The sequence below is a fragment of the Stutzerimonas azotifigens DSM 17556 genome (genome assembly GCF_000425625.1).
GTDB lineage: Bacteria > Pseudomonadota > Gammaproteobacteria > Pseudomonadales > Pseudomonadaceae > Stutzerimonas > Stutzerimonas azotifigens.
In genome coordinates this window covers 1-54,686 of record NZ_AUDU01000056.1, presented here as the reverse complement: position 1 = coordinate 54,686, position 54,686 = coordinate 1, and the positions used below count along the sequence as shown (strand labels likewise).

Annotated in this window: 57 protein-coding genes and 1 tRNA gene (1 of these 58 running past the window's edge); 36 read left to right on the top strand and 22 right to left on the bottom strand. The window is 67.8% G+C overall.

All coding sequences use genetic code 11. The annotated features are described in order from the left end of the window. Positions 1-85, bottom strand: partial view of an NADP-dependent isocitrate dehydrogenase gene (locus H610_RS0106175; protein WP_028238874.1) — the beginning only. It extends 2,144 nt beyond the left edge of the window; the window shows 85 of its 2,229 coding nt (coding positions 1-85); it begins with the start codon at positions 83-85; its stop codon lies off the left edge, out of view. A gap of 366 nt (positions 86-451) precedes the next feature. Between H610_RS0106175 and icd the strand changes: the two genes are divergently transcribed. Continuing rightward, on the top strand, positions 452-1,708 hold the full coding sequence (gene icd / locus H610_RS0106170; RefSeq protein WP_028238873.1) for an NADP-dependent isocitrate dehydrogenase: 1,257 nt from the start codon (positions 452-454) through the stop codon (positions 1,706-1,708). Positions 1,709-1,793: 85 nt separating this feature from the next. Here icd and cspD read toward each other — a convergent pair whose 3' ends face one another. Beyond that, a complete protein-coding gene (gene cspD, locus H610_RS0106165) occupies positions 1,794-2,054 on the bottom strand; it encodes a cold shock domain-containing protein CspD (protein ID WP_028238872.1) in 261 nt (86 codons plus the stop codon). Between the two features lie 221 nt (positions 2,055-2,275). Between cspD and clpS the strand changes: the two genes are divergently transcribed. Both clpS and clpA read left to right on the top strand, forming a co-directional pair. Beyond that, positions 2,276-2,638: an ATP-dependent Clp protease adapter ClpS gene (clpS, locus tag H610_RS0106160; RefSeq protein WP_028238871.1), complete on the top strand. Its 363-nt coding sequence runs from the start codon at positions 2,276-2,278 to the stop codon at positions 2,636-2,638. A gap of 29 nt (positions 2,639-2,667) precedes the next feature. Continuing rightward, positions 2,668-4,938 (top strand): ATP-dependent Clp protease ATP-binding subunit ClpA, encoded by a 2,271-nt coding sequence (gene clpA / locus H610_RS0106155; protein ID WP_028238870.1) that lies wholly within the window; start codon positions 2,668-2,670, stop codon positions 4,936-4,938. Positions 4,939-5,030: 92 nt separating this feature from the next. On the opposite strand, the gene infA is transcribed toward clpA, so the two are convergent. The 4 genes from infA to trxB form a co-directional block, all read right to left on the bottom strand. Further along, complete coding sequence (infA, locus tag H610_RS0106150) at positions 5,031-5,249, bottom strand: translation initiation factor IF-1 (RefSeq protein ID WP_002553999.1); 219 nt, start codon at positions 5,247-5,249, stop codon at positions 5,031-5,033. A 93-nt stretch (positions 5,250-5,342) separates the two neighbouring features. After that, on the bottom strand, positions 5,343-6,050 hold the full coding sequence (locus H610_RS0106145) for an arginyltransferase (RefSeq protein WP_028238869.1): 708 nt from the start codon (positions 6,048-6,050) through the stop codon (positions 5,343-5,345). 52 nt (positions 6,051-6,102) lie between these two features. Further along, positions 6,103-6,783, bottom strand: coding sequence for a leucyl/phenylalanyl-tRNA--protein transferase (gene aat / locus H610_RS0106140; protein ID WP_028238868.1), 681 nt, complete (start codon positions 6,781-6,783; stop codon positions 6,103-6,105). Between the two features lie 32 nt (positions 6,784-6,815). After that, entirely contained in the window at positions 6,816-7,763 is a 948-nt protein-coding gene (trxB, locus tag H610_RS0106135; protein WP_028238867.1) for a thioredoxin-disulfide reductase, read from the bottom strand. 205 nt (positions 7,764-7,968) lie between these two features. Between trxB and ftsK the strand changes: the two genes are divergently transcribed. From ftsK to cysG, 6 genes are all read left to right on the top strand, one after another. Next, entirely contained in the window at positions 7,969-10,371 is a 2,403-nt protein-coding gene (ftsK, locus tag H610_RS0106130; RefSeq protein WP_028238866.1) for a DNA translocase FtsK, read from the top strand. 15 nt (positions 10,372-10,386) lie between these two features. Then, entirely contained in the window at positions 10,387-11,010 is a 624-nt protein-coding gene (lolA, locus tag H610_RS0106125) for an outer membrane lipoprotein chaperone LolA (RefSeq protein WP_028238865.1), read from the top strand. A 66-nt stretch (positions 11,011-11,076) separates the two neighbouring features. Then, positions 11,077-12,402 carry a replication-associated recombination protein A gene (locus tag H610_RS0106120; RefSeq protein ID WP_028238864.1) on the top strand — a complete coding sequence of 442 codons (1,326 nt, stop codon included), beginning with the start codon at positions 11,077-11,079 and terminating at the stop codon, positions 12,400-12,402. Further along, a complete protein-coding gene (gene crcB, locus H610_RS0106115; protein ID WP_028238863.1) occupies positions 12,399-12,773 on the top strand; it encodes a fluoride efflux transporter CrcB in 375 nt (124 codons plus the stop codon). The genes H610_RS0106120 and crcB overlap by 4 nt, the downstream gene beginning before the upstream one ends. Positions 12,774-12,836: 63 nt before the next feature. After that, entirely contained in the window at positions 12,837-14,117 is a 1,281-nt protein-coding gene (gene serS, locus H610_RS0106110; RefSeq protein WP_028238862.1) for a serine--tRNA ligase, read from the top strand. 57 nt (positions 14,118-14,174) lie between these two features. Continuing rightward, the gene (gene cysG / locus H610_RS0106105) at positions 14,175-15,566 is read left to right on the top strand and encodes a siroheme synthase CysG (protein ID WP_028238861.1); all 1,392 of its coding nucleotides are present in this window, start codon (positions 14,175-14,177) and stop codon (positions 15,564-15,566) included. A gap of 2 nt (positions 15,567-15,568) precedes the next feature. Here cysG and H610_RS0106100 read toward each other — a convergent pair whose 3' ends face one another. The 7 genes from H610_RS0106100 to H610_RS0106070 all read right to left on the bottom strand — a co-directional run bounded on the left by H610_RS0106100 (position 15,569) and on the right by H610_RS0106070 (position 19,760). Continuing rightward, positions 15,569-16,570, bottom strand: coding sequence for a glutathione S-transferase family protein (locus H610_RS0106100; protein WP_028238860.1), 1,002 nt, complete (start codon positions 16,568-16,570; stop codon positions 15,569-15,571). Positions 16,571-16,641: 71 nt separating this feature from the next. Further along, positions 16,642-17,634 carry a glycosyl transferase family protein gene (locus tag H610_RS0106095; protein ID WP_152529050.1) on the bottom strand — a complete coding sequence of 331 codons (993 nt, stop codon included), beginning with the start codon at positions 17,632-17,634 and terminating at the stop codon, positions 16,642-16,644. Beyond that, on the bottom strand, positions 17,631-17,966 hold the full coding sequence (locus H610_RS0106090; protein WP_028238858.1) for a TusE/DsrC/DsvC family sulfur relay protein: 336 nt from the start codon (positions 17,964-17,966) through the stop codon (positions 17,631-17,633). Before H610_RS0106090 ends, H610_RS0106095 begins: the two co-directional genes overlap by 4 nt. Beyond that, positions 17,963-18,262 carry a sulfurtransferase complex subunit TusB gene (gene tusB / locus H610_RS0106085; protein ID WP_028238857.1) on the bottom strand — a complete coding sequence of 100 codons (300 nt, stop codon included), beginning with the start codon at positions 18,260-18,262 and terminating at the stop codon, positions 17,963-17,965. Before tusB ends, H610_RS0106090 begins: the two co-directional genes overlap by 4 nt. Further along, positions 18,262-18,621 carry a sulfurtransferase complex subunit TusC gene (gene tusC, locus H610_RS0106080; RefSeq protein ID WP_028238856.1) on the bottom strand — a complete coding sequence of 120 codons (360 nt, stop codon included), beginning with the start codon at positions 18,619-18,621 and terminating at the stop codon, positions 18,262-18,264. The genes tusB and tusC overlap by 1 nt, the downstream gene beginning before the upstream one ends. After that, a complete protein-coding gene (gene tusD / locus H610_RS0106075) occupies positions 18,621-19,013 on the bottom strand; it encodes a sulfurtransferase complex subunit TusD (RefSeq protein WP_028238855.1) in 393 nt (130 codons plus the stop codon). The genes tusC and tusD overlap by 1 nt, the downstream gene beginning before the upstream one ends. Before the next feature lie 78 nt (positions 19,014-19,091). Next, a complete protein-coding gene (locus H610_RS0106070; protein WP_028238854.1) occupies positions 19,092-19,760 on the bottom strand; it encodes a Bax inhibitor-1/YccA family protein in 669 nt (222 codons plus the stop codon). Positions 19,761-19,886: 126 nt separating this feature from the next. On the opposite strand from H610_RS0106070, the gene H610_RS0106065 reads away from it, so the two are divergent. From H610_RS0106065 to H610_RS0106020, 9 genes are all read left to right on the top strand, one after another. Beyond that, positions 19,887-19,976: transfer RNA gene (locus H610_RS0106065), tRNA-Ser, on the top strand. A 169-nt stretch (positions 19,977-20,145) separates the two neighbouring features. Continuing rightward, positions 20,146-21,171 carry an NAD(P)H-dependent glycerol-3-phosphate dehydrogenase gene (locus tag H610_RS0106060; protein ID WP_028238853.1) on the top strand — a complete coding sequence of 342 codons (1,026 nt, stop codon included), beginning with the start codon at positions 20,146-20,148 and terminating at the stop codon, positions 21,169-21,171. 20 nt (positions 21,172-21,191) lie between these two features. Beyond that, positions 21,192-21,533 carry a DUF4389 domain-containing protein gene (locus tag H610_RS0106055; protein ID WP_028238852.1) on the top strand — a complete coding sequence of 114 codons (342 nt, stop codon included), beginning with the start codon at positions 21,192-21,194 and terminating at the stop codon, positions 21,531-21,533. Beyond that, positions 21,530-21,991, top strand: coding sequence for a phosphohistidine phosphatase SixA (gene sixA / locus H610_RS0106050; RefSeq protein ID WP_028238851.1), 462 nt, complete (start codon positions 21,530-21,532; stop codon positions 21,989-21,991). Before H610_RS0106055 ends, sixA begins: the two co-directional genes overlap by 4 nt. 44 nt (positions 21,992-22,035) lie before the next feature. After that, positions 22,036-22,482 carry a hotdog fold thioesterase gene (locus H610_RS0106045; protein WP_028238850.1) on the top strand — a complete coding sequence of 149 codons (447 nt, stop codon included), beginning with the start codon at positions 22,036-22,038 and terminating at the stop codon, positions 22,480-22,482. A 122-nt stretch (positions 22,483-22,604) separates the two neighbouring features. Continuing rightward, positions 22,605-23,414 (top strand): alpha/beta fold hydrolase, encoded by an 810-nt coding sequence (locus H610_RS0106040; protein ID WP_028238849.1) that lies wholly within the window; start codon positions 22,605-22,607, stop codon positions 23,412-23,414. Next, positions 23,411-24,286 carry an alpha/beta fold hydrolase gene (locus H610_RS23320; RefSeq protein ID WP_051231528.1) on the top strand — a complete coding sequence of 292 codons (876 nt, stop codon included), beginning with the start codon at positions 23,411-23,413 and terminating at the stop codon, positions 24,284-24,286. The genes H610_RS0106040 and H610_RS23320 overlap by 4 nt, the downstream gene beginning before the upstream one ends. Before the next feature lie 208 nt (positions 24,287-24,494). After that, entirely contained in the window at positions 24,495-25,301 is an 807-nt protein-coding gene (locus H610_RS0106025) for a DUF4892 domain-containing protein (protein WP_028238848.1), read from the top strand. A gap of 107 nt (positions 25,302-25,408) precedes the next feature. Continuing rightward, complete coding sequence (locus H610_RS0106020) at positions 25,409-26,518, top strand: AI-2E family transporter (RefSeq protein WP_028238847.1); 1,110 nt, start codon at positions 25,409-25,411, stop codon at positions 26,516-26,518. 6 nt (positions 26,519-26,524) lie between these two features. On the opposite strand, the gene H610_RS0106015 is transcribed toward H610_RS0106020, so the two are convergent. Next, complete coding sequence (locus H610_RS0106015; RefSeq protein WP_028238846.1) at positions 26,525-27,526, bottom strand: patatin-like phospholipase family protein; 1,002 nt, start codon at positions 27,524-27,526, stop codon at positions 26,525-26,527. Positions 27,527-27,675: 149 nt separating this feature from the next. On the opposite strand from H610_RS0106015, the gene selD reads away from it, so the two are divergent. From selD to H610_RS0105970, 9 genes are all read left to right on the top strand, one after another. Beyond that, the gene (gene selD, locus H610_RS0106010; RefSeq protein WP_028238845.1) at positions 27,676-28,710 is read left to right on the top strand and encodes a selenide, water dikinase SelD; all 1,035 of its coding nucleotides are present in this window, start codon (positions 27,676-27,678) and stop codon (positions 28,708-28,710) included. Then, positions 28,710-29,822 carry a tRNA 2-selenouridine(34) synthase MnmH gene (mnmH, locus tag H610_RS0106005; RefSeq protein WP_028238844.1) on the top strand — a complete coding sequence of 371 codons (1,113 nt, stop codon included), beginning with the start codon at positions 28,710-28,712 and terminating at the stop codon, positions 29,820-29,822. The genes selD and mnmH overlap by 1 nt, the downstream gene beginning before the upstream one ends. 14 nt (positions 29,823-29,836) lie before the next feature. Beyond that, positions 29,837-30,115, top strand: a complete 279-nt coding sequence (locus H610_RS0106000; RefSeq protein WP_028238843.1) for a hypothetical protein — start codon at positions 29,837-29,839, stop codon at positions 30,113-30,115. Positions 30,116-30,348: 233 nt separating this feature from the next. After that, positions 30,349-30,951 (top strand): flavin reductase family protein, encoded by a 603-nt coding sequence (locus H610_RS0105995; protein WP_028238842.1) that lies wholly within the window; start codon positions 30,349-30,351, stop codon positions 30,949-30,951. Between the two features lie 126 nt (positions 30,952-31,077). Further along, the gene (locus tag H610_RS0105990; protein WP_028238841.1) at positions 31,078-33,042 is read left to right on the top strand and encodes a methyl-accepting chemotaxis protein; all 1,965 of its coding nucleotides are present in this window, start codon (positions 31,078-31,080) and stop codon (positions 33,040-33,042) included. 127 nt (positions 33,043-33,169) lie between these two features. After that, a complete protein-coding gene (locus H610_RS0105985) occupies positions 33,170-34,087 on the top strand; it encodes an AAA family ATPase (RefSeq protein WP_028238840.1) in 918 nt (305 codons plus the stop codon). Then, complete coding sequence (locus H610_RS0105980; protein WP_028238839.1) at positions 34,084-35,067, top strand: DUF58 domain-containing protein; 984 nt, start codon at positions 34,084-34,086, stop codon at positions 35,065-35,067. The genes H610_RS0105985 and H610_RS0105980 overlap by 4 nt, the downstream gene beginning before the upstream one ends. Next, positions 35,064-37,067: a transglutaminase TgpA family protein gene (locus H610_RS0105975; RefSeq protein ID WP_028238838.1), complete on the top strand. Its 2,004-nt coding sequence runs from the start codon at positions 35,064-35,066 to the stop codon at positions 37,065-37,067. The genes H610_RS0105980 and H610_RS0105975 overlap by 4 nt, the downstream gene beginning before the upstream one ends. A 122-nt stretch (positions 37,068-37,189) precedes the next feature. Then, entirely contained in the window at positions 37,190-37,987 is a 798-nt protein-coding gene (locus H610_RS0105970) for an acyl-CoA thioesterase (RefSeq protein WP_028238837.1), read from the top strand. A 37-nt stretch (positions 37,988-38,024) separates the two neighbouring features. On the opposite strand, the gene H610_RS0105965 is transcribed toward H610_RS0105970, so the two are convergent. Both H610_RS0105965 and H610_RS0105960 read right to left on the bottom strand, forming a co-directional pair. After that, entirely contained in the window at positions 38,025-39,494 is a 1,470-nt protein-coding gene (locus H610_RS0105965; protein ID WP_028238836.1) for a methyl-accepting chemotaxis protein, read from the bottom strand. Between the two features lie 107 nt (positions 39,495-39,601). Further along, positions 39,602-40,438 (bottom strand): TatD family hydrolase, encoded by an 837-nt coding sequence (locus H610_RS0105960; RefSeq protein WP_028238835.1) that lies wholly within the window; start codon positions 40,436-40,438, stop codon positions 39,602-39,604. A gap of 158 nt (positions 40,439-40,596) precedes the next feature. Here H610_RS0105960 and H610_RS0105955 point away from each other — a divergent pair, with 158 nt between their 5' ends. After that, on the top strand, positions 40,597-42,009 hold the full coding sequence (locus H610_RS0105955) for an MltF family protein (protein ID WP_028238834.1): 1,413 nt from the start codon (positions 40,597-40,599) through the stop codon (positions 42,007-42,009). Positions 42,010-42,042: 33 nt separating this feature from the next. On the opposite strand, the gene greB is transcribed toward H610_RS0105955, so the two are convergent. The 3 genes from greB to H610_RS0105940 are packed head-to-tail and all read right to left on the bottom strand — an operon-like array spanning position 42,043 to position 45,766. Then, positions 42,043-42,540 carry a transcription elongation factor GreB gene (greB, locus tag H610_RS0105950; RefSeq protein WP_028238833.1) on the bottom strand — a complete coding sequence of 166 codons (498 nt, stop codon included), beginning with the start codon at positions 42,538-42,540 and terminating at the stop codon, positions 42,043-42,045. Positions 42,541-42,581: 41 nt separating this feature from the next. Continuing rightward, on the bottom strand, positions 42,582-45,077 hold the full coding sequence (locus H610_RS0105945; protein ID WP_201768350.1) for an ABC transporter permease: 2,496 nt from the start codon (positions 45,075-45,077) through the stop codon (positions 42,582-42,584). A gap of 5 nt (positions 45,078-45,082) precedes the next feature. Beyond that, positions 45,083-45,766: an ABC transporter ATP-binding protein gene (locus H610_RS0105940; RefSeq protein WP_028238831.1), complete on the bottom strand. Its 684-nt coding sequence runs from the start codon at positions 45,764-45,766 to the stop codon at positions 45,083-45,085. A 10-nt stretch (positions 45,767-45,776) separates the two neighbouring features. On the opposite strand from H610_RS0105940, the gene H610_RS0105935 reads away from it, so the two are divergent. The 3 genes from H610_RS0105935 (at position 45,777) to H610_RS0105925 (ending at position 47,729) form a co-directional block, all read left to right on the top strand. Beyond that, positions 45,777-46,382, top strand: coding sequence for an arylesterase (locus tag H610_RS0105935; protein WP_028238830.1), 606 nt, complete (start codon positions 45,777-45,779; stop codon positions 46,380-46,382). 44 nt (positions 46,383-46,426) lie between these two features. Next, complete coding sequence (locus tag H610_RS0105930) at positions 46,427-46,708, top strand: hypothetical protein (protein ID WP_028238829.1); 282 nt, start codon at positions 46,427-46,429, stop codon at positions 46,706-46,708. 67 nt (positions 46,709-46,775) lie between these two features. Beyond that, a complete protein-coding gene (locus H610_RS0105925; RefSeq protein ID WP_028238828.1) occupies positions 46,776-47,729 on the top strand; it encodes a L,D-transpeptidase family protein in 954 nt (317 codons plus the stop codon). Positions 47,730-47,794: 65 nt separating this feature from the next. On the opposite strand, the gene H610_RS0105920 is transcribed toward H610_RS0105925, so the two are convergent. Then, entirely contained in the window at positions 47,795-48,049 is a 255-nt protein-coding gene (locus H610_RS0105920; protein ID WP_028238827.1) for an Lpp/OprI family alanine-zipper lipoprotein, read from the bottom strand. A gap of 480 nt (positions 48,050-48,529) precedes the next feature. On the opposite strand from H610_RS0105920, the gene H610_RS0105915 reads away from it, so the two are divergent. Beyond that, positions 48,530-48,817, top strand: a complete 288-nt coding sequence (locus H610_RS0105915) for a GNAT family N-acetyltransferase (protein WP_028238826.1) — start codon at positions 48,530-48,532, stop codon at positions 48,815-48,817. 105 nt (positions 48,818-48,922) lie between these two features. Here the strand turns inward: H610_RS0105915 and H610_RS0105910 are convergent, their stop codons facing one another. Further along, entirely contained in the window at positions 48,923-49,999 is a 1,077-nt protein-coding gene (locus tag H610_RS0105910) for a 3-deoxy-7-phosphoheptulonate synthase (protein WP_028238825.1), read from the bottom strand. A 261-nt stretch (positions 50,000-50,260) separates the two neighbouring features. Between H610_RS0105910 and H610_RS0105905 the strand changes: the two genes are divergently transcribed. From H610_RS0105905 to cysB, 3 genes are all read left to right on the top strand, one after another. Further along, positions 50,261-51,211: a putative 2-dehydropantoate 2-reductase gene (locus tag H610_RS0105905; RefSeq protein WP_028238824.1), complete on the top strand. Its 951-nt coding sequence runs from the start codon at positions 50,261-50,263 to the stop codon at positions 51,209-51,211. Positions 51,212-51,330: 119 nt separating this feature from the next. Beyond that, complete coding sequence (locus tag H610_RS0105900) at positions 51,331-51,822, top strand: universal stress protein (RefSeq protein ID WP_028238823.1); 492 nt, start codon at positions 51,331-51,333, stop codon at positions 51,820-51,822. 110 nt (positions 51,823-51,932) lie between these two features. Further along, on the top strand, positions 51,933-52,907 hold the full coding sequence (cysB, locus tag H610_RS0105895; RefSeq protein WP_028238822.1) for an HTH-type transcriptional regulator CysB: 975 nt from the start codon (positions 51,933-51,935) through the stop codon (positions 52,905-52,907). 10 nt (positions 52,908-52,917) lie between these two features. Here cysB and H610_RS0105890 read toward each other — a convergent pair whose 3' ends face one another. Next, positions 52,918-53,652, bottom strand: a complete 735-nt coding sequence (locus H610_RS0105890; RefSeq protein WP_028238821.1) for a phosphoadenylyl-sulfate reductase — start codon at positions 53,650-53,652, stop codon at positions 52,918-52,920. A gap of 186 nt (positions 53,653-53,838) precedes the next feature. On the opposite strand from H610_RS0105890, the gene thrH reads away from it, so the two are divergent. Next, positions 53,839-54,456, top strand: coding sequence for a bifunctional phosphoserine phosphatase/homoserine phosphotransferase ThrH (gene thrH, locus H610_RS0105885; protein WP_028238820.1), 618 nt, complete (start codon positions 53,839-53,841; stop codon positions 54,454-54,456). Positions 54,457-54,686: the final 230 nt, after the last annotated feature.

The window sequence follows — 54,686 nt, the reverse complement described above, 5'->3', positions numbered from 1 at the left end:
CTTCCACGATGGGGAGGAGCGAGTAGGTGGCGAGGGCGGGAGCTTCGTCCGTGAAGGTGTAGATGATCTTGGAAGGGATGGGCATTGACAGTGACTCACTTCTTAGCTGTGCGTGCACAGAATCTCGACGCGCGCGGGTAGGCGCTGAGGCTCTACTACGTATCGTTGGGCCGAAGGGTCGAGAATTCGCCGCGGGATGTTGGATGCACCAGTAAAGTGTTGAGCATTCGAGCCGTCGAGCTGCGGTAACAAATCGGCGGGTTCAAGGGTCAGAGGTCTCGTTCAGACATCGCGTCCCTTATGACCTGATAGTCACGCGCCGGAGTATACCATTGGCTCGGAGCTGCGAATAAAGGACGTTGCATAGACCAATGAAGAGATGCCTCGCCCGGAACAACTGCGCTACTCTCGGGTGAGACGTTCGCTGTTTAACCACCAGACGGAGTCCAGCATGGGATACCAGAAGATTCAGGTACCTGCCGGCGGTGAGAAGATCACCGTCAATGCCGACAGTTCGTTGAACGTGCCGAACAACCCGATCATTCCCTTCATCGAGGGCGATGGCATCGGCGCGGATATCAGCCCGGTGATGATCAAGGTCGTCGATGCCGCCGTGCAGAAGGCCTACGGCGGCGAGCGCAAGATCGCCTGGATGGAGGTCTACGCCGGCGAGAAGGCGACCCAGGTCTACGATCAGGACACCTGGCTGCCGAAGGAAACCCTCGAGGCGGTACGCGATTACGTGGTGTCGATCAAGGGCCCGCTGACCACCCCGGTCGGCGGCGGCATCCGCTCGCTGAACGTCGCGCTGCGCCAGGAACTGGACCTGTACGTCTGCCAGCGTCCGGTGCGCTGGTTCACCGGCGTGCCGAGCCCGGTGAAGAAGCCGGGCGACGTGGACATGGTGATCTTCCGCGAGAACTCGGAAGACATCTATGCCGGCGTCGAGTGGAAGGCCGGCTCCGCCGAGGCGCAGAAGGTCATCAGGTTCCTCACCGAGGAAATGGGCGTCAAGAAGATCCGTTTCACCGACATGTGCGGCATCGGCATCAAGCCCGTCTCTGAAGAAGGTACCAAGCGACTGGTGCGCAAGGCGCTGCAGTATGCCGTGGACAACGACCGCAGCTCCGTGACCCTGGTGCACAAGGGCAACATCATGAAGTTCACCGAGGGCGCCTTCAAGGAATGGGGCTACGAGATCGCGCGCGACGAGTTCGGCGCCGAGCTGCTCGATGGCGGCCCCTGGATGCAGTTCAGGAATCCGAAGAGCGGCAGGAACGTCGTGGTCAAGGACGTCATCGCCGACGCGATGTTGCAGCAGATCCTGCTGCGTCCGGCCGAGTACGACGTCATCGCCACCCTGAACCTGAACGGCGACTACCTTTCCGATGCGCTGGCGGCGGAGGTCGGCGGCATCGGCATCGCGCCCGGCGCCAACCTGTCGGACAGCGTGGCCATGTTCGAGGCGACGCACGGCACGGCACCCAAGTATGCCGGCCAGGACAAGGTCAACCCGGGGTCGGTGATCCTGTCCGCGGAGATGATGCTCCGCCACATGGGCTGGACCGAGGCGGCCGACCTGGTCATCAAGGGTGTGGGGGGAGCGATCTCGGCGAAGACCGTGACCTACGACTTCGAGCGCCTGATGGACGACGCCACGCTGGTGTCCTGCTCGGGATTCGGCGACGCCATCGTTTCGCACATGTGAGCGAAACGGCACGGAGAAAAAAGGCCGATCGTCCGATCGGCCTTTTCATTGCCCTCTGGCTGCGGTGCGGTCGCGCAGGCTTGGCTCAGGCATCGACCGCGGTCATCGCGGGAGTGGCTGCTGCTGCGGGAGCCTCGGCCGTCACCTGTGGCCGGATATTGGTGGCATGCAGGCCCTTGGGACCCTGCAGGATTTCGAACATGACCGCCTGCCCAGCTTTCAGTGTCCTGTAGCCTTCCATCTGGATGGCCGAGTAGTGGGCGAACAGGTCCTCATCGCCGCCGTCTGCTACGATGAACCCGTAGCCTTTGGCGTTGTTGAACCACTTGACCTTACCGCTTAGCATGCTGTTATCCCTCTGCAAAGGACTCCATCACTGGAGTAACATCCACTTCGATTGCGAACCTTGGGTGCCGAACCGGGCCTCATGATGCGCAACCCCGCGTGCCATTGGCACTTACTGGTTTGTATCACCGTTTTGCTCATAGTCAAGGCAACTCGTCAGGCGGCTGCGAAACCAGTCAAACATCATCGCCCCAAGGGGCCTGAACAGACCGATATACCAGCATGCGTGCATTTGCTCAGATTCGACTAACATTCAATCAGAACCGGCCCGGCACGGACGAAGACGGTGATTCCGGCCTGGTCGTTCAGGAAGCGAAGCCAGAGCTCAAGGCACCTCCGATGTACAAAGTTGTCATGTTTAATGACGACTACACGCCTATGGATTTCGTCGTGGAGGTGCTGGAGGGCATTTTCAACCACAATCGGGAAACGGCGACGAGGATCATGCTGACCGTCCATACCGAGGGCCAGGCGGTTTGCGGCGTGTTCACGCGGGATGTTGCCGAAACCAAGGCGATGCAAGTCAACCAGTATGCAAGGGAGTGCCAGCATCCTCTGTTATGCGAGATTGAGAAGGACGGTTAAACCCGATTGCTTGGGTAAGAGGTGAAGCTATGTTGAACCGTGAGCTCGAAGTCACTCTGAATCTGGCTTTCAAAGAGGCACGTACCAAGCGCCATGAATTCATGACGGTTGAACACCTCCTGTTGGCCTTGCTCGACAACGAGGCGGCCGCCACCGTCCTGCGCGCCTGCGGCGCAAGCCTCGACAAACTGCGGCACGACCTTCAGGAGTTCATAGACTCCACGACCCCGCTGATTCCCCAGCACGACGAAGATCGGGAAACGCAGCCCACGCTGGGCTTCCAGCGCGTGCTGCAGCGCGCCGTGTTCCATGTGCAGAGTTCCGGCAAGCGCGAGGTGACGGGCGCCAACGTGCTGGTCGCCATCTTCAGCGAGCAGGAGAGCCAGGCGGTGTTCCTGCTCAAACAGCAGAACGTCGCGCGAATCGATGTCGTCAACTACATCGCCCACGGCATCTCCAAGGTCCAGGGCAACCCCTCGAGTCCCGAGGCGGAATCCGAGCTGCAGGACGAGGAGGCCGGCGAGTCGGTTTCGGCCAATCATCCTCTCGATGCCTATGCCAGCAACCTGAACGAACTCGCCCGGCAGGGTCGTATCGATCCGCTGGTCGGGCGGGAAAACGAAGTCGAGCGCGTGGCGCAGATCCTGGCGCGGCGGCGCAAGAACAACCCGCTGCTGGTGGGCGAGGCCGGGGTGGGCAAGACCGCCATCGCCGAAGGCCTGGCCAAGCGCATCGTCGACAACCAGGTCCCGGACCTGCTCGCCGACAGCGTGGTCTACTCGCTGGACCTCGGCGCGCTGCTGGCCGGGACCAAGTACCGCGGCGATTTTGAAAAGCGCTTCAAGGCATTGCTGAACGAGCTGCGCAAGCGCCCGCAGGCGATCCTGTTCGTCGACGAGATCCACACGATCATCGGTGCCGGTGCGGCATCCGGCGGAGTGATGGATGCGTCGAACCTGCTCAAGCCGCTGCTTTCCTCGGGCGAGATTCGCTGTATCGGCTCGACCACCTTCCAGGAATTCCGCGGCATCTTCGAGAAGGACCGGGCGCTGGCGCGTCGCTTCCAGAAGGTCGACGTCTCCGAGCCGTCGGTCGAGGATACCGTGGGCATCCTCAAGGGCCTCAAGGCGCGCTTCGAGCAGCACCACCGCATCGAATACAGCGACGAAGCCCTGCGCGCCGCCGCCGAGCTCGCCTCACGCTACATCAATGACCGCCACATGCCGGACAAGGCCATCGACGTCATCGACGAGGCCGGCGCCTTCCAGCGCCTGCAGCCGGAAGAGAAGCGGGTGCCGCGCATCGAAGTGCAGCAGGTCGAGGACATCGTCGCCAAGATCGCGCGGATTCCGCCGAAGCACGTCAGTACCTCCGACAAGGAGCTGCTGCGCAACCTCGAGCGCGACCTGAAGCTGACGGTGTTCGGCCAGAACGATGCCATCGAATCGCTTTCGACCGCCATCAAGCTGTCGCGTGCGGGGCTCAAGGCGCCCGACAAGCCGGTCGGCTCCTTCCTCTTCGCCGGTCCCACCGGGGTGGGCAAGACGGAGGTTGCGCGTCAGTTGGCCAAGGCGCTGGGAATCGAGCTGATCCGTTTCGACATGTCGGAATACATGGAGCGCCACACCGTTTCGCGCCTGATCGGCGCCCCTCCGGGCTACGTCGGGTTCGATCAGGGCGGGTTGCTGACCGAGGCGATCACCAAGCAGCCGCACTGCGTGCTGCTGCTCGACGAGATCGAGAAGGCGCATCCGGAAGTGTTCAACCTGCTGCTGCAGGTGATGGACCACGGCACCCTGACCGACAACAACGGGCGCAAGGCGGACTTCCGCAACGTGATCATCATCATGACCACCAACGCCGGCGCGGAAACGGCCGCGCGTGCTTCGATCGGCTTCACCCATCAGGACCACGCGTCCGATGCGATGGAGGTCATCAAGAAGAGCTTCACGCCGGAGTTCCGCAATCGGCTGGATACCATCATCCAGTTCGGCCGGCTCAGCCACGAGGTCATCAAGAGCATCGTCGACAAGTTCCTCATCGAACTTCAGGCGCAGCTCGAGGACAAGCACGTCACGCTCGAGGTCTCGGATGCGGCGCGCGACTGGCTCGCCGAGCACGGCTATGACGTGCAGATGGGCGCTCGGCCGATGGCCCGGCTCATCCAGGACAAGATCAAACGGCCCCTGGCCGAGGAGATCCTGTTCGGCGAGCTGGCGGAGAGCGGTGGCGTGGTGCACATCGACCTGCAGGGCGGCGAACTCTCGTTCGACTTCGAGACGACTGCCGAGATGGCCTGAGACGCAGAGGCCTGGCGCTGGCCGGGCCTCTGTTTCACTCAGACAGCAAAAAGCCCGGCAAGCCGGGCTTTTTCATGCACGCGAGCCGCGTATCAGCGGGCGCGGTAGGTGATCCGACCCTTGCTCAGGTCGTACGGGGTCAGCTCGACGCGGACCTTGTCACCAGTGAGAATCCGGATGTAATTCTTGCGCATCTTTCCGGAGATATGCGCAGTAACGACGTGCCCGTTTTCCAACTCCACTCGGAACATGGTGTTGGGCAGGGTGTCGACGACAGTACCTTCCATTTCGAAGCTGTCTTCTTTCGACATGCAGTAGAACCCTCAGTATCTAGGAACAGCCAGCCCTTTGCGCTGGCAAAAGCGGCAGGTATTGTGCCCGAAAAGCCGCTGCTGCGCCAAGGGTTAGCTCAGCGTGACCCAGCGCTGGTTGACCAGCAGTTCGATGGGGCGGTACTCGGTCTTGTAGTTCATCTTGCGGCAGTTCTTGATCCAGTAGCCGAGGTAGACGGCCTTCAGGCCGCGCCGGGCGGCTTCGCCGACCTGCCACAGGATCGCGTAGCGGCCGAGGCTGCGTCGCTCCTCGTCGGGATCGAAGAAGGTGTAGACGGCGGAAAGGCCGTTGGGCAGCACGTCGGTGACCGCGACGGCCAGCAGGCGTCCTTCGAGGCGGAACTCGTAGAAGCGGGAGAAGGGCAGATCTCGTACGAGAAAGGTATTGAATTGATCACGGCTCGGCGGGTACATGTCGCCGTCGGCGTGGCGCTTTTCGATGTAGTTGACGTACAGCGAATAGTACTCGTCGGTGAACATCGGCCGGACTTCGCGAACCTTCAGATCCGCATTGCGCTTGAGGATGCGTTTCTGCTGGCGGCTCAGCTGCAGGCCGGTGGCCGGAATCCGCGCGGGTATGCAGGCGGTGCAGCGCTGGCAGTGGGGGCGGTAGAGGTGGTCGCCGCTGCGCCGAAAGCCGATCTCCGAAAGCTCCGCATACACCTGGACGTCCATCGGCTGGCTGGGGTCCAGGAACAGCGTCGTCGCTTGCTCGTCCGGCAGGTAACTGCAAGCGTGGGGTTGCGTGGCATAGAACTTGAGGCGAGCCAGTGAAGTCATGGTCAACTCTCGGGAATCACGAACTCAGTGTAGGCCAGCTCATTAGCCTCGACTAGCGGCTCCAGTCGGCAGTGCTGGGTTCGTCCAGGTAGCGTGCCAGTGCCTCTGCGAACACTTTTCGGGCGATCGGCCGCGCGCCGAAGCTGGCCAGGTGCCGTGTCGGCATCTGGCAGTCAATTAATTCGAATCCCCAGTCGCGCAGACGTTCCACCAAGGTTACGAATCCTACTTTGGAAGCGTCGGCTTCCGTACTGAACATGGACTCCCCGAAGAATAGTCGGCCCATGGCCAGCCCGTAGAGCCCGCCGACCAGTTGCTCGTCGTGCCAGACCTCCACGGAATGCGCCACGCCGCGGCGATGCAGCTCGATGTAGGCCTGCTGCATGGCGTCGGTGATCCAGGTGCCGTCGGCGTAGCGCCGCGGTGCCGAGCAGGCGGCGATGACGCGCTCGAACGCGCGGTCGAGCGTCACCTCGAAGACTTTCTGGCGGATGCGCTTGCGCAGGCTGCGCGAGACGTGCAGCTCGGCCGGGTAGAGCACGGTTCGCGGATCGGGCGACCACCAGAGCAGCGGCTGCCCGTCCTGGTACCAGGGAAAGCAGCCGTGCCGATAGGCCGCGACCAGGCGCTCGGGGCTGAGGTCGCCGCCGGCCGCCAGCAGGCCGTTGGGTTCGCGCAGCGCGGCCTCGAGCGGCGGAAAGCGCAGATCGTCTCGATTCAGCCAGGTGAGCATGTGCGAACCCGTGGCGGGGCAGGGGAGGGGAGTCAGTTGTCGAGGAATTTCTCTGCGTCGAGGGCCGCCATGCAGCCGGCGCCCGCCGAGGTGATCGCCTGGCGGTACACGTGGTCGGCGACGTCGCCGGCGGCGAAAACGCCGGGAATGTTGGTGCTGGTGGCATCGCCCTCGCTGCCGCCACGTACCCTGATGTAGCCGTCGCGCATGTCGAGCTGGCCGACGAACAGGTCGGTGTTGGGCTTGTGGCCGATGGCGATGAACACGCCGGCCAGCGCCAGCTGCTGTTCCTCGCCGGTGAGGGTGCTCTTCAGGCGTACGCCGGTGACGCCGGAGGCATCGCCGAGGACTTCTTCCAGGGTGTTGTTCCAGTGCAGCCGGACGTTGCCGTTGGCGGCCTTGTCGAACAGCTTGTCCTGCAGGATCTTCTCGGCGCGGAGCTTGTCGCGGCGATGGATCAGGTGCACTTCGCGGGCGATATTGGACAGGTACAGTGCTTCCTCCACCGCGGTGTTGCCGCCGCCGACGACCGCGACCACCTGGTTGCGGTAGAAGAAGCCGTCGCAGGTGGCGCATGCCGAGACGCCGCGGCCGGCGAAGGCATCTTCGGACGGCAGGCCGAGGTACTGGGCGCTGGCTCCGGTGGCGATGATCAGCGCGTCGCAGGTGTAGACGCCGCTGTCGCCGCGCAGCGTGAACGGGCGCTGCTGCAGCTCGGCGGTGTGGATGTGGTCATGGATGATCCGGGTGTCGAAGCGCTCGGCGTGCTGCTGCATGCGCTCCATCAGCACCGGGCCGGTCAGGCCTTCGGGGTCGCCGGGCCAGTTGTCCACTTCGGTGGTGGTGGTCAGCTGGCCGCCGGGCTGGATGCCGGTGATCACCACGGGTTTGAGATTGGCGCGCGCGGCATAGACCGCAGCGGTGTATCCGGCCGGGCCCGAGCCGAGAATGATCAGACGTGAATGCTTGACTTCGCTCATAAAAAGCCCTCATAAGCCGTTGTTGCCACTGGAGAAGCGTGCGTCCGTCGAGGCGCGCTGAATTATTGCCGGTTATGCTACACCGAAGCTCCGGCAAAAGCCCAAGCGGCTCGGAACCGGCATGGCAACGCGGAGCCAAACCCGTACAATGCCCGGTTTGAAGCTCTGCTCGAAAGACGCCCATGTGGCGCAGGAACCACCCGTTTTGAAGAATACGTCCTCTACCGCACCGTCTTCCGCCTGGCGCCAGCAACTGGCCTACCGCCTGAAGGAGGGCGCCCTGATCGCCCTCGGCGCGCTCTGTGCCTACCTGTGGATGGCGCTGCTGACCTACGATCCGACCGACCCCGGCTGGACGCACACCAGCAACGTCGAGCAGGTGCACAACGCCGCGGGGCGGGCCGGCGCCTGGTTCGCCGACGTGCTGTTCATGGCGCTCGGCTACTTCGCCTACGTGTTTCCGCTGCTGCTGGGCATCCGGACCTGGCAGGTGTTCCGCGCCCGGCACCAGCCCTGGGAGTGGAACGGCTGGCTGTTCTCCTGGCGCCTGATCGGCCTGGTGTTCCTCATCCTTTCCGGCTCGGCGCTGGCCTACATCCATTTCGAGGCCGGGGGCCACATGCCCGCATCGGCCGGTGGGGCGCTGGGCGAGAGCCTGGGGCAACTGGCGGTGCTGTCGCTCAACGTGCAGGGCAGCACGCTGCTGTTCCTCGCGCTCTTCCTGTTCGGCCTGACCGTGTTCGCCGACCTGTCCTGGTTCCGCGTGATGGACCTGACCGGCAAGATCACGCTCGACCTTGTGGAGCTGGTACAGAGCGCTTCCGGGCGCTGGTGGGCGGCGCGCAGCGAGCGCAAGCAGCTGGTGGCTCAGTTGCGCGAGGTGGACGAGCGGGTGGATACCGTGGTCGCGCCGGTGGTCTCCGACCGCCGCGAGCGGGCCAAGGTCAAGGAGCGGCTGATCGAACGCGAGGACGCGCTGGCCAGGCACATGACCGAGCGCGAGAAACGCCCGGCCCCGGTCATCGCGCCGCCGCCGCCGCCCAAGGCCGCCGAGCCGAGCAAGCGGGTGCTGAAGGAAAAGCAGGCCACGCTGTTCGTCGACAACCTGGCCGAAGGCCTGCCCCCCATTTCGCTGCTCGACATGGCGGAGAAGAAGCAGAAGCAGTTTTCGCCGGAGTCGCTCGAGGCGATGTCGCGTCTGCTGGAAATCAAGCTCAAGGAATTCGGCGTCGAGGTGACGGTCGAGTCCGTGCACCCGGGCCCGGTGATCACCCGCTTCGAGATCCAGCCGGCGCCGGGCGTCAAGGTCAGCCGCATCTCCAACCTGGCCAAGGACCTGGCGCGTTCGCTCGCCGTGATCAGCGTGCGGGTGGTGGAGGTCATCCCGGGCAAGACCACCGTCGGCATCGAGATCCCCAACGAGGACCGGCAGATGGTCCGCTTCTCCGAGGTGCTGTCCTCGGCCGAGTACGACAATGCCAAGTCGCCGGTCACCCTGGCGCTGGGGCACGACATCGGCGGCAAGCCGATCATTGCCGACCTGGCGAAGATGCCGCACCTGCTGGTGGCCGGTACCACCGGTTCCGGCAAGTCGGTGGGTGTGAACGCGATGATCCTGTCGATCCTGTTCAAGTCGACGCCGGACGAGGCGCGGCTGATCATGATCGACCCGAAGATGCTCGAGCTGTCGATCTACGAAGGTATCCCGCACCTGCTCTGCCCGGTGGTCACCGACATGAAGGAGGCGGCGAACGCGCTGCGCTGGAGCGTCGCCGAGATGGAGCGGCGCTACAAGCTGATGGCAGCGATGGGCGTGCGCAACCTGGCCGGCTTCAACCGCAAGGTGAAGGACGCCGAAGAGGCCGGCACGCCGCTGGCGGACCCGCTCTACCGCCGTGAGAGCATGGAAGACGAGGCGCCGCTGCTCAAGCCGCTGCCCACCATCGTGGTGATCGTCGACGAATTCGCCGACATGATGATGATCGTCGGCAAGAAGGTGGAAGAACTGATCGCGCGCATCGCGCAGAAGGCGCGGGCGGCCGGCATCCACCTCATCCTGGCGACCCAGCGGCCTTCGGTGGACGTCATCACCGGCCTGATCAAGGCCAACATCCCGACCCGCATGGCGTTCCAGGTGTCCAGCAAGATCGATTCGCGCACCATTCTCGACCAGGGCGGCGCCGAACAACTGCTCGGCCACGGCGACATGCTCTACCTGCCGCCGGGTACCGGCCTGCCGATCCGTGTGCATGGCGCCTTCGTCTCCGACGAGGAGGTGCATCGCGTGGTCGAGGCCTGGAAGGCCCGGGGCGCGCCCGACTACATCGAGGACATCCTCGCCGGCGCCGAAGAAGGCGGCGGCAGCTATGACCTCGGTGGCGGTGAAGGGGGCGGCGAGGGCAGCGAGGAAGACGCGCTCTACGACGAGGCGGTCCGCTTCGTGACCGAAAGCCGGCGCGCCTCGATCTCCGCGGTCCAGCGCAAGTTGAAGATCGGCTACAACCGGGCTGCACGCATGATCGAGGCCATGGAAATGGCCGGCGTGGTGACGCCCATGAACACCAACGGCTCGCGCGAGGTCATCGCGCCGGCGCCCATTCGCGACTGACCTGCGAGGCCTTCGATGCGATTGATCCGATTCCTGTCCGCCTGCTTCCTGGCGCTGGCGTGGCTTCCCGTCCAGGCGCAGGACGCGTCCGCCGCGCGCCTGACGCAGCTGCTGCAGCAGGCCGACACGCTGACCGCCCGCTTTTCCCAGCTGTCGCTGGACGCCAGCGGGACCCAGCTGCAGGAAACGGCCGGCGAGATCGCACTCAAGCGTCCGGGCCAGTTCCGCTGGCATACCGACGAGCCGATGGAGCAGCTGCTGGTGTCCGACGGCAAGAAGGTCTGGCTCTACGATCCGGACCTCGAACAGGTCACCATCCAGACCCTGGACCAGCGCCTGACCCATACGCCGGCGCTGCTGCTGTCGGGCGACGTGTCGCAGATCAGCGAGAACTTCGCGATCAGCCACAAGGAGTCCAGCGGGGTCGTCGATTTCACCCTGCAGCCCAAGGGCAACGACACCCTGTTCGACAGCCTGCGCCTGTCGTTTCGCAACGGCGTCATCAACGACATGCAACTGATCGACAGCGTCGGCCAGCGCACCAACATCCTGTTCAACAGCGTGAAGATGAACGAGCCTCTGGCCGCGGGACTCTTCACCTTCGAGATTCCGGAAGGCGCGGACGTCATCGCCGAATAACGCCGTCGGCCTTGGTACGCGTGCCCGTCATACCGGGCGCGCGCCCGAAACCGTTCCGAGGCATCCATGGACCTGTTCAACCAGAACCCCGTCTCCCAGCCGCTGGCCGCCAGGCTCAGGCCTTCCAGCCTGGACGAGTACGTCGGCCAGGAGCACCTGCTCGCCCGCGGCAAACCGCTGCGCGAGGCGCTGGAGCAGGGCGCGCTGCACTCGATGATCTTCTGGGGCCCGCCCGGGGTCGGCAAGACCACCCTGGCGCGCCTGCTCGCGAAGGTCTCGGATGCGCACTTCGAAACGGTCTCGGCGGTGCTCGCCGGGGTCAAGGAGATCCGCCAGGCCGTCGAGATCGCCCGCCAGCAGGCGGCCCAGTACGGGCGCCGCACGCTGCTGTTCGTCGATGAGGTGCACCGTTTCAACAAGTCGCAGCAGGATGCCTTCCTGCCCTTCGTCGAGGACGGCACGCTGATCTTCGTCGGCGCGACCACCGAGAACCCGTCCTTCGAGCTGAACAACGCGCTGCTGTCGCGCGCCCGGGTCTACGTGCTCAAGGCCCTGGACGAGGCGGCGCTGCGCCGGCTGGTCGAGCGCGCGCTCACCGATCCCAGGGGCCTGGGCGGTCTGCACCTGAGCGTCTCGGAGGACGGCTACCGGACGCTGCTCGCCGCCGCCGACGGTGACGGGCGCCGCCTGCTGAACCTGCTGGAAAACGCCTCCGACCTGGCCGAGCCGGGCGGGACCATCACCGCCGAATCGCTGCAGAACCTGCTGGGCGACAGCCGCCGGCGCTTCGACAAGGGCGGCGAGGCCTTCTACGACCAGATCTCGGCGCTGCACAAGTCGGTCCGCGGCTCGAGCCCGGACGGCGCGCTCTACTGGTATGCGCGCATGCTCGATGGCGGCTGCGACCCGCTGTACATCGCCCGCCGGGTCGTGCGCATGGCCAGCGAGGACATCGGCAATGCCGACCCTCGGGCGCTGGACCTCTGCCTCTCGGCCTGGGACGTGCAGGAACGGCTCGGCAGCCCGGAAGGCGAGCTGGCCGTCGCCCAGGCGATCGTCTACCTGGCCTGCGCGCCGAAGAGCAACGCGGTCTACACGGCGTTCAAGGCCGCCAAGCGCGACGCGGCGGAACATGGCTCGCTGGAAGTCCCGCTGCATCTGCGCAACGCCCCGACCAAGCTGATGAAGAACCTCGGCTATGGCGAGGAGTACCGCTACGCGCACGACGAGCCGGATGCCTATGCCGCCGGCGAGGACTATTTTCCCGAGGAACTGGAGCCCCGCCAGTACTACCAGCCGGTGCCGCGTGGGCTGGAGCTGAAGATCGGCGACAAGCTGCGCCACCTGCAGGCGCTCGACCGGCAGAGCCTGCGCCAGAGGAGGCGGACATGATCAAGGTGATCGCCGCGGTGGCGCTCGGCGGGGCGACCGGGTCGGTGTTGCGCTACCTGACCTCGGCCTGGGTGGTGGCGCACTGGCCCCGGCAGTTCTTCCTCGCCACGCTCGCCGTCAACATCGTCGGCTGCCTGCTCATCGGCTATCTGTCCGGCCTGTTCCTGACGCGCACGGAGCTGCCGGTCGAATTGCGGCTGGGGCTGATGGCGGGTTTTCTCGGCGGCCTGACCACCTTTTCCTCGTTCAGCCTGGAAGTCCTGCGCCTGCTGGAGAACGGGCAGGTCGGCACCGCGCTGGGCTACCTGTTCGTCAGCCTGGCCGGCGGTTTATTCGCCGCCTGGGCCGGTTTATCCTTCGCACGACTTTGACTACCGACCATGCGGCCGGCGCACACCGGCCCCGATCATTCCGCTTCGGCCTAGAGAGAACACATGCTCGATTCGAAACTGGTACGCACGCAGCTGCAGGAAGTGGCCGCTCGCCTGGCCACCCGTGGCTATCAACTGGATGTGGCGCGCATCGAGGCGCTGGAGAGCCAGCGCAAGTCGGTGCAGACCCGCACCGAGCAGCTGCAGGCCGAGCGAAACGCGCGTTCGAAGTCGATCGGGCAGGCCAAGCAGCGCGGCGAGGACATCGCGCCGCTGCTGGCCGACGTCGATCGCATGGGTGGTGAACTGGAGGAAGGCAAGCGCGAGCTCGACGCGATCCAGGGCGAACTCGATGCCCTGATGCTGAGCCTGCCGAACCTGCCGCACGAGTCGGTTCCGGTCGGCGCCGACGAGGACGGCAACGTCGAGATCCGCCGCTGGGGCGAGCCGCGCCGCTTCGATTTCGAGGTGCGCGACCACGTGGCGCTCGGCGAGCGCAACGGCTGGTTGGACTTCGAGACGGCGGCCAAGCTCTCCGGCGCGCGCTTCGCATTGATGCGCGGACCCATCGCCCGGCTGCACCGCGCGCTGGCGCAGTTCATGCTCGACCTGCACACCCGCGAGCACGGCTACGAGGAGGCCTACACCCCGTACCTGGTGCAGGCGCCGGCCCTGCAGGGCACCGGCCAGCTGCCGAAGTTCGAGGAGGACCTGTTCAAGATCGCCCGCGAGAAGGAGGCCGACCTCTACCTGATTCCGACCGCCGAGGTGTCGCTGACCAACATCGTCGCCGGCGAGATTCTCGAGGCCAGGCAACTGCCGCTGAAGTTCGTCGCCCATACGCCGTGCTTCCGCAGCGAGGCGGGCGCCTCGGGGCGCGATACCCGCGGCATGATCCGCCAGCACCAGTTCGACAAGGTGGAGATGGTGCAGATCGTCGAGCCCTCGAGCTCCTTCGAAGCCCTGGAAAGCCTGACCGCCAACGCCGAGCGCGTGCTGCAGCTGCTGGAGCTGCCGTACCGGGTGCTGGCGCTGTGCACCGGCGACATGGGCTTCGGCGCCACCAAGACCTACGACCTGGAAGTCTGGGTGCCGAGCCAGGACAAGTACCGCGAGATTTCTTCCTGCTCCAACTGCGGCGATTTCCAGGCGCGCCGCATGCAGGCGCGCTACCGCAACCCGGAGACCGGCAAGCCGGAGCTGGTGCACACGCTCAACGGCTCCGGCCTGGCGGTCGGGCGGACGCTGGTCGCGGTGCTGGAGAACTACCAGCAGGCCGACGGCAGCATCCGTGTTCCGAGCGTGCTGCAGCCCTACATGGGCGGCATCGAAACCATCGGCTGACAGCCGTCGCCGACCGAGCCCGCCCACCGAGGCGGGCATCATTTCGCGGGGTCGCTTATGGACTACTTGCCCTTGTTCCACGACCTGCGGGGTCGTTCGGTCCTCATTGTCGGCGGCGGCGACGTGGCCCTGCGCAAGGCCCGCCTGCTGTGCCAGGCCGGCGCCCGCCCGCGGGTGGTCGCGCCGGTCATCGACCCCGAGCTGCGCGCCCTGGTCGAGCAGGCGCAGGGGCAGTGCCGGGAGGGCGCCTATGAGCCCGACGACCTCGACGAGGCCGTCCTGGCCATCGCCGCCACCGACGAGGAAAGCGTCAACGCGGCGGTGTCGCACGACGCCCGCCAGCGGACCATTCCGGTCAACGTGGTGGATGCGCCGGCGCTGTGCAGCGTGATCTTCCCGGCCATCGTCGACCGTTCGCCGCTGGTGGTGGCGGTGTCCAGCGGCGGCGATGCGCCGGTCCTGGCGCGGCTGGTGCGGGCCCGCCTGGAAAGCTGGCTGCCGGCTGCCTATGGCGAACTGGCGGGGCTGGCTCGAAGCTTCCGCCAGCGGGTCAAGGACGCCTTCGCCAGCGTGCAGCAGCGCCGGGTTTTCTGGGAGGAGGTGTTCCAGGGGCCGATCGCCGAGCGGGTGTTCGCCGGGCAGCGGGAGGAGGCCGAGCGCCTGCTCGAGGAGAAGCTGGCCGGCGCACGACCCAAGCCGCTCGGCGAGGTCTACCTGGTGGGCGCCGGCCCGGGCGATCCGGACCTGCTTACCTTCCGCGCGCTGCGGCTGATGCAGCAGGCCGACGTAGTGCTGTACGACCGGCTGGTCGCGCCGCCGATTCTCGAGCTGTGCCGGCGCGACGCCGACCGCCTCTACGTCGGCAAGAAGCGCGCCGAGCATGCGCTGCCGCAGGACCAGATCAACCGCCAACTGGTCGATCTGGCGAAACAGGGCAAGCGGGTGCTGCGCCTCAAGGGTGGCGATCCCTTCATCTTCGGCCGCGGCGGCGAGGAGATCGAAGAACTGGCCGCGCACGGCATCCCGTTCCAGGTGGTGCCCGGGATCACCGCCGCCAGCGGCTGCGCAGCCTATGCCGGCATCCCGCTGACGCATCGCGATCATGCCCAGTCGGTGCGCTTCGTCACCGGCCACCTGAAGGACGGTTCCTGCGACCTGCCCTGGGTCGATCTGGTGGCCCCGGGGCAGACGCTGGTGTTCTACATGGGCCTGGTCGGCCTGCCGGTGATCTGCCGCGAGCTGGTCGCCCATGGCCGCGCGGCGACCACGCCGGCGGCGCTGGTGCAGCAGGGCACCACGCGCAACCAGCGGGTGTTCACCGGGACGCTGGCGGACCTGCCCACCCTGGTCGCGGAGCACGACGTGCAGGCGCCGACCCTGCTGATCGTCGGCGACGTGGTGTCGCTGCGCGACAGGCTCGCCTGGTTCGAGGGCGCGGGGGACGCCTGAGCTCAGGGCCGGGTGCGGATGCCGCGACCGGGCAGGCGCTCGCGATCGTGGGGGCGTCCGAGCCGCAGATCCGGGCCCTTGGGGATCAGCCCGTTGGCGTTGATGTGACGGTGGCTCGCGTAGTAGTGCCCTTTGATGTGGGTGAAATTCACCGTCGCCGCCACGCCGGGCCACTGGTAGAGCTCGCGCAGCCAGTTGGACAGGTTGTGGCAGTCCTCGATGCGCCGCAGGTTGCACTTGAAGTGGCTGTAGTAGACGGCGTCGAAGCGGATCAGCGAGGTGAACAGGCGCCAGTCGGCCTCGGTCAGGAATTCCCCGGCGAGGTAGCGGCGCTCGTCGAGCAGTGCCTCGAGCACGTCCAGTTCAGTGAACAGGGCGTCGAACGCCGCCTCATAGGCTTCCTGCCGGGTGGCGAAGCCGGCGCGGTAGACGCCGTTGTTCACCGCCGCGTAGATGCGCTCGTTGAGCCGGTCGATCTCGGGCAGCAGGTCCGGCGGGCAGAGGTCCAGGCGCGAGCCGGTGAGGCCGTCGAACGCGCCGTTGAACATGCGGATGATCTCGGCCGATTCGTTGCTGACGATGCGATTGCGCTCGCGGTCCCAGAGCACAGGCACGGTCACCCGCCCGGTGTAGTGCGGATCGTCGCGGGTGTAGCGCTGGTGGAGGTAGTCCAGGCCGTCCAGCGCGTCGCCGGTCGAGCCCTTGCTGGTGTCGAAGGTCCAGCCGTTCTCGGCCATCAGCCAGCCGACCACCGACACGTCGATTAGCGGCTGCAGGCCCTTCAGCTCCCGGTAGATGAGGGTGCGGTGCGCCCAGGGGCAGGCGAGGGAGACGTAGAGGTGGTAGCGGCCCGGCTCGGCCGGGAAGCCCGCCTGCCCCTGCGGGCCGGGCCCGCCGTCGGCGGTCACCCAGTCGCGTCGTTTCGCGTTCTCGCGCTGGAAGTTGCCGTCCTGGCTGTTTTCGTACCAGCGGTCCTGCCATTGGCCGTCGATGAGCAAGCCCATATCGCCTCCTACAGTCTTTGCAGATCAGAGGCGCCAGGGCGGAGACGGTTCACCGCAAGGCCGAAAGACGATCATGCCGTCCGGCCGGGCCGCTCCTGCCAATAGCGCTGCGCCTCGCCGAACGCTTCTTCTCGGCCGCGTCCGAGGCCCCGGAGGGCCAGCGCGATGGTCGAGAGCACGGCCAGTTCGCCGTACTCGTCGTGCTGCCGGCCCTGCCAGATGCCGAGCAGCGTCTGCGGGTCGAGCGTTTCCGGCTTGACGTGACGATGCGACGACAGCGCCGGCCAGTCCTCGTCCCAGTCCTCGCCGCCGTGGGTTCCGTAGAGATGCGAGACGGCATCGGGGTTGATCTCGATCTCGCCGCCCTCGCCCTTGATCACCACCGCGGTATCGCCGAGCAGCCGGCTGGCTTCGCGATGCACCGCCTGGTAGCCGGGATGGAAGATGCTCTGCAACCCGCAACGCGCCGACAGCGGGTTGAGCACCCGGGCGAGCGAATGGATTGGCGAGCGCAGGCCGAGCAGGTTGCGCATGTCGATCATCCGCTGCAGCTGCGGCATCCAGGCCTGCAGCGGGATGAAGGCCAGGTTGTGTTCGTCCAGCGCACGGGCCACCGCGGGCCAGTCGCGGCAGGTCGGGATGCCGAGCAGATCCAGGTGCTGTTCGGTGTAGATCCGCCCGGCGGTGTGGGCGCCGCCGCCGTGCAGCAGGATGCGCACGCCCTGCGCGGCCAGGCACCTGGCGGCGAGCAGGTACCAGGGCAGGTGGCGCTTCTTGCCGGCATAGCTCGGCCAGTCGAGGTCGACCGGGATGCCCGGCGCCTGCAGCCGCTCGCGCACCGCTTCGGTGAAGCCGGCGAGTTCCTCGGCGCTTTCCTCCTTGTGCCGCAGCAGCATCAGGAAGGCGCCGAGCTGGGCATCCTCGACCTTTTCATCAAGCAGCATGCCCATGGCCGCCCGGGCTTCCTCGCGGGTCAGCCCGCGGGCGCCGCGTTTGCCCTTGCCGAGGGTGCGCACGAACATCGCGAACGGGTGTTCCTCGGGTGTCGTCAGGTTCAGCGTCATAGGCAGTTACTCGGTTTAGGCAGGCCGGCCAGTTTCGCCGCGAGCTTGGCCGGCGTGCCCTTGAACAGGCGGTTGAGATGCAGGCTGTTGCCCTTGTCCGGGCCGAGCTGCTGGGCCGTGTAGCGAATCAGCGGGCGCGTCGCTGGAGACAGCTGGAACTCGGCGTAGAAGCGCCGGAGCAGGTGCAGGACCTCCCAGTGCTCGGCTTCCAGCACCAGGCCTTCGCGCTCGGCCAGTACGCAGGCCACGGCCTCGGACCAGTCGGAGAGTTCCACCAGGAAGCCTTCTTCATCCACCGGCACGGTGCGGCCGTCGACATGCAGTTCGCTCATAGCCAACTGTTCACCCGGTCGAACTCGCCGGCCAGTTCGACGAAGCGAGGATAGTCGATCAGTTCGACGTCGTCGCCTGCCGACAGCGCGCGGGCGCGCACGTCTTCCTCTAGGGCGTAGAGCCGGGCGCCGGCGGGACGCGTGCGAAGCGCGGCGTGGGGGGCGCTGCCCGGCTGCAGTGCATAGACCGCGTCGCCCGAGAGCAGCAGACCGTCGCGCACGCTCATCAGCACCAGGCAGCTGTCCAGGCGTGAGTCGGCGAAGGGCGAATGGCTGAGTACGTGGAGTGTGGCCATCAGAGCGTGATCACCTCGTCGAAACGGTCGAGCAGGGCCGTCAGCTCGGCGTCGTCCAGCAGCCGGACCGGCAGCCCCAGGGCGTCCTCGGCCAGGCCGCGCTCGCGTAGGCTGCGCCCTGCGGCATAGAGCTCCTCGACACCGAACAGCTGCAGCGCCTGCAGGTTCGCCGTCAGGTCCTTCTGCTGCACGGCCGCCGGTTGCTGCGCGGCGGCCAGCTGGAACACCCCGTCATCGAGAAAGAGCATGGCCATTGGCAGGTCGAAGGCGCCGCCGGCCAGCACGATATCCAGCGCCTCGCGCGCGGCCAGGCCGCTCCAGGGCGCCTGCCTGGCGATGAGCAGCAGCGAGCGCGCCATCACGGGCCTCCGAAGCAGACCAGCCGGTCGGATTGCTGCACGGCCTCGTGCAACTGCCCCAGCCCGGACAAGGCCCAGCCGCTGGCGACGTTCGCCGCGGGGCGCGCATAACGCCGCGCTTCCTGCCCGTCGAGCACGCCCCGGCGCAGCGCGGCGGCGATGCAGACCACGCCGTCGAGCCCGTGGGCGGTGATGAAGTCCTGCCACTGCCGGGCCAGGTCGGGCTCGTCCTGCGGCGTCACCAGGTTCGCTGAGGCGCCGTGCACGCCTTCCTGGTAGAAGAAGATCCGTACGATTTCATGCCCGCCGGCCAGCGCCGCCTCGGCGAAGCGAAGCGCCCGGCGCGAAGCCGGCGAGGTGGGGGCGGAGAAGAGGGCGAGGGTGAATTTCATGGTCGCCATGATACGCCAGTCGCATGAAAAAGCCCGCCGACCTGGACGGTGGGCGGGCTTCGCGGCGCGCAGCGAGGATCAGTCGTCGCTGCCGAAGATGCCGAGCAGTTGCAGCAGGCTCAGGAACAGGTTGTAGATGGATACATACAGGGCGATGGTCGCCATGATGTAGTTGCGCTCGCCGCCATGGATGATCGCGCTGGTCTGGAACAGGATGCACACCGAGGAGAACAGCACGAAGCCGGCACTGATCGCCAGCTGCAGCCCCGGCACCTGGAAGAAGAAGCTGATCAGCATCGCCCCCAGCAGCACGAAGAATCCGGCGGTGATGAAGCCGCCGAGGAAGCTCATGTCCTTGCGGGTGGTCAGCACGTAGGCGGATAGCCCGAAGAACACCAGGGCAGTCATGGCCAGCGCGGAGGTCACCAGTTCGCCGCCGTTCGCCATCCCCAGGTAGAGGTTGAGGATCGGCCCGAGCGTGTAGCCCATGAAGCCGGTGAGGGCGAAGGTGGAAACCAGGCCCCAGACCGAGTTGCGCAGCTTGGCGGTAAGGAAGAACAGGCCGTAGAAGCCGATCAACACCACGAAGATGTTCGGATACGCCGCGTTGGCCTGCATGGCTAGGTAGGCGACCAGGGCGCTGAAGGCCAGCGTCATGCCGAGCAGCCCGTAGGTGTTGCGCAGCACCCGGCTGACTTCCCTCTGCCCCGTTTGAGCATGACTCAGTGCATATTCATGTTCGTGCATGGACAAACTCTCCTTCTCGAAACGAAGCCAGGATGACTTTCCGCGATCATAACAGAGGCCCCTGGCGTAGCCAGTCGCAGTGTTTGACAGTGTGTTTCGATCCGGTAGTATGCCGGCCGCATGTGCGGAGGTGTGGCCGAGTGGTTGAAGGCAGCGGTCTTGAAAACCGCCGAAGGGGAAACTCTTCCGTGAGTTCGAATCTCACCGCCTCCGCCATATCTCTGACTGAAAGCCCCGTATTCCGGGGCTTTCAGCGTTTCTGAGGGTCGGAAATGCGGGTGCGCGTGGTCCCGGTATGGTCCCAAGGAGGGACGCGCGAGCGCTGGCCGGGGCGGGCATGGAACGTATAATGCCGCTCATTGCCAGTAGGCCAGACGGATATTCCATGACTCGACAGCAACCCATCGCAGTGCTTGGCGGCGGCAGTTTCGGTACCGCCATCGCCAATCTCCTGGTCGAGAACGGCCATGGCGCGCGGCTCTGGATGCGTGATCCGGCGCAGGCGCAGGCCATTCGGACGGAGCGGCAGAACCCGCGCTATCTGAAGGGCGTGACCGTGCTGGACGGCGTCGAGCCGGTGACCGACCTGGCCGCCACGGTCGAGGCCTGCGAGCTGATCTTCGTCGCCTTGCCCTCCAGCGCGCTGCGCAGCGCCCTGCAGCCGGTCGCCGGCCTGCTCGCCGGCAAGCAGCTGGTAAGCACCACCAAGGGGATCGAGGCCGAGGGCTTCAAGCTGATGAGCGAGATTCTCGCCGAGATCGCCCCCCAGGCCCGCATCGGCGTGCTGTCGGGGCCAAACCTGGCGCGCGAGGTGGCCGAACACGCGCTCACCGCGACCGTCATCGCCAGCCCCGACGAGGCGCTGTGCCGCAATGTGCAGGCGGTGCTGCACGGGCGGACCTTCCGCGTCTACGCCAGCCAGGATCGCTTCGGCGTCGAGCTCGGCGGCGCCCTGAAGAACGTCTACGCGATCATGGCCGGCATGGGCGCGGCGCTCGGCATGGGGGAAAACACCAAGAGCATGCTGATCACCCGCGCGCTGGCCGAAATGACCCGCTTCGCCGTCAAGCTCGGCGCCAACCCGATGACCTTTCTCGGTCTGGCCGGTGTCGGAGACCTCATCGTCACCTGCACGTCGCCCAAGAGCCGCAACTTCCAGGTCGGTTACGCGCTGGGCGAGGGGCTGACGCTCGAGCAGGCGGTGTCGCGCCTTGGCGAAGTCGCCGAAGGGGTGAATACGCTGAAGGTGCTCAAGGGCAAGGCCGAGCAGGAGCAGGTCTACATGCCGCTGGTCGCGGGTCTGCATGCCGTGCTGTTCGAGGGGCGTACCCTCGAACAGGTCATCGAGATGCTGATGCGCGGCGAGCCGAAGACCGACGTCGATTTCATTTCCGCAGACGGATTCGCCTGATTCTTCGCTGGAGAAAAGCCATGAAAGATGCCCGCCACACCGACCGCGAAGCCCTGGCGTTCAGGGTGCTCTGGACGCTCGTGTTCTTCTTCGTCTGGCAACTGGCCGAGATCGTCCTGCTGGCCGTGGTGGTGCTGCAGCTGATATCGCGGCTGGTCAACGGCCAGCCGAGCGATGCCCTGCAGCGCTTCGGCGACAGCCTGAGCCAGTACGTGGCGCAGATCGGCCGCTATGCCACCTACAACACCGATCGCAAGCCCTGGCCGATGTCCGACTGGCCAACCCCGCGTCCGGCCGACCTCGAGGTGCTCGACGTGGTGGTCGAGCCCGCGCCGCGGAGGGAGGAGGGCAACATCCCGTGAAGCTCTGGTTGCTGCGTCATGGACAGGCGGAGCCGCGCGCACGCAGCGACGCCGAGCGCAATCTGACCGATATCGGCCGCCTCGAGGCGCGGCGGTCGGCCGTTCACCTGCAGGGCTGTGCACTGGACGTGGTGCTGGCCAGCCCTTATGTCCGCGCCCAGCAGACGGCCGAGGAAGCATGCCGGGCGATCGGCTATGAGGGTGCCTTCGAGACGGTGCCCTGGGTTCGTCCCGAATCGGACCTGCGCGAAGCCATGCTCTACCTCGATCGGCGCCCGGAGCAGAACCTGCTGATCGTCACCCACCAGCCCTTCGTCGGCCTGCTCGGCGGCTGGCTGGTGCACGGACATCGGGACAACCCGCTGCCCATGGCCACCGGCAGTCTGGCCGAACTGGAAGGCGAGGCCTGCGCCGCGGGGCTCATGCACCTGGTGGCGCTGCGTCATCCGGGCCGGTAGCGGCACCCGCGGCCACGAACAACAACAACGAAAGGAGAGACCCCTTGGCCATCTGGCAACGTCAACCCGAGCTGGCACAGCTCAACGACAACCTCAGGAACACCATCGGCGAAGTGCTGGACATTCGCTTCGAGCAGGTCGACGACGATTCGCTCGCCGCGAGCATGCCGGTCGATTCGCGGACCCATCAGCCCTACGGCCTGTTGCACGGCGGCGCCTCGGTGGTGCTCGCCGAGACCGTCGGCTCCACCGCCAGCTACCTGTGCATCGATACCGCGCGGTACTACTGCGTCGGCCTGGAGGTCAACGCCAACCACCTGCGTGGCCTGCGCAGCGGGCGCGTCACCGCGGTGTGCCGTCCGGTGCACCTTGGCCGTTCCACCCACGTCTGGGACATCCGCCTGTGCGGCGAGGACGGCAAGCCGAGCTGCATCTCGCGACTGACGGTGGCTATCGTGCCGCTGGGCGAGAACGCGCCACGCCGCCCGTGAGGGCACTGGCAGGCCTGACGCCGCAATTGGCCGGTGTGCCCGTCATCCGGCGGGCCATGCCGATTGCCGCGCGACGACGGCCTGCCCGACAATGGCCGTCCCTGCGCGCGCTGTCCCAACCCATGTCCCAGACTCTTTTCTTCGCTCACGCCAACGGTTTCCCGTCGGGCACCTATCGAAAGCTGTTCGAGGCGCTGGCGCCCGACTTCCGGATCGAGTGCCTCGACCGGCACGGCCACGACCCTCGCTTTCCGGTGGAGGACAACTGGCAGCGGCTGGTCGACGAACTCATCCATCACCTGGCAGGGCGCGCCGAGCCGGTCATCGGCGTCGGCCATTCGCTCGGCGGCGTGCTGCACTACCACGCCGCCCTGCGCCGCCCGGAGCTGTACCGCGGGGTGGTGATGCTCGACTCGCCGGTGGTCACCTGGGCTGACCAGACGCTGGTGTGGCTGGCCAAGCGCCTCGGCTTCATCGACCGGCTGACTCCGGCCGGGCGCACCGAAGGCCGCCGCGAGTGCTTTCCGGATCTGGCCCGCGCGCGCGATTACTTCGCCGGCAAGACGCTGTTCCGCAGCTTCGATCCCGATTGCCTGGAGGCCTACCTCGAACATGGGCTGGCACCCGATGGCGAACAGCTGCGCTTGCGCTTTGAGCCGGAGATCGAGATGCGCATCTACCGCAGCTTTCCCCACCGCACGCCCGGCTGGCCCATCGCGATGAAGGTCCCGCTGGCCCTGGTGCGCGGCCGCCGGAGCCGGGTGATCCTGCCGCACCATGGCTGGCTGGTGCGCCTGATGCCGGCCGGCCAGGCGCTGGAGATGTCGGGCGGGCACATGTTCCCGCTTGAGCGCCCGCAACAGACCGCAGAAATGATCCGCCAGCTGTGCCTGCGCTGGACGGACGCGCCGCTGGACGAGGAGTACGCATGAGCATGGCCGTCGAAGAGGTTCGCCTGGAACTGCCACACATCGAACTGGCCGCTCACCTGTACGGCCCGGAAGACGGCCAGCCGGTAATTGCGCTGCACGGCTGGCTGGACAATGCCGCAACCTTCAGTCGCCTGGCGCCGCGGCTGCCGGGGCTGCGCATCGTCGCCCTCGACCTGCCGGGGCACGGCCACTCGGACCACCGTCCGGCAGGGGCCGGCTACAACATTTGGGATTACGCCTTCGACGTGTTGCAGACGGCCGAGCAGTTCGGCTGGCAGCGTTTTTCGCTGCTCGGTCATTCGATGGGGGCGATCGTCTCGGTGATTCTGGCCGGCGCCCTGCCGGAGCGCATCGAGCGGCTGGCGCTGATCGACGGCGTCATTCCCTACACCGGCGAGGCTGAGGACGCGCCGGAGAAGCTCGGCGAGGCGCTGCAGGCGCAACTCAAGGTGGACGACAAGCGCAAGCCGGTCTACGCGACCTTCGAGCAGGCGGTACAGGCCCGCATGAGGGGCGTCGGCGCGGTCAGCCACGAGGCGGCGGAGCGGCTGGCACAGCGCGGACTGATGCCGGTGCCCGGCGGCTTCACCTGGCGCACCGACGCGCGCCTGATGCTGCCCTCGGCCCTGCGCCTGTCGCGTGCTCACGCCCAGGCGTTCGTTTCGCGTGTGCAGTGCCCCGCCGCGCTGGTGCTGGCTGAGCAGGGGCTGTTGGTGAACCGGCCGGCGACGCTCGAACTGATCGAGGCCGTGCCGTTCGAGATTCACCGCGTGCCCGGCGGACACCACCTGCATCTGGACGACGAGGCGGGCGCCGCGGCCGTCGCCGAGCGCCTGGCCGGGTTTCTGCATTCCGCGCGGCACGCCTCCTGAAACGAAGCGAAAGAACTGGCGACTTGACCGCAACCGGCCCAGCCACGACGCTGTCGCTCCGGACAGCAGAAGGGTAGCCAATGACCGACTTCCATACCGTCGCCGCACCGAACGGCCGCAAGGCCACGACCGCGCAGATGCGGGCCGCCGGCCCGGATCGTTCGGCGCAGCAGGCCGGGCAGCCGGCGCCGATCCGTTGAGGCGGCCCGTGCGCCTGTCCTGGCGGTTGCTGCCGCTCCTGTGCCTGGTCGCCCATAGCTGGGCGGCGGACTTCCCGGGCAGCGCCGATCTGGACGAACTGCCACGGTTCCCCCAGGCGGAAATCACTGACTATCGCCAGGAGCATGTGGCCGAGCGCCTGTACCCGCAGGATTCGCTGCGGCGCATCGGCGGCCAGCTGCGCATGGACCAGCAGGTGACGGCGGACGGCATGCTGACCGCCATCACCTACCGTCTGCCTGACCACCACAGCGGCCTGGACGCCTTCACCGCGGCACGCGAGCATCTGCTGGCCGAAGGTGCGGAGCTGCTGTACTGGTGCGAGGGGCGCGACTGCGGTTCGAGCAGCCTGTGGGCCAATTCGATCTTCGGCAAGTCGACCCTCTACGGCCCCGAGGGCAACCAGGCCTATCTGCTGGCGCGCCTGGCCGAGCCCCCCGAGCGGCTGGTGGCGCTGTACGCCATCACCCGCGGCAACGGCCGGCCCTACCTGCAGGTCGAGCGCCTCGAGCCGGGCGCAGCGCTGGGCGAGCTGCTGCCGACCGCCGGTACGCTGCTGCGCCAACTGCGCGAGGCCGGCGAGCTGCAGCTGCCACGGCTGCCGGCCGAGCCTTTGGCCGACTGGAGCGCCTTGCTGGCGCGTACCCTGCGGATGGACAGCGCGCTGCGCGTTACTCTGTCCGGGGAAGGGGCCGAGGCCTGGCGCGACGCTCTGGTCGCCGAAGGCGTGCGGGCGCTGCGCATCGAAGTCGACCCCTCCAGCGAACCGGGCCTGGTGGTTCGCCGCCTGCGCTGAATCACGATGACGAGGCTTGGCGCTCGCCAAGCCTTTCCGCGCCCTGCTAGGCTCGCCAGCTGTAGCGAAGGGCCATGCCTTCGTGCTCTTCACGGACCGCTTGCAAGATGCTGAACAACGACCGTCTGCTGGTGCAGATACTGCTTCTGGCGCTGCTCGGCGCCTCGCTCTGGGTGCTCGCGCCTTTCGCTTCCGCCCTGTTCTGGGCCGCGGTGCTGGCCTTCGCCAGCTGGCCGCTCATGCGTCTGCTGACCCGTGTGCTGAAAGGCAACGTCACCCTGGCGGCGGGACTGCTAACCCTCGGCTGGATGGTGCTGGTGGCGGTGCCGCTGGTCTGGCTGGGGTTCAACATCGCCGACCAGATCCGCGCCGCCAATGCCTTGCTGCGCGACCTGCAAGTGGAGGGACTGCCGCCGCCACCGACCTGGCTGGACAACATTCCGCTGGTGGGCGGCCGCCTGGTCGATTTCTGGGAGACGGTGGACGAGCAGGGCACCGCGCTGTTCGCCAGCATCCGTCCGTACATCGGCGAGGTGGGAAACTGGCTGCTGGTGCGCAGCGCGCGGGTCGGCGGCGGCATGCTGGAGCTGGCGCTGAGCCTGGTGCTGGTGTTCTTCTTCTACCGCGACGGCCCACGCCTGGCCGCCTTCGTCCACAGCCTGCTGCACCGGCTGATCGACGAGCGTGCCGACCACTACCTGGAGCTGGTGGCCGCGACCGTCCAGCGCGTGGTCAACGGTGTGATCGGCACGGCCGCCGCCCAGGGCCTGCTGGCCCTGATCGGCTTTCTCATCGCCGGGGTGCCGGGGGCGCTGGTGCTGGGCCTGCTGACCTTCGTGCTGAGCCTAATCCCGATGGGCCCGCCGCTGGTCTGGGTGCCGGCCACCGCCTGGCTGTTCTGGCAGGGAGAATACGGCTACGCGGTGTTCCTCGGCATCTGGGGCATGTTCATCATCAGCGGCGTCGACAACGTGCTCAAGCCCTACCTGATCAGCCGCGGCGGCAACCTGCCACTGGTGGTGGTGCTGCTCGGGGTGTTCGGCGGCATCCTGGCGTTCGGTTTCATGGGCCTGTTCCTCGGGCCGACGCTGCTCGCCGTCGCCTACAGCCTGCTCAGCGACTGGGTGGTGGAGGAGGTGCCGGAAGCGCCGAGCGTGGAAAACCCGCTGGCGCTCAACGGCGCTTCGCCGGACGCCACCGACAAGCAGGCTGGCTGAGCGGCGCTACAGCTGCGCCTCGTAGTGGTCGAGGGCGTCGCGGGCGATGATGCGGCCGAGCAGGATCAGCTCCTCGGCCTTGTAGAACTCGAAGAAGCGGCAGGCGCGCCTGGGCACGTTGATCAGCACGTCCGGTGGGTAGCCGGCGATCTTGTACTGCGCCAGCGAGGTCTGCATCACCTCGAAGCTGTGGTTGACCAGCTCCAGCAGCGATGCCGGGCCGGCGACATCCACCACGTGCGAGCCTTCCGCGGATTTCGGTGAGGAGGGGGTGGGTTCGGGGGCCGCTGGCGGCTGCTCGCTCAGCGGCGCCTCGTCGACCACCGTGGCATCGGCCAGCAGCTCCAGGCCCGTGTCGCGCTTCCAGAACGGCAGGCGAGCGCTGAGCGTGTCGACCATCAGGTCGAAGCGGCCCTTGGCGGCCGGCGGACGCTCGATCACCGGGAGCGGATAGCGCTTGTGGTTGGTCGCGTTGAGGTTGACCGCCACGATCATGTCGCAATGGCTCGACACCACCGGGACGATCGGCAGCGGGTTGAGCAGGCCGCCGTCGACCAGCATCCGGTTGCCCTGTATGACCGGCGTGAACAGGCTGGGGATCGCCGCCGAGGCGCGCATGGCCTGGTGCAGGCTGCCTTCCTGGAACCACACTTCCTGCTGGTTGGTGAGGTCGGTGGCCACGGCGGTAAAGGGGATCGGCAGGTCCTCGATGGCGATGTCGCCGACGATCTCGCGGATGCGTCCGAACACCTTGTCGCCGCGTATGGCGCCGAGACTGAAGCTCAGGTCCAGCAGGCGCAGCAGGTCCAGGTAGTCGAGGCTCTCGATCCACTCGCGGTACAGCGCGAGCTTGCCGGCCGCATGGATGCCGCCGATCACCGCGCCCATGGAACAGCCGGCGATGCAGCCGATCTGGTAGCCGCGCGACTCCAGCTCCTCGATCGCGCCGATGTGCGCATAGCCGCGGGCGCCCCCCGATCCCAGTACCAGTGCAACCTTCTTGCCCACGGTCACCTCCCTTGATCCGAACCGGTCCTAAGCTTCCCCCGTCATGCTGCGTACGACAAGGGGCGCGTGCCCCATGCCGGATCGCGATCGCTCGGTCGCCGCGCTTTGCTACAATCCGCCGCCCAGTTTTGCATGCAACCGGAGGTCCCGTGAGCGACGCGATCCGCCTGACCCAGTACAGCCATGGCGCCGGCTGTGGCTGCAAGATTTCTCCCAAGGTGCTGGACGTGATCCTAGCGGGCAGCGGCGCCCAGAACCTGGACCCGCGGCTCTGGGTAGGCAACGCCTCGCGCGACGATGCGGCGGTGTACGGCATCGACGACACGCGCGGCGTGGTCTCGACCACCGATTTCTTCATGCCGATCGTCGACGATCCGTTCGATTTCGGCCGGATCGCCGCGACCAATGCCATCAGCGACATCTACGCCATGGGCGGCGACCCGCTGATGGCCATCGCCATCCTCGGCTGGCCGGTGAACCTGCTGCCGCCGGAAGTTGCTCGTGAGGTCGTGGCCGGCGGCCGTGCGGCCTGCGAGGCGGCCGGCATCCCGCTGGCCGGCGGCCATTCGATCGACGCCCCGGAGCCGATCTTCGGCCTCGCGGTCACCGGGCTGGTGGAAAAGGCGCGCATGAAGCGCAACGACACGGCGACCGCCGGTTGCCGGCTCTACCTGACCAAGCCGCTGGGCATCGGCATCCTCACCACGGCCGAGAAGAAGGCGCTGCTGCGCGCCGAGGACGTCGGCCTGGCGCGCGACTGGATGTGTACGCTGAACCGCCCCGGCAGCCGCTTCGGCCGCCTCGATGGCGTGCGCGCGATGACCGACGTGACCGGCTTCGGCCTGCTCGGCCACCTGGTCGAGATGGCCGACGGCAGCGGGCTGACGGCCCATCTGGAGGTGGCCCGGGTGCCGCGCCTGCCGGGCGTCGAGCATTACCTGGAGCAGGGCTGCGTGCCCGGCGGGACCGGGCGCAACTTCGAGAGCTACGGCCATCGTATCGGCCCGCTGGACGAGCGCCAGCGCGCGTTGCTGTGCGACCCGCAGACCAGCGGTGGCCTGCTGGTGGCCGTAGCCCCGGAAGGCGAAGCCGAGTTCCAGGCGGCGTGCGCCGAACAGGGCCTGGTGCTCGAAGCCATCGGCCATCTGGCCGAGGCGGGCGAGCACGCGGTCGAGGTGCATTGATGCGCGTGGACACCGATGACTACCGGCGGATCTTCCTCGAGGGCCTGCCGTTGATGGACGCGCGGGCACCGGTGGAATTCACCAAAGGCGCCTTTCCCGGCACGGTGAACCTGCCGCTGATGACCGACATCGAGCGGCAGAAGGTCGGCACCTGCTACAAGCAGCACGGCCAGCAGGCGGCGCTCGAGCTCGGCCACCGCCTGGTGTCGGGTGCGGTCAAGGCCGAGCGCATTCGCGCCTGGGCGGAGTTCGCCAGGGCCCATCCGAACGGTTACCTATACTGTTTCCGCGGCGGCCTGCGCTCGCAGATCGTGCAGCAATGGCTGCGCGAGGAGGCCGGCATCGAGTATCCGCGCGTGGTGGGCGGCTACAAGGCGATGCGCACCTTCCTGCTGGATACCCTCGAGCAGGCGGCGCAGCAGTGCCGTTTCGTGCTGGTGGGCGGGCTCACCGGCACAGGCAAGACCGAGGTGCTGGCGCGCTTGCCCAACAGCGTCGACCTCGAGGGGCTGGCCAACCACCGCGGCTCCAGCTTCGGCAAGCGTGCCACGCCGCAGCCGGAACAGATCGACTTCGAGAACGCGCTCGCCATTCGTCTGCTGAAGCTGCAGGCCGCCGGCATGCGGGGTTACGTCATGGAGGACGAGGCGCGGCTGATCGGACGCTGCTCGGTCCCGCTGCCGTTGCACCAGGGCATGCAGCGCTACCCGCTGGTTTGGCTGGAAGACAGCTTCGAGGGCCGCGTGGAGCGCATCCTGCGCGACTACGTGATCGACCTCTGCGCGGAGTTCGTCGCCGAGCAGGGCGAGGCCGGTTTCGAGGCCTTCGCCGAGCGCTTGCGGCAGAGCCTGGTCAATATCCGCAAGCGCCTCGGCGGCGAGCGTCACCAGCGCCTGTCGGTGCTGCTCGAGCAAGCGCTCGTCGAACAGGCCCGCAGCGGCGACGTGAGCCTGCACCGCGGCTGGATCGAAGGCCTGCTGGCCGAGTACTACGACCCGATGTACGCCTACCAGCGTGAAAGCAAGGCCGAGCGGATCCTGTTCGCGGGTGAGCAGCAGGCCGTTGTCGAATTCCTGAGCCAGGACGGCGAAGCGTCCGGCCATCATCGTTGAAGCGAGGACATCCCATGAGACTGTTGATCGCACTGCCCCTGTTGGTGATCGCGCTGAGCGGCTGCGCCGGAAAGACGGCCTATCGCGACAGCTGCGCCTCAGAGCTTGAAGCCGCCTGGCGCGAGCAGAGCCTGGCCGAGGCGGAAGGCTTCGCCGGCACCGTCAGCTATTCGAAGGCCATGGCGCTGCTGGCCGGGGCCAAGACCCAGCAGCAGTTCGAGGGCTTCCGCGGCTGTGTGCAGAAGGCCGAGAAGGCGCGCTTCTACTTGCGAGAATCCCGCGCCGGGCGCTGATCATCCGGGCGGCCGGCACCCGGCTCGCGGCCCATCCGGCCGGGCCACCTTCTTCCGGGGGAGAAGGGAAAGCCGGTGCCGAATCTAGTAGGGTGGGCCGGGCGGCGTTCCGCGTAGAGTGGGCTTTAGCCCACCAGAGAGGCCACGGCTTTCAGCAGTTGGTGGGCTAAAGCCCACCCTGCGGCGCCGGCGCTGCCACCTGATCAACAGTTGCTCATCCGATGGAGTCGTTCATGCAGCTGGATTTCGGCGCACTCGCGCCCTTGGAAGCCTATCGCTGGCTCTCCGCCACGGTCACGCCACGGCCGATCGCCTGGGTTTCGACCCTGTCGGCCGAAGGCAACGCCAACCTCGCGCCGTTCAGCTTCTTCCAGGTGATCAGCGACGAGCCGCCGACACTGATGGTCAACATCGGCCAGCGCGACGGACAGCTCAAGGACAGCCTGCTGAACGCCCAGGCCACCGGCGAGCTGGTCGTCAACCTGGTCAGCATGATGCAGGCCGAGGCGATGAACGCGTCCGCCGAGGCACTGCCGCACCAGGTCAGCGAGTTCGCCCACTGCGGGATCGCCGAGGCGCCCTCGGTCCGGGTGCGTCCGCCGCGCGTCGCCGGCGCGCCGGTCGCCTTCGAGTGCCGGGTGGCGCAGATCCAGCCGTATCCGGCGACGCAGCCGAACTGCCACCTGGTGTTCGCCGAGGTGCTGCTGGCGCATATCGACGACGCCGTGCTGGATGCCCGCGGGCGCATCGACCCGGCCGCGCTGGACCTGGTCGGGCGCCTCGGCGGCAGCGCCTACTGCCGCACCACCGAGCTGTTCCGGATGCAGCGCCCCTGACGCCGGGCGCTCTGAAAGCGACCTCTTCTTAGCTAATCGTGCCAATCCGCCCCCTGCCGGCTTGTCGCCGGCGGGGTTGCGCTCCTATGTTCGGTAGCTCGCGGCTAGCGGGGACAGGGGGTAGTCATGAGGGCGTCACTGACGAGTCGGGTGGTCAGTTTGGGCACGGCCACCAAGCTGACGCTGGGGTTCTCCCTGGTGCTGGCGCTCACCGTGCTGGTGGCCGCCACCGGGTTGCTGGCGCTGCGCGAGGTCAATGCCGGCGCCGGCCTGCTGCAGCGCATGGGCAGCCTGAGCGACCAGGTGCTGCGCATGCGCAACAGCGAGCAGGCCTTCGCCCTGAGCGGCGACAAGCAGCATGCCGAGCACCTGGCCGAGCAGGCCGAGGCGATCGTGCAGGCCGGCCAGGCGCTCCAGGACGAGCTGGACGCGCGTACGGCGCAGGCGCTGGCCGAGGTGGAGCCGACGCTGGCCGAATACCGCGCGGCCTTCGATCGCTACGTGGAGCTGACCGACAACATGCAGCTGTCGCTGGATGCGGCCGACTGGCTGGTGGTCAGCGCCGCCAACAGCCTGGATCTGCTGCAGGAGGGGCTGGCCGAGGACGGCACCGACCTGCTCGGGAGCAGCCAGGGCCAGCAGGGGCAGGTCGAGGTGCGGCAGGCCGGGCAGGTGGGCAGGATCCACCAGTTGTTGCTGCAGGCGCTGGGCCAGGCCCGCCAGCGGCTGGAGGCGAGCCGGCGCGGCGATGAGGCGGCGCAGGAGAAGATCGCCCAGGCCGGCGAGGCCCAGGCGCTGGCGGCGGAGCTGCGCGATGCCCTGGAGGACCCCGGCTATGCGGCGGTGCTGGGCGAGGCGGTGGTCAACGTGGACTCGTTCAACGACCACCTCGAGAAGTATTCGGCCCACCTGCAGCAACAGAAGCAGGTCTATCGGCAACTGGTGAGCACGGCCGAGGCCATGCTCGGGCAGGTCGAGCGGGCGCAGGCGGCGCAGCGCACCGCCATGCGCGACGGCCAGCGCGCCAGCAGCGGCCTGATGCTGCTGGCCGCGGCGCTGGCGCTGCTGTTCGGCCTGTGCGCCGCGGTGATCATCAGCCTGCTCATCGTGCGCCCGCTCAAGCAGGTGATCGCCCAGGCCGAACGCATCGCCGCCGGCGACCTGAGCGTGCGCGTCGAGGTGGCGCGGCGCGACGAGGTCGGCCAACTGCTGACGGCCATGCAGGCCATGGCCGGCAACCTGCGCGAGATGGTCGGACGGCTGCAGGGCGGGGTGGAGCGAATTTCCGGCTCGGCGCAGGCGCTCTCCGGGGTCACCGAGCAGACCCGCCTGGGCGTCAACAACCAGAAGCTGGAGACCGACCAGGTGGCCACCGCGATGGGCGAGATGACCGCCACCGTGCACGAGGTCGCCCGCAATGCCGAAGTCGCCGCCGCCTCCACCCGCCAGGCCGAGGACCGCGTCGGCAACGGTAGCCAGGTGGTGCGCCAGACCCTGCAGCGCGTCGATCAGCTGGCCGCGGCGATGAACACCACCACGGCGAGCATCGAGCGCCTCAGCCAGGAGACCCAGCGTATCGATGCGGTGCTGGACGTGATCAAGAGCGTCGCCGAGCAGACCAACCTGCTGGCGCTCAATGCCGCCATCGAGGCGGCGCGCGCCGGCGAGGCCGGGCGTGGCTTCGCCGTGGTGGCCGACGAGGTGCGTGCGCTGGCCCGGCGTACCCAGCAGTCCACGGCGGAAATCGAGACGCTGATCGCCACCCTGCGCGAAGGCACGCGGCGGGCGGTGAGCGACATGCAGCAGAGCGCCAGCCTGGTGACCCACACGGTGGCCGACGCCAACCAGACCGAAGGCGCGCTGGCCGCCATCGCCGAGGCAGTGACGCGCATCTTCGAGATGAACCAGCAGATCGCCGCGGCCGCCGAGCAGCAGACGGCTGTGGCCGAGGAGATCAACCGCAGCGTCACTTCGATCCGCGACATCGCCGACCAGTCGGCGGCGGCCATGGACGAAACGGCGGCCTCGAGCATCCAGCTGGCGGAGCTGGGGCAGGAGCTGCGGGGCATGGCCGGGCAGTTCCGCCTCTAGCCGGCCGCCGCCCGAAACTTCCGGCAAAGGTCTTCGCGGTCACAGTTTCGTGAACTGGGGCACATGGCGCTTTGCCCGGGCCCGGGCAGCCCAGTAGCATCGGCCTCCTGCACGTAAGGAGTGAACGATGCGAAGCCAACTGGACGCCTGTCTCGATGCCGTCAATCAGGTACTGCTGGGCAAGGAAGGGCAGGTGCGCCTGGCCCTGACCTGCCTGCTGGCGCGCGGGCACCTGCTGATCGAAGACCTGCCCGGCATGGGCAAGACCACCCTGAGCCATGCTCTGGCGCGGGTGCTGGGGCTGAGCTTCCAGCGCATCCAGTTCACCTCCGACCTGCTGCCGGGCGACATCCTCGGCACCTCGGTGTTCGACCGGGACAGCGGGCAGTTCGTCTTCCACCCCGGGCCGATCTTCGCCGAGCTGATCCTCGCCGACGAGATCAACCGCGCCACGCCGAAGAGCCAGAGCGCGCTGCTCGAGGCGATGGAGGAGGGGCAGGTGACCATCGAGGGGGCGACGCGGCCGTTGCCGGATCCGTTCTTCGTCATCGCCACCCAGAACCCGGCGAACCAGGGCGGTACCTTCGCCCTGCCGGAATCCCAGCTGGACCGCTTCCTGATGCGCCTGTCGCTCGGCTATCCCGCGCGCGCCGCGGAGAAGGCGCTGCTCATGGGCCGCGCACGACGGGACATGCTGCCGCAGCTGGAGCCGCTGCTCGACCACGCCGCGCTCGCCGCGATCCAGGACGAGGTCGAGCGGGTGCGCGTCAGCGACGCGCTGGCCGACTACGTGCTGCGGCTGGTGGAAGCGACCCGGAGCCAGCCTCAGTTCGCCTGGGGCCTGTCGCCACGCGGCAGCCTGGCGCTGCTCGGTGCGGCCCGGGCCTGGGCCTATCTGGCCGAGCGCGACTACGTCATTCCGGAAGACGTGCAGGCGGTGCTGCCGGCGGTGGTCGGGCATCGCCTGCGCGAGCGCAGCGACCCCACCGAGCTGGGTGGCGGCACGCTCGTGCAATGGCTGCTGCGGGAGGTCCCTCCGCTTTGAGCGGCCGTGCCCCGAGCCGGTTGCAGCGCCTGCGCGATCGCTGGCTGGCCCGCCGCCTGCCCGCGGCCACCAGCGTGCAGCTGACGCAGCGCAGCATCTTCATCGTGCCGACCACGGTGGGGATGGCCTTTCTCGTGGCGCTGCTGCTGATGCTGCTGGCGGCCATCAACTACCGCAACAGCCTGGCCTATGCCATGACCTTCCTGCTCGCGTCGGTGTTCGCCGTCACCCTGCTGCACACCTGGCGCAACATGGCGGGCCTGCGGCTGCAGGCCGGACGCACCAGGCCGGTGTTCTGCGGCGAGCGCGCGCATCCCTGGGTGAGGCTGGAAAGCGGCGGCCGCACGCACCAGGCGGTCGCGCTGGGCTGGCCCGGGCAGACCTTCGAACTCGCCGACGTGCCCGCTCGCGGGGCCTGCGAGGTCGAACTGACCCTGTCCACGACGCGGCGCGGCTGGCTCCGGCCGCCACGCCTGCGCGTGGAAAGCCGTTTTCCGCTGGGACTGTTCGTCGCCTGGAGCTGGGTGGACCTGGACCTCGCCGTGCTGGTGTACCCGTGGCCGGTCGCCGATGAGCTGCCACTGCAGGACGGCAGCCGCGGCGACGAGGAGGGCCGGCACCTGCGCGGCGCCGGTGCCGACGACTATCAGGGGCTGAGCCCCTGGCAGCCGGGCGTCTCGCGCCGCCGCCTGCACTGGAAGGCCTATTCGCGCGGCCAGGGGCTGCTGGTGAAGGAGTTCGCCGCGGTGGCGGGGCGGGACCTGATGCTCGACTATGAAGCGCTGGGTGGCGACGCCGAAAGCCGGCTGTCGCGGCTCTGCCACTGGGTGCAGACGCTGACCGAGCAGCACACCGCCTTCGGCCTGCGCCTGCCCGGGCGGAACATCGCGCCGGCGCAGGGGCGCGATCACGCGGACGCCTGCCTGCGCGCCCTGGCGCTGCACGGTGTGGCCGAACGCCCGACGGCGGCGCGGCCATGACCGTCGCACTGCAGGGCATCCCGCGCAACACGCTGGTCTGGCTGCTGGTCGCGCAGGTGCTGGTGATCGTTCCGCACCTGACCCATCTGCCGCTGTGGATCGTCGCGCTCTGGCTCGGTTGCGTGGCCTGGCGCCTGCGCATCTTCCGCATGCAGGCGAACTACCCGCCGTCCTGGGTCAAGGCGGTGATCATTCTCGCCGCCGGCTCCGGCGTCTATCTCTCGCGCGGCGGGCTGGTCGGCCTGGATGCCGGCGTGGTGCTGCTGATCGCCGCCTTCATCCTGAAGCTGCTGGAAATGCGCACGCGGCGCGATGCCCTGGTGGTGATCTTCCTCGGCTTCTTCACCGTGGTGACCAGCTACCTGTTCGAGGACGGCCTGGTCGCCGGCACCTACAGCCTCCTGCCGGTGCTGGCGTTGCTGGCGGCGATGATCGGCCTGCAGCAGAGCCGCCTGTTCAGCCGGCCCTGGCCGGCGCTGCGGCTGGCCGGCAGCCTGCTGCTGCAGGCGCTGCCGCTGATGGTGGTGCTGTTCCTGTTCTTCCCGCGCCTGGCGCCGCTGTGGTCGGTACCGACCTCGGCGCCGCGGCAGACGGTGGGCCTTTCCGAGCAGATGGCGCCGGGCGACATCGTCGAACTGAGCCGCTCGGCGGAGCTGGCGTTCCGGGCCAGCTTCACCGGCCAGGTGCCGCCGCGCGACCGGCTCTACTGGCGCGCGGCGACCTTCGAGCGCTTCGACGGCCGGCGCTGGTCGCAATCGGTGGCCTCGCGCCTGCCGGTTGCGCCGCAGTGGTCGCCGGCGGGCGAGCCGGTGCACTACAGCGTGGTCATGGAGCCGAGCCGCCGCCCCTGGCTGTACACCCTCGACGTGCCGAACGTGACCGGGGCCGACGCGCAGCTGATGCCCGACTTCCACGTACAGCGGCCGACGCCGGTCGATGCGCCGCTGATGTACCGCGCCACCTCCTGGCCCGAGGCGTTGCGCCAGCCCACCGCCACCCCCGACACGCTGGCGCGGGCGCTGGAACTGCCCGAACGGGGCAACCCGCGCAGCCGCGCCTGGGCCCTGGAACTGCGCCGTGACAGCGTCGACAGCGAGGCCCTGGTGGCCGCGCTGCTGACGCACTTCAACCGCGAGCCCTACGGCTACACGCTGCGCCCGCCGCCGGTCGGCGACCAGATCGTCGACGACTTCCTGTTCGAGACCCGCCAGGGCTTCTGCATCCACTTCGCCGGCGCCATGACCTTCGTGCTGCGCGCCGCGGGGATTCCGGCGCGGATCGTCATCGGCTACCAGGGCGGCGAATTCAACCCGGCCGGCAACTACCTCACCGTGCGCCAGCTCGATGCGCACGCCTGGGTCGAGTACTGGGTCGCGGGGCGCGGTTGGGTCAGCGTCGACCCGACCTTCCAGGTCGCCCCGGAACGGATCGAGCTGGGGCTGGTCGAGGCGCTGCCGCAGGAGCGCGAGCTGTTCGACGAGACCTCCGAAGCGTTGCTGCGCTATCGCCACATCGGCTGGCTGAACGACCTGCGCCTGGGTTGGGAAAGCCTCAACTACGGCTGGCAGCGCTGGGTGCTCGGCTACCAGGACGAGGAGCAGGCGGGCCTGTTCCAGCGGCTGTTCGGCAGCACCGACTGGCGCATACCCGGGCTGGTGCTGGTCGGCGCCCTGGCGGTCGGCCTGGCGATCCTCGCGCTGCTGCTGCTCAAGCCGTGGCGCCGCGAGAAGGACGTGCAGCTGGCGCTGTACCAGTCCTTCGAGCAGGCGCTCGCGCGGCAAGGCGTGCGGCGGCAGCCCGGCGAGGGGCCGCAGGCGTTCGCGGCACGTGCGGCACGGCGCCTGCCCGAGCATGCCGACGGAATCCTGGCGTTCGCCCGCTGCTACGAGGCGGCCCGCTATGCCGACGCGCCGGTGAGCGCGCGCGAGCTGGCGGCCAGCGTCAAGCGACTGCGCCGCGAACTGCCCTGGCGCAAGGGGCGCTCCACGCTCGCCGAATGACGCGGCCGATTGCCGCGGTGGATGATCGACCATTCGCGCCCAGCCGGGTGCCCGGCAGCGAATCGCCCTCCGCCCCGGCGCTCGGTACCATCCTGGCACTTGTCCACTGGGAGACAGCAGCAATGACCTTTTCCGAGCTGATCGAAGCGGTACGCCGCGATCCGCAGGCCGTCACTGTGCCGGCGAGTTGGGGGCAGGGGCGGGCGGTGTTCGGCGGGCTGGCGGCGGCGCTGGTCTACGAGGCGATGCGCGCCTGTGTGCCGGAAGGCCGGCCGGTGCGCTCGCTGGCGATCACCTTCGTCGGGCCGATGGCGGTCGACGCGCCGGTCCGCTTCGACGCCGAGGTGCTGCGCGAGGGCAAGGCGGTGAGCCAGATCATCGGCCGCGCCGTGCAAGACGGACAGGTGGTGACGCTGGTGCAGGGCAGTTTCGGCGCCTCGCGCGAATCGCGGATCGCGGTGGCCGCCGAGCCCGCGCCGGACATGCCGGCGGTGGAGGCCTGCCGGGAGCTGCCCTACGTGCCGGGTTCGGCGCCGGAATTCACCCGCTACCTGGCGATGCGCTGGGGCGTCGGCGGACTTCCGTTCAGCGGCAACAGCTCGCGCGAGATGGGCGGCTGGGTGCGGCTGCGCGGCGAGGTGGCGCGCGAGGCGGTGACCGAGACGCATCTGCTGGCGCTGGTCGATGCCTGGCCGCCGGCGGTGCTGCCGCACCTGAAGACGTTCGCCCGTGCTAGTTCGCTGACCTGGACCATCGAGTTCGTCCAGCCGGTGCCGACGCTGGATACCCACGACTGGTGCCGCTACCGCGCGGTCATCGAGCACGCCCGCGACGGCTACGGGCACTGCGCGGCAGGGCTGTGGACGCCCGACGGCGAACTGATCGCGCTGAGCCGCCAGACGGTCACCGTGTTCGGCTGAGGCCTGCAAGGCGGGGCGCGCCCCGCTCGGCGCCGCCTCAGAGCTTCAACTGCCCGATCGCCCGGCTGAGCTCGCTGGACAGCCCGGCCAGCTGGGCGCTGGTCTCGGTGGAGGTGACGGTCAGCTGGACGGTCTGCTCGGTGACGTCGCGGATGCCGGTGACCGAACGGTTGAGTTCCTCGGCCACCTGGCTCTGCTGTTCCGCGGCCACGGCGATCTGGGTGTTGCTTTCGCGCATCTGCGCCACCGCGCCGGTGATGGCCTCCAGCGCCAAGCCGGCCTCGTGCGCCTCGCGCACGCAGTCGTCGGCCTTGAGCGAGCTTTCCTGCATGAACTCCACCGCGTCGCGGGTGGTCGCCTGCAGGTCGGTCACCATGCGGGTGATCTGGTCGGTGGATTCCTGCACGCGCTTGGCCAGGTTGCGCACCTCGTCGGCAACCACCGCGAAGCCGCGCCCCATTTCGCCGGCACGGGCGGCCTCGATGGCGGCGTTGAGCGCCAGCAGGTTGGTCTGCTCGGCGATGCTGTGGATCACGCTCACCACGCCGTTGATCTGCTGGCTGTCGGTGGCCAGCTGCTGGATCATGCCGGCGGTCTGCTGCACCCCCTGGGACAGGCTGGAGATAGACTTTTCGACGCGCGCGACCACCTGCTGGCCCTCGCCGGCCAGGCGATCGGCGTTCTGCGACTGGTCGCGGGTGTCCCCGGCGTGCTGGGCGATGTGGTAGACGGTGGCGGACATCTCGTTGATCGCGGTGGCGGCCTGGTCGGTCTCGCTCTGCTGGCCGAGCATGCCCTGGCGCACGTCCTTCATGCTGGCGGCCAGCTGGCTGGCGCCGGCGTCGAGGCGGGCGGCGGCCTGGGCGACGGTGCTGACGATGCGCTGGTAGCCACTCTGCATGGCATTGAACGCGGTGGCCATCTGGCCGACCTCGTCGCGGCTGTCGAGCGGTACGCGGGCCGACAGGTCGCCGCTGTGCTCGACGTGCAGCATCACGTCCTTCAGGGTGTTGAGGTGGCTCAGCAGGAAGCGGATGAGCAGCTGCGAGGCGGCCAGCAGGGAAAGCATCAGCACCGCTACCGCGAGCGCATAGCTGAAGAAGTGCTGGCTGAAGATCTGCCAGAGGCTGGGCGCGCGGGCGACCACCACGTGGTTGCGCTCGGCGCCGGGAACGACCACCGCGCCGACGGCGGGCGAATTGCCGAAGAGGGCGTCGTGTGTCAGCTCGACCCAGCCGGCGCGCGGGCTCAGCGTGGCGCCGTCGACCACCAGCGGCTGGCCGCTGGCGAAGGCCAGCAGATCGCGCCCGCTCGGCACGGCGGTGCCGGCCGGCCAGGCCTCGATCAGCGCCGCACGCGCGGTCGCCGCGCTGCGCGCCTCGGCGACGCGGGCCGACTGTTCCAGATGCATGGAAAAAAGCACCAGCAGCAGCGTGGTGACGAAAGCCACCAGGTTGACGGCCCAAAATTTGTACTTCAGCGAAAGATCTCGAATCCAGGCGCCCATCGATGCTCTTCTTTTGTCAGTGTCGGGAAGCGTTACCCATTGTGCCGGCCGCGCGGCGGGTGCGGTTGACGTTCATCAACCCCTGTCCAGTTAGCGGCCTGCGCGGCTCATTCTTGAGGCGGCTCGCCAGGGTTTTCGTCGGTGACCGCCGGCAGGCCGAAGAAGGCCCGGGCGCAGGCGGTGGTGTGGGCGGCCAGCGCCTGCTCGGTCTCGCCGCGGTGGCGCGCCACTTCCGCCAGCACCAGCGGCAGGTAGGCGGGCTCGTTATGGCCGCTGCGCGGACGCGGCCGCAGGGTGCGGGGCAGCAGGTAGGGGGCGTCGCTTTCCAGCATCAGCCGCCCCTGCGGGATGTCGCGCACCAGCGCGTGCAGGTGCGTGCCGCGGCGCTCGTCGCAGATCCAGCCGGTGATGCCGATGTGCAGGTCCAGGTCGAGGTAGGCGTACAGCGCCCTGCGCTCGCCGGTGAAGCAGTGCACCACTGCCGCGTTCAGGTGGTCGCGGAACGGCCGCAGGAGGGCGACCAGTCGTTCGTCCGCTTCGCGCTCATGGAGGAACACCGGCAGTCCACTCCGTACCGCGACTTCGAGCTGTGCTTCCAGGGTCTTCTCCTGTTGCGGTCGCGGCGAGAAGTCGCGGTTGAAGTCCAGCCCGCATTCGCCCACCGCCCGTACGCGCGGCTGGTCGAGCAGGGCGCGCAGGGCGCCGGCCGAGGCGCTGGTCCAGCTCCTGGCATCGTGCGGATGCACCCCGGCGGTGGCGAACAGCCGCGTTCCGCCCGGGTCCAGGCGGCTCGCCAGTTCCAGCGCGGCCTCGCTCTCGGTCAGGCTGGTACCGGTCAGCACCAGTTGCTCGACGCCGGCCCGCCGCGCGCGCTCGACCACGGCCTGTGGCTCGCCAGAGAATGCGGAATGGGTCAGGTTGACCCCGATATCGACGAGAGGCATGGACGGCTCTTTGTGGAAAATCAATGGGTTGAGATCATAAGCTAAGGTCGGTGCTAGGTTGGAGGTGGCACTTGCCGGTCGGCTGTGAGACCCTTCGCCCCTCGCGCGACGATGGTCGCACCGTCCCCTGGCTCACTGCAATTGAACCGATGATGAGGATGCGCGCCTTACTGCTGCTGTTCGCCCTGCTGGCGCTGTTGCCCGGGACGGCCGCCGCGCGCCTGGTGGTGGGGCCGCCGGAAGCCTGGCAATCGAAGCCGGCGGACCGCGATCTGGCCGACATCCGCCGCAGCGGTGTGCTGCGCGTGCTGGTCAACCAGAGCCGCAACAGCTCGGGCGAGGTCAAGGGCGAGGCGATCGGCGTGGAGTACGGGCGCCTGCGGGCCTTCGAGCACTATCTCAATCGCGACCCGAACTTGAAGGCCATCACGCTCAAGCTGATCCCCATGGCCAAGGACCAGCTGCTCGGCGCGCTGCAGCGTGGCGAGGGCGATCTGGTCGCGCCGGGCGAGCGCCTGGTCACCACCGGTGCGCGCGAGGTGACCCGCAGCCGCGCGGTGGTCGCCGACGTGCCGCTGGTGCTGGTGGGGCGGCAGGGCGGGCCGACCTACAAAAACCTCGAGCAGCTGTCCGGCCGCAGCCTGGCGCTGTCGGCGGGCAGCGCGGCGGCGCCCCACGTGAACAGGCTCAACCGGCAGTTGATGGCGCAGAACCGTTCGCCGGTGGCGATCGAGTGGGTCGATCCCACGCTGGCCGTCGAGGACGTGCTGGAAATGGTGCAGGCCGGCATCTATGTGGCCACCGTGGTCGAGCAGCCGATCGCCGAGCGCTGGTCGAGGGTGATGCCCAAGCTGCGCATCGAGCGTCGTCTGACCCTCGGCGAGCCGGCCGACATGAGCTGGTTCGTGCAGCGCCAGGCGCCGATGCTGCGCGCCAGCGTCGATCGCTTCCTCAGCGAATACCGCCCGCCGGAGAACCAGGATGCGGTGTTCGAGCGCGTCTATCGGCGGCTGTACAAGGTGCAGTCGCCGCTCGACCGCATTGGCCGCCAGCGCCTGGACAAGGTCAAGGAAACCCTGCAGCGGCATGCCGAGGCGCAGGCGTTCGACTGGCTGAACCTGGCCGCGCTGGCATTCAAGGAGTCCACGCTGAACCCGGCGGCGCGGGGCGCCGGCGGTGCGGTGGGACTGATGCAGGTGACGCCCGCCACGGCGCGCAGCCTGGGGGTCGACAACATTGCGGCGCTGGACAACAACGTGCGTGCCAGCGCCCAGTACCTGGCGCTGATCCGCCGCAAGTTCTTCTCCAGCCCGCGGCTCAACGAGCGCGAGCGCATGGCCTTCACCCTGGCCGCCTACAACATGGGGCCGCAACGGGTGCAGTCGCTGCGTGCCGAGGCCCGGCGCCGCGGGCTGAATCCGGACCAGTGGTTCTTCCAGGTCGAGCGGGTGGCCATGGAGACCATGGGCATGGGCGTGGTGAGCTACGTCAGCAGCGTGAACAAGTACTACCAGGCCTATGCGCGCGAGCGTTTCTCCCTGGAGTCCGGCCCCCGCAGCGCGGCGCGCTGAGACCGCCGCGGCGCTCCGCTGGCACGGGCCGGGTCACGGGTAACGGATCTCGATGACGTACCAGGTCTTGCGGCCGGTCGGCGTTTCCACGCTCACCTCCGCATCCAGCGGCTTGCCCACCAGGGAGCGGGCCAGCGGCGAGTCGATGCTGATCAGCCCCTGCTTGAGGTCGAGTTCGTCGGGGCCGACGATGCGGTAGCGCGCCTGCGTGCCGTCCTCGTCCTCGAGCGTGACCCAGGCGCCGAAATACACCTTGCCCGGATCGGACGGGCGCTCGTGCACCACCTTCAGCTTTTCCAGGCGCTTGGTCAGGAAGCGCACGCGGCTGTCGATCTCGCGCAGCATTTTCTTGCCGTAGGTGTATTCGGCATTTTCCGAGCGGTCGCCCTGGGCCGCCGCCTCGCTGACCGCCTGGGTGACCTGCGGCCGCCGCACGTGCCAGAGTTCGTGCAGCTCGGCGCGCAGGCGGGCTTCGCCTTCGGGAGTGATCAGCGGGGTTCCGGCGGTACGGGGCGGGCGGTAGCGGGTCATGGGGGGCGGTGGTCCGGTGGAAACCTGGCAGTCTATCCCGATCAGGCTTCGCGCAGCACGCCCAGCGGGCTCGCCTCCAGGGCCCTGCGCGTGCCGAGCACCCCGGCGCTGCCGACCAGCAGCGCGCCGACCAGCGGCAGCACCAGCAGCCAGGGGTGCGGCTGCCAGTCGAGGTCGAAGGCGAAGCGGTAGAGCAGCAGGCTCACCAGCTCGCAGCCGAGCGCCGCCAGCACGCCGCTGCTGGCGCCGAGCAGGGCGAATTCCGTGCGCCGGGCGCGCACCAGCAGGCTGCGGCCGGCGCCAAGTGCGCGCAGCAGGGCGCCCTGGCGGATGCGCTCGTCGAGGGTCGCCTGCAACCCGGCGAACAGCACCGCGATGCCCGCGGCGAGCACGAACAGCAGGACGAACTCCACTGCCACCGAGACCTGCCCGATGATGCCGCGCAGCTGCGCAAGCAGGGCGTCGACCTGCAGCAGCGTCACCGAGGGGAAGGCGCGCGCCAGTTCGATCAGTTCGCGCTCGTGCCCCGGCGGGACGTAGAAGCTGGTCATGTAGGTGGCGGGGATATCCTGCAGCGTGCCGGGCTCGAAGATCATGTAGAAGTTGGGCTGGAAGCTGTCCCAGTTCACTTCGCGCAGGCTGGTCACCCGGGTCTCGCGGTCGATGCCGCCGACGCTGAAGGTCAGGCGGTCGCCCAGTTGCAGCGCCAGGCTCTCGGCCAGCTCGCTCTCCACCGAGACGCCCGGCAGCTCGCCGGCAGGCTGATCGCTCCACCAGCGGCCGGCCAGCAGCTGGTTGTCGTTCGGCAGGTCGGCCGACCAGGTCAGGCTGAGGTCGCGGCGGGTGGCGCGATCGCCACGCGAATCCTTGCTGACCAGCTGGCGCACCGGCTCGCCGTTGATCGCCACCAGCCGTCCCGGCACCACCGGATAGAGCGGCGCAGCGTGGGTCGCCAACTGCCCGACCCGTGCGGCGAAGGCGTCGCGCTCGTCCGGCAGCACGTTGAGCACGAAGTGGTTCGGGGCGTTGTCCGGCAGCTGTTCCTGCCAGGCGTCGAGCAGCTCGCTGCGCAGCAGGGCGATGAGCGCCATCGCCAGCAGGATCAGCCCGAAGGCGAGCGACTGCCCGGCAGCGCCCAGCGGGTGTCGCAGCAGTTGACCGGTCCCCAGCCGCCAGTGCAGCGAGGCGCCGGCGAGCGCGCGGCGCAGGCCCCTGAGGGCTAGCAGCAACAGCCCGCCGAGCACCAGCGTCGCCACCAGCCCGCCGCCGAGTAGCGCGGCGGTGATCTTCAGGTCCAGGCTCAGGCGCCACATGATCAGGCCGAGCGCCAGCAGCGCGGCGCCATAGACGAACCAGCTGCTGGCCGGCACCGGCAGCAGGTCCCGGCGCAGCACGCGCAGGGGCGGCACGCGGCCGAGCGCCGCCAGCGGCGGCAGCGCGAAACCGGCCAGCGCCACCAGCCCGGTGGCGATCCCGGCGAGCGCCGGCCAGGCCGAACCGGCGGGAATCTCCTGGGCGAGCAGGTCCTTGAGCAGGAAGAACAGCGCGTGCTGGGCGAGCCAGCCGAGCACGACTCCAGCCAGGCTGGCGGCCAGCCCCAGCAGGCCCAGTTGCAGGGCATAGAGCGCCAGGGTTTCGTGGCGCGACAGGCCGAGGCAGCGGAGCAGGGCGCTGGCGTCCAGGCGCCGCGTGGCGAAGCGCGTCGCCGACAGCGCCACGGCGACGCCAGCGAGCAGGATCGCGGCCAGGCTGGCCAGGTTCAGGTAGCGCTCGGCGCGGGCCAGCGCGCCGCCGATCTGGCGGTTGCCGTCCTTCGCCGTCTCCAGGCGCTGGTGGGCCTGCAGGTCGGGCTCGACGGCACTGCGGTAGCTCGCCAGGGATTCCGGCGTGCCGCGCCACAGCTCGCGGTACTGCACCCGGCTGCCGGGCTGGATCACTCCGGTGGCCGGCAGGTCGGCCAGATTGATTACTACCCGCGGCGTGAGGCTGTAGAAGTCGCCCACGCGGTCGGGTTCGTAGGTGAGCACGCGGGTCAGCCGCAACGGCTGGCGGCCAACCTCGATGCTGTCGCCGACCTGCAGTCCCAGGGCGGCGAACAGCCGGGCTTCCGCCCAGGCCTCGCCCGGCCCCGGGCGGCCGCCGGGCGTTTCGGCGCCATAGGGCTGATCGGCGCTGCGCAGCTCGCCGCGCAGCGGGTAGGTGTCGTCGACCGCCTTCACGCTGGACAGCTGCATGTCCTGGTCGGTAGCGATCACGCTGGAGAACTCGACCACGCTGGCATGTTCCAGCCCGGCGCTGCGGCCGGCCTCGAGCTGGCCCGGTTCGGCGGGCGCGGTGCCCTGCAGCACCAGGTCGGCCGCGAGGAACTCGGTGGCGCGCAGCTGCATGGCGTCGCTCAGGCGGCCGCTGAAATAGCCGATCGCGGTACTGGCAGCGACCGCGACCAGCAGGGCGAGGAACAGCACGTGGAGTTCGCCGGCACGGGCGTCTCGCCACAGCTGGCGACAGGCGAGCAGGAACAGGCGGGCGGGCGGCATGCCTTTCACGCGAGGACCTCCGCGACCAGCGCGCGGCCGCCTTCGAGGCGCAGCTGGCGCTGGCAGCGGCGCGCGAGGCGCTCGTCATGAGTGACCAGGACCAGCGTCGTGCCGCGTTCGCGGTTGAGCTCGAACAGCAGGTCGGTGATGTGCGCGCCGGTTTCGGTGTCCAGGTTGCCGGTCGGCTCGTCGGCGAAGAGGATGTCCGGATCGGCGGCGAAGGCCCGGGCGATCGCCACCCGCTGCTGCTCGCCACCGGACAACTGCCGCGGATAGTGGCGCAGGCGCGCACCCAGGCCGACCCGCTCGAGCAGCGCGCGGGCCCGCGAAGAGGCGTCCGCCCGGCCTTCCAGTTCCAGCGGCAGCATGACGTTCTCCAGCGCATCGAGGCTGTCGAGCAGCTGGAAGGACTGGAAGACGAAGCCGACGTGCTCGGCGCGCACCCTGGCGCGGGCGTCCTCGTCCAGTTCCGACAGGCTGTGCCCGGCCAGCCGTACGCTGCCGCCGGAGGGCAGGTCCAGGCCGGCCAGCAGCCCCAGCAGCGTTGACTTGCCCGAGCCCGAGGTGCCGACGATGGCCAGGCTGTCGCCGCTTTCCAGGGTCAGCGAAAGGTCTTCGAGGATGCTGAGCGCGCCTTCCGCGCTTGGGACCACTTTGCTAAGGTGCCGGGCAACTAGGATGGCGGTCATGGAGTATCCGATGCGAGCGTGGCTGAAAGGCGGTGTCGTGGCCTTGCTGTTCTGGGCCCAGGGCGCCCTGGCCGACACGGTGCTGGTGGTCGGGGATAGTATCAGCGCGGCTTTTGGCCTGGAAACCAGCCAGGGCTGGGTGCAGCTGCTGCAGCAGCGGCTCGACAGAGAGGGCGGCGAGCACCGCGTGGTGAATGCCTCGATCAGCGGCGACACCACGGCCGGCGGGCTTTCCAGGCTGCCCGGACTGCTCGCCGAGCATCGCCCGGACGTGGTGGTGATCGAGCTCGGCGGCAACGACGGACTGAGAGGTCTGTCGCCCGTACAAATGAAACAGAATCTTGCGGCGATGATCGATCGGTCGCACGAAGCCGGCGCCAGGGTCCTGCTGCTGGGCATGCGCATGCCGCCGAATCTCGGCGAGCGCTACGTGCAGGCCTTCGCGAAGGTATTCGATTCGCTGGCCGAGGAGAAGGACGTGGCCTACGTGCCCTTTTTTCTCGAGGGTGTTGGCGGCGTGCCGGGGATGATGCAGAGCGACCGCGTGCACCCCACCGCCGAAGCCCAGCAACGCCTGCTGGACAACGCCTGGGAGCAGCTGGAAGCCTTGCTTTGAGCCCCGCGGGCGGCTACTGTCGCGCGCCTTGAAAGGAGCTTCGCATGCCGCGCGTCGCCTGGTCCCTGTATGCCTATCGCCTGATCCAGCCGGACGAGCAGTTCGACCTGTTCGCCTGCCGGGAGAATCGCCTGCACCTGGCCCTGCGGCAGCTGGAACTGGCGGGCCACGTCGACCGCACTCTCTGCGGCAATTTCCTCCCGGCGCAGCCGCGCTGGCTCGAGCTGCGCAAGGGGATGCTCGGCGACCGCCGGCTGTGTCGTGCCTGCCACGACCTGCTCAAGGCGCAGCGCCGGGGCCAGGCGGCGCCGTCCGGAGCCTGGTAGCTCCCGGGAAACGCGCGAGGCGGTGTACAATCGGCCGCTGTTTCATTCCTCCCGTGAAGGATTGCCCATGTTGTCGCGTGCGTCTGCGGTCGCCTGCTGTCTGTCGTTTTCTGCCTTGCTCGCCGCCATGCCGATCTCGGCGGCGGTGTACTCGCTGCCGCCGGAAGGCGAGGACATCGTCGGGCAGGTGCAAGTGGTGAAGGCGAAGTACGAGGACACCTTCGCCGATCTGGGCGAGGCGAACGACCTCGGCTACCTGGAGATGGTCGCGGCCAACCCCGGCGTCGACCCCTGGCTGCCGGGCGAGGGCACCGATGTCATCCTGCCGTCGCGTTTCATCCTGCCGCCGGGGCCGCGCGAAGGGATAGTGATCAACCTGGCCGAGTACCGCCTGTATTACTTCCCGGAAGGCGAGAACCTGGTCTACACCTATCCGCTGGGCATCGGCCGCGAAGGCTGGAACTCGCCGATCGCCACCGGCCGGGTGACGGGCAAGACGCCGAATCCGGCGTGGTACCCGCCGCAGTCGATCCGCGACGAGCATGCCGCCGAGGGCGACCCCCTGCCGGCGGTCGTCCCGCCCGGCCCGGACAATCCGCTGGGGCCGTTCAAGTTCAACCTGTCGATGCCGGGCTATCTCATTCACGGCTCGAACAAGAAGTTCGGCATCGGCATGCGGGTCAGCCATGGCTGTTTCCGCATGCTGAACCACAACGTGCTGGAACTGGCAGACCTCGTTCCGGTAGGCACCAAGATCCGCATCATCGACGAGCCGTACAAGTTCGGCGTCAGCGACGGGAAGATCTATCTCGAAGCGCACGCGCCGCTGGAGGGCGAGCAGCCGGTATCGCTGATGGACAAGCACGCGGCGGTGATCAATACCCTGTTGCGGCGCACCGACGACCCGACCACCCTGCATCTGGACTGGGACATGATCCGCGAGATCGTCGCGGCCGAAGATGGCCTGCCGGTGCAGATCGCCGAGCCGGAGTCCGCCGCGCTGGTCACTGCCGGCAACTGATCCAACCCTGAATCGCGGGCAAAAAAAGCCGACCTCGAGGTCGGCTTTTTCGTACCGGTTGCGCCTTACTTGCGGCTGGCGCGTTCCAGCATGCGCAGAGCGCGCTCGTTGGCTTCGTCAGCGGTCTGCTGGGCCTTCTGAGCGGCTGCCAGAGCCTCGTCGGCCTTGCGGTAGGCTTCGTCGGCACGGGCTTGAGCGCGAGCAGCGGCGTCTTCGGTAGCGGTCAGACGGGCTTCGCTTTCTTTGGTCATGCTGTTGCTGCAACCGGTAGCCAGAACTGCGGCCAGAGCCAGAGCAGAGAATTTCAGAACGTTGTTCATCGTGTTCCCCTTCATTTTGGAAAATCCGTTAGCAACTCCCCATGAGCGGAAGTTGGCGCGCACATACTACCGATTAGTTGTAGTAAGTAAACTCGGCCAACGCAGCCTTGCAGGCTTTTTTTCACATCGGTTCAGGAGCCGTTGTGCCCGTGCGACATGGGCTGGCTAAAAAACAGCCAGTTAGAGTTGACGGTCGTTTTGGAGCGTTGCAACAACGCTCCGGTCATGCAGCACAAGCCGCACTTATAAGTCATCGCTGGGCTTGAAAAATTCCCGCAACGGTACGCTTAGTGTGAACTCCGGTGTCTTTTGGCGGATGTTCTGTGGAAGGGTTGGCAGTTGGTGTCCGGACAAGGTAGAAAGGTTGGACGGGTTTGCCTCGTTGTCCGGCGCCTTTCCTGCGGCCGGTCGCCATCGCCGTTCGAGCAACCCCATCCAACAATAATCAGAATGCGCAGGTTGTCCTGCTAAGGAGTCCCCATGAGCGAGGCACCGACTGTCCACCACGATCGTGAAGGCCACCAGTTCCAGACGGTCGTGGACGGCCATCGCGCGTACCTCGCGTACATGGACCTGGGCAAGCAGACGCTGGATATCTACCGGACCTTCGTGCCGAACGAGCTGCGTGGCCGCGGGATCGCCGCGGTGCTGGCCGAGCACGCACTGGCGTTCGCCGAGCGCGAGGGGTACACGGTCATTCCGTCCTGCTCGTACGTGGAGAGCTATCTCGAACGGCGCCAGCGCCAGGAAGCGCCGGCCGACGACTGAGGCGACAAGGGGGCAGGGCGAGCGGCGAGATGGCCCGCCCCGAGGGGAATGAATGGGTTGATCGCAGGCGGCAGCCCGCTCGGAGCGGCCGCCTGCCCGGGTGCTTCAGTCGCGGCGACGTCCCGGCAGCACGTCCTTGAGCTTGGCATGCATGCCCAGCAGCGCCTTTGCGGTGGTGTCCCAGTCGATGCAGGCGTCGGTGACCGACACGCCATACTGCAGGTCGCACAGGTCCTTCGGGATGGGCTGGTTGCCCCAGCCGAGGTGGCTCTCGACCATCAGGCCGATGATCGAGGTGTTGCCTTCGAGGATCTGGTTGGCGACGTTGTCCATCACCAGCGGCTGCAGGGCCGGGTCCTTGTTGGAGTTGGCGTGGCTGCAGTCGACCATGATGTTCGGGCGGATGCCGGCCTTGACCAACTGCTGCTCGCAGAGGGTGACGCTGACCGAATCGTAGTTCGGCTTGCCGTTGCCGCCGCGCAGGACGACGTGGCCGTAGCGGTTGCCCTTGGTGGTCACGATCGACACGCCGCCGGCCTGGTTGATGCCGAGGAAACGGTGCGGGCTGGAGACCGACTGCAGCGCGTTGATGGCCACGGTCAGGCTGCCGTCGGTGCCGTTCTTGAAGCCCACCGCCGAGGACAGGCCCGAAGCCATTTCCCGATGCGTCTGCGATTCGGTGGTGCGCGCGCCGATGGCCGACCAGCTGATCAGGTCCTGAAGGTACTGCGGGGAGATCGGGTCGAGCGCCTCGGTGGCGGTCGGCAGGCCCATTTCCGCGAGGTCGCGCAGCAGCCGGCGGCCGATGTGCAGGCCATCCTGGATCTTGAACGAGTCGTCCATGTAGGGATCGTTGATCAGCCCCTTCCAGCCCACGGTGGTGCGCGGCTTCTCGAAGTACACCCGCATGATCACGTAGAGCGTGTCGGACACCCTTTCCGCCAGCCCCTTGAGCCGCTCGGCGTACTCGTGCGCGGCCTTCAGGTCATGGATGGAGCAGGGGCCGACCACGACGAACAGGCGGTGGTCCTTGCCGTCCAGGATGTCGCGCACCACCTGACGGCCGTGGGCCACGGTGCGCAGCGCGGCGTCGGTCAGCGGAATCTCGCGCTTGAGCTGCTCCGGGGTGATCAGGGTCTCGTTGGAGGCGACGTTGAGATCGTCGATGGGTAGGTCAGCCATGGGGTACTCGTCTTCTGGGAAGCCATCCGCCTGCCTCCCGGTGCGGCGGAACGGGGCAGATAAGGGCGCAGCGGGGGAGCGGAACCTTAGCGCGTATTGCCAGGCCTCGACAATGCCGTTCGTGCACGAGCAGCCGCTTGTTTGGCGGAAATGGCCAGGCTTTGCGGTTGGGTCCCTGGCGGCCCGCCTGTAAGGTGTGGCGAGCTGTGCTTCGTCAGCTCCCGGGGGAGCCTGCCGCCCGTTCGCAATGGAGAGATCCGGATGTCGCAAACCCGTCCCCGCATCGGTGTCATCGGCACCGGCGCCATTGGTGGTTTCTACGGTGCCATGCTGGCTCGCGCCGGCCACGACGTGCATTTCCTGCTGCGCAGCGAGTACGAGGCCGTGATGGCGCACGGCCTGAGGGTGGAGAGTGCCGTGCACGGCAGCCTCGCGCTGCAGTCGGTGCAGGCCTGTCGCGACGTCGCCGAGATGCCGGCCTGCGACTGGCTGCTGGTCTGCGCGAAGACCACCAGCAATGCCGAGCTTGCGCCGCTCATCGCCCGGGCGGCGGCGCCCGCTGCCCGGGTGGTGCTGCTGCAGAACGGGCTGGGCGTCGAGGACGCCTTGCGCCCGCTGTTGCCGGAAGGGCTGCACCTGCTTGGCGGGCTGTGCTTCATCTGCGTCCACCGCGCCGAGCCCGGAGTGGTGGTGCACGAGGCGCTGGGCAGCATCAACTTCGCCTACCATTCCGGCCCCGGCGACGAGGCCCGGGCGGCGGTGGAGGAAGCCGTCGGCCTGTTCGGCAGCGCCGGCATCGAGGCCAGCGGAATGCCCAGCCTGGATCAGGCGCGTTGGCAGAAGCTGGTCTGGAACGCCCCCTTCAACGGCCTGGCGGTGCTGCTGGACAGCGGTACCGAAGGCCTGCTCGGACACCCCGAGAGCCGCGCGCTGGTCAAGGCCGTGATGGACGAGACCCTCGGCGCGGCCGCCGCCTGCGGGCATGCGCTGCCGGCCGATCTGCCGGAGAAGATGCTGTTCGGCACCTCGCGCCTGCCGAACTACCTGCCGAGCATGTACCACGACTTCACCCACGGGCGTCCGCTGGAACTGGAGGCGTTGTACACCACACCGCTGGCGGCCGCCGCGCGTGCCGGGTACGCCATGCCGAAAACCGCGATGCTGCTGCAGGCGCTGCGCTTTCTCGAAGACCGCCGTCGGTCCGGACGATAGCCTCGTTTCGCTCGGTCGGTCACGATTCCGGCGTGTGGTCGTCCGCGAGCCCGGCGCCCGGTGATACCCCTGCTAAGCTCAACAGGCAGACAGACGGGGTTTCCGGGGGTGTGGCCAGCTTGATCAGATCGATCCTCTACGCGACGGACCTGAGCCTGTACGCCTCCTATGTACTTCAGCATGCCCTGTCGCTCAGCCGCGCGTTCAACGCCGACCTGTACGTGGTACACGCGGTCGAACCGCTCGGCCTGTTCGCCGAGTCGGTGCTGCAGACCTACCTCGACGACGAGACGCTGGCCTCGCTGCGCCAGGGCGGGCTCACCGCGGTCATGGCCAATCTGGAAAGGCGCGTGCACGAAGGTTTCGTCGAAGGCGTTGGCGAGGGGCTGGATGACGTGGCGCTGATTCGCCAGGTCCGGGTCATCCAGGGCGACCCGCCGGAGGTCATCCTCGCCGAGGCCGAGCGCCTCGGCGTCGACCTGCTCGTCGTCGGCAGCCACAGCCACGGCGCCGCCCAGGACACGCCGCTCGGTCGCACCGCGGCGCGGCTGGTGCAATTGGCCGAGGTGCCGGTGTACCTGGTCCCGATGCTCCCGCATCGCGGCCTGTAGACGATGCGACGACAGAAGCGGCAAACCTCACGAAAAGCACCTAGAATCTAGCGAATTCCATCATCTGGTTATATACGAGTGGCCATACAGTCGTCGTATCCGGGGGCAGCATGAAGCTTCAGCAACTGCGCTACATCTGGGAAGTCGCGCACCACGATCTCAACGTCTCGGCCACGGCGCAGAGCCTGTTCACCTCGCAGCCGGGGATCAGCAAGCAGATCCGGCTACTGGAGGACGAACTCGGCGTCGAGGTGTTCGCGCGCAGCGGCAAGCACCTGACCCGCGTCACCCCGGCCGGCGAACGGATCATCCATACCGCCGGCGAGATCCTGCGCAAGTGCGAGAGCATCAAGCAGATCGCCCAGGAGTTCTCCAACGAGAAGAAGGGCACGCTGACGATCGCCACCACCCACACCCAGGCACGCTATGCGCTGCCGCCGGTCATCAGCGACTTCATCCGCAAGTACCCGGAGGTGTCGCTGCACATGCACCAGGGCACGCCGATGCAGATCGCCGAGATGGCCGCCGACGGCACCGCCGACTTCGCCATCGCCACCGAGGCCCTGGAGCTGTTCGGCGACCTAGTGATGATGCCCTGCTATCGCTGGAACCGCTGCGTGATCGTGCCCAAGGGGCATCCCCTGACCAAACTGGACAAGCTGACCCTCGAGGCGCTCGCCGAGCACCCGATCGTCACCTATGTGTTCGGCTTCACCGGCCGCTCGAAACTGGACGAGGCCTTCAGCCACCGGGGCCTGGCGCCACGGGTGGTGTTCACCGCGGCGGACGCCGACGTGATCAAGACCTACGTGCGGCTGGGGCTCGGCGTCGGCATCGTGGCGCGCATGGCGGTGGACGAGAAGCTTGATGGCGACCTGGAGGTGCTGGACGCCAGCGAACTGTTCGAAGCCAGCGTGACCAAGATCGGCTTCCGCCGCGGCACCTTCCTGCGCGGCTTCATGTACGACTTCATCGAGGAGTTCGCACCGCATCTGACCCGCGAGGCGGTCGAGCGCGCGCTGCAGTGCCACAACCGCGGCGAGGTGGACGAACTCTTCAACCACCTCGAGCTGCCGACCTTCTGAGCTACGTTCTTCAGGCCTTGGCGATCAGGTTGCCGGCGTGCAGCCCGCATTCCTTGTGCGTGGCTTCCTCCCACCACCAGCGGCCTTCGCGCTCGTGCTGGTTCGGCAGCACCGGGCGCGTGCAGGGCTCGCAGCCGATGCTGATGAAGCCGCGCTCATGCAGGCTGTTGTAGGGGATCTCGAGCATCCGGATATAGCCCCAGACTTCCTCGCTGGTCATCTGCGCCAGCGGGTTGAACTTGTAGAGGCTGCGCTCGGGGGTGGAAAAGGCGGCGTCCAGCTCGAGCACCGGGACCTGGCTGCGCGTGCCGGGGCTCTGGTCGCGACGCTGGCCGGTGGCCCACGCCCGGACCGTCGACAGCTTGCGCCGCAGCGGCTCGATCTTGCGGATGCCGCAGCACTCGCCGTGGCCGTCGCGGTAGAAGCTGAACAGACCCTTTTCCCGGACCAGCGGCTCGAGCAGCTTCGGATCGGGCGTCATCACGTCGATGGCGATGCCGTAGTGATCGCGCACCTGCTCGATGAAGCGATAGGTCTCGCTGTGCAGGCGGCCGGTGTCGAGGGTGAAGACCTTGACGCCCTTGTTGAGCTTCCAGGCCATGTCCAGCAGGACCACGTCTTCGGCGCCGCTGAAGGAGATCCACAGGTCATCGCCGAACAGGTCGAAGGCGAGCTTGAGGATTTCCTGGGGCGACTTGCCGGCGTAGGCCTCGGCCAAGGCGGTGACGTCGATGTTCTGGCTCATCAGGCGGTTTCCTTCTGGTGGCGCTCGTGCGCTCTTGAGGCGGCGGATGGTAGCAAAAGCGGGTTATGCCTCTAAATAACCTTTCTCCTGCCACTTCGGCATTTCCAGGCATAAGCCTCGCGTTGCTTCGCTCGCGCCTTGTCGCTAGAGTGCCGGCTTCTTTTTGGACTCTGCGAGGGTTGGCCTGTGGAAATTGCCTGTCTTGACCTGGAAGGCGTGCTGGTACCGGAGATCTGGATCGCCTTTGCCGAAGAGACCGGCATCGACGCGTTGCGGGCCACCACGCGGGACATTCCGGACTACGATGTGCTGATGAAGCAGCGCCTGCGCATCCTCGACGAGCACGGGCTGAAACTGTCGGACATCCAGGCGGTGATCGCCAAGCTCAAGCCGCTCGACGGCGCGGTGGAGTTCGTCGACTGGCTGCGCGAGCGCTTCCAGGTGGTGATCCTGTCCGATACCTTCTACGAGTTCTCCCAGCCGCTGATGCGCCAGCTCGGCTTCCCGACGCTGCTCTGCCATCGCCTGATCACCGACGACGGCGACCGCGTGGTCGACTACCAGCTACGCCAGAAGGACCCGAAGCGCCAGTCGGTGATCGCGCTCAAGAGCCTGTACTACCGCGTCATTGCCGCCGGCGACTCCTACAACGACACCACCATGCTCGCCGAGGCGCACGCCGGCATCCTGTTCCATGCGCCGGACAACGTGATCCAGGAGTTCCCGCAGTTCCCCGCAGTGCACACCTACGAGGACCTCAAGCGCGAGTTCATCAAGGCGTCCAATCGCAGGCTGGCGTTTTAAGGGCAGGGGCCGATAAAAGCGCTGGAAGGCTGGAAGGCTGGAAGGTGGACGGGGAGGGGCTGCGGTTGTAGGAAAGGGCTCGACTGGGAAAGCCTCGCAAAAAAGGCTTGACAGGCGCGAGCGCCAACCCAAATCCTGTCCAGCCTCCAGCCTCCAGCCTCCAGCCTCCAGCCTCCAGCCTCCAGCCTATAGCCCTTCCAACGCCCTCATCAGGACGCTTACCTTGCCGA

Coding starts and splice junctions, on each gene's coding strand:
- icd (WP_028238873.1), top strand. CDS start 452: ATGGGATACCAGAAGATTCAGGTACCTGCCGGCGGTGAGAAGATCACC.
- cspD (WP_028238872.1), bottom strand. CDS start 2,054: ATGCTAAGCGGTAAGGTCAAGTGGTTCAACAACGCCAAAGGCTACGGG.
- clpS (WP_028238871.1), top strand. CDS start 2,276: ATGCGTGCATTTGCTCAGATTCGACTAACATTCAATCAGAACCGGCCC.
- clpA (WP_028238870.1), top strand. CDS start 2,668: ATGTTGAACCGTGAGCTCGAAGTCACTCTGAATCTGGCTTTCAAAGAG.
- infA (WP_002553999.1), bottom strand. CDS start 5,249: ATGTCGAAAGAAGACAGCTTCGAAATGGAAGGTACTGTCGTCGACACC.
- H610_RS0106145 (WP_028238869.1), bottom strand. CDS start 6,050: ATGACTTCACTGGCTCGCCTCAAGTTCTATGCCACGCAACCCCACGCT.
- aat (WP_028238868.1), bottom strand. CDS start 6,783: ATGCTCACCTGGCTGAATCGAGACGATCTGCGCTTTCCGCCGCTCGAG.
- trxB (WP_028238867.1), bottom strand. CDS start 7,763: ATGAGCGAAGTCAAGCATTCACGTCTGATCATTCTCGGCTCGGGCCCG.
- lolA (WP_028238865.1), top strand. CDS start 10,387: ATGCGATTGATCCGATTCCTGTCCGCCTGCTTCCTGGCGCTGGCGTGG.
- H610_RS0106120 (WP_028238864.1), top strand. CDS start 11,077: ATGGACCTGTTCAACCAGAACCCCGTCTCCCAGCCGCTGGCCGCCAGG.
- crcB (WP_028238863.1), top strand. CDS start 12,399: ATGATCAAGGTGATCGCCGCGGTGGCGCTCGGCGGGGCGACCGGGTCG.
- serS (WP_028238862.1), top strand. CDS start 12,837: ATGCTCGATTCGAAACTGGTACGCACGCAGCTGCAGGAAGTGGCCGCT.
- cysG (WP_028238861.1), top strand. CDS start 14,175: ATGGACTACTTGCCCTTGTTCCACGACCTGCGGGGTCGTTCGGTCCTC.
- H610_RS0106100 (WP_028238860.1), bottom strand. CDS start 16,570: ATGGGCTTGCTCATCGACGGCCAATGGCAGGACCGCTGGTACGAAAAC.
- H610_RS0106095 (WP_152529050.1), bottom strand. CDS start 17,634: ATGACGCTGAACCTGACGACACCCGAGGAACACCCGTTCGCGATGTTC.
- H610_RS0106090 (WP_028238858.1), bottom strand. CDS start 17,966: ATGAGCGAACTGCATGTCGACGGCCGCACCGTGCCGGTGGATGAAGAA.
- tusB (WP_028238857.1), bottom strand. CDS start 18,262: ATGGCCACACTCCACGTACTCAGCCATTCGCCCTTCGCCGACTCACGC.
- tusC (WP_028238856.1), bottom strand. CDS start 18,621: ATGGCGCGCTCGCTGCTGCTCATCGCCAGGCAGGCGCCCTGGAGCGGC.
- tusD (WP_028238855.1), bottom strand. CDS start 19,013: ATGAAATTCACCCTCGCCCTCTTCTCCGCCCCCACCTCGCCGGCTTCG.
- H610_RS0106070 (WP_028238854.1), bottom strand. CDS start 19,760: ATGCACGAACATGAATATGCACTGAGTCATGCTCAAACGGGGCAGAGG.
- H610_RS0106060 (WP_028238853.1), top strand. CDS start 20,146: ATGACTCGACAGCAACCCATCGCAGTGCTTGGCGGCGGCAGTTTCGGT.
- H610_RS0106055 (WP_028238852.1), top strand. CDS start 21,192: ATGAAAGATGCCCGCCACACCGACCGCGAAGCCCTGGCGTTCAGGGTG.
- H610_RS0106040 (WP_028238849.1), top strand. CDS start 22,605: ATGTCCCAGACTCTTTTCTTCGCTCACGCCAACGGTTTCCCGTCGGGC.
- H610_RS23320 (WP_051231528.1), top strand. CDS start 23,411: ATGAGCATGGCCGTCGAAGAGGTTCGCCTGGAACTGCCACACATCGAA.
- H610_RS0106020 (WP_028238847.1), top strand. CDS start 25,409: ATGCTGAACAACGACCGTCTGCTGGTGCAGATACTGCTTCTGGCGCTG.
- mnmH (WP_028238844.1), top strand. CDS start 28,710: ATGCGCGTGGACACCGATGACTACCGGCGGATCTTCCTCGAGGGCCTG.
- H610_RS0106000 (WP_028238843.1), top strand. CDS start 29,837: ATGAGACTGTTGATCGCACTGCCCCTGTTGGTGATCGCGCTGAGCGGC.
- H610_RS0105995 (WP_028238842.1), top strand. CDS start 30,349: ATGCAGCTGGATTTCGGCGCACTCGCGCCCTTGGAAGCCTATCGCTGG.
- H610_RS0105990 (WP_028238841.1), top strand. CDS start 31,078: ATGAGGGCGTCACTGACGAGTCGGGTGGTCAGTTTGGGCACGGCCACC.
- H610_RS0105985 (WP_028238840.1), top strand. CDS start 33,170: ATGCGAAGCCAACTGGACGCCTGTCTCGATGCCGTCAATCAGGTACTG.
- H610_RS0105975 (WP_028238838.1), top strand. CDS start 35,064: ATGACCGTCGCACTGCAGGGCATCCCGCGCAACACGCTGGTCTGGCTG.
- H610_RS0105970 (WP_028238837.1), top strand. CDS start 37,190: ATGACCTTTTCCGAGCTGATCGAAGCGGTACGCCGCGATCCGCAGGCC.
- H610_RS0105965 (WP_028238836.1), bottom strand. CDS start 39,494: ATGGGCGCCTGGATTCGAGATCTTTCGCTGAAGTACAAATTTTGGGCC.
- H610_RS0105960 (WP_028238835.1), bottom strand. CDS start 40,438: ATGCCTCTCGTCGATATCGGGGTCAACCTGACCCATTCCGCATTCTCT.
- H610_RS0105955 (WP_028238834.1), top strand. CDS start 40,597: ATGCGCGCCTTACTGCTGCTGTTCGCCCTGCTGGCGCTGTTGCCCGGG.
- greB (WP_028238833.1), bottom strand. CDS start 42,540: ATGACCCGCTACCGCCCGCCCCGTACCGCCGGAACCCCGCTGATCACT.
- H610_RS0105945 (WP_201768350.1), bottom strand. CDS start 45,077: ATGCCGCCCGCCCGCCTGTTCCTGCTCGCCTGTCGCCAGCTGTGGCGA.
- H610_RS0105940 (WP_028238831.1), bottom strand. CDS start 45,766: ATGACCGCCATCCTAGTTGCCCGGCACCTTAGCAAAGTGGTCCCAAGC.
- H610_RS0105935 (WP_028238830.1), top strand. CDS start 45,777: ATGCGAGCGTGGCTGAAAGGCGGTGTCGTGGCCTTGCTGTTCTGGGCC.
- H610_RS0105930 (WP_028238829.1), top strand. CDS start 46,427: ATGCCGCGCGTCGCCTGGTCCCTGTATGCCTATCGCCTGATCCAGCCG.
- H610_RS0105925 (WP_028238828.1), top strand. CDS start 46,776: ATGTTGTCGCGTGCGTCTGCGGTCGCCTGCTGTCTGTCGTTTTCTGCC.
- H610_RS0105920 (WP_028238827.1), bottom strand. CDS start 48,049: ATGAACAACGTTCTGAAATTCTCTGCTCTGGCTCTGGCCGCAGTTCTG.
- H610_RS0105915 (WP_028238826.1), top strand. CDS start 48,530: ATGAGCGAGGCACCGACTGTCCACCACGATCGTGAAGGCCACCAGTTC.
- H610_RS0105910 (WP_028238825.1), bottom strand. CDS start 49,999: ATGGCTGACCTACCCATCGACGATCTCAACGTCGCCTCCAACGAGACC.
- H610_RS0105905 (WP_028238824.1), top strand. CDS start 50,261: ATGTCGCAAACCCGTCCCCGCATCGGTGTCATCGGCACCGGCGCCATT.
- cysB (WP_028238822.1), top strand. CDS start 51,933: ATGAAGCTTCAGCAACTGCGCTACATCTGGGAAGTCGCGCACCACGAT.
- H610_RS0105890 (WP_028238821.1), bottom strand. CDS start 53,652: ATGAGCCAGAACATCGACGTCACCGCCTTGGCCGAGGCCTACGCCGGC.